Genomic DNA, 57,671 nt, shown 5'->3' with positions numbered 1-57,671 from the left:
CGAAATCATTTTCATTATTTGGCTACAAGGCTACGACGATGGATCAGGTTGCGAAGCTCGCAAATGTTGGCAAAGGAACAATCTATACCTTTTTTAAAAATAAGGAAAAGCTTTTTGATGAAATTGTAACAACTCTAATTATGGAAATGAAAGACTCAGCAGAAGAAATTTTAGATGAAAGTCTTTCTTTCTCAGAGAATCTTCATAATGTTCTTTTTAAGATATTAGAGTTTCGTAAAGAGCATCAATTAACGATTAAGCTTTTCCAAGAAGAAAGGGATATGGGTACTCCAGCAGTTTCAGAAGTGATTCAAAAAGTAGAAACGGTAACTTTAAATTATATTAAGGGGATCATTCAAGATGCAATAGACAAAGGTGATATCAAACAATGTGATCCAGAAGTTGCTGCCTTTATTATGCTAAAGTTATATATTTCTTTAATCTTCGATTGGGAAAAAAATCATGCTCCACTCGAAAAGGAAGAAATAGCAGATCTTTTTGAAATATATTTATTCCAGGGATTGTCAATTAGATAATCCTCATATTTTGGATTAAAATGACCAATTGAACAATTCAGTCAATTTAGTAGAAGGAGAGTAATAACATGAAAGGCTCATTATTTTTCGCTGAATTAAAGGGAATTGTTCGCCACCCAATGTCCTTAATTCAAATAGTCGCGATCATATTGGTTCCTATTCTTTATGCAGGGATGTTTATCTGGGCATTTTGGGATCCATATGGTCAATTAGAAAAATTGCCAGTTGCGGTTGTCAATCATGATCAAGGAGCCGCAATGGATGAAGAAAAACTAGAGATAGGGGACAAATTAGTAGAAAATCTAAAAGAGAAAAAAGATATGGATTTTCATTTTGTCAAAAAAGACGAAGCTTATAAGGGATTAAATGACCAAAAGTATTATATGGTGATTGAAATTCCTAAAGATTTCTCGAAAAATGCAACAACCTTACTCGACAAAAATCCAAAACATCTTCAATTGAAATATGTACAAAATCAGGGAGCAAACTATACGACATCAAAAATTGGTGAGTCAGCAATGACAAAAATCAAAGATGCTGTATCGAAAGAAGTTTCTGAAACATATTCGGAAGAAATGTTTAAAGCAATTAAGAAAATGGGTGACGGATTTACTACAGCGAGTGATGGTGCATCTGAATTAAATGATGGTGCAATTAAATTAGGTGACGGCTCAAAAGAAATCAAGGAAAATCTTGAGTTACTGGCTTCAAGTGCGATCGAGTTTAAGGATGGTGTAGTAACCGCACAAACAGGAGCTGGCGAACTGTCTAAAGGTTCTCATGATCTTGCTGATGGTTTAAATCAATTAAATGATGGTGGTCAGCAATTATATGATGCTTCAAAAGATATGCAAAGTGGTACAAATCAGCTTACTAATGGTATTCAACAGTCAAAACAAGCTTTGGGGCAATTAAATCAAGGAATGCCTGAATTAGTCAATGGAACCCAAAAAGTACAAGGTGGATTAGAACAATTTAAAACAGAGCTTCCACCAACCATCGCCAAAGCATTTTCATCACAATTAGCTTCAAGTGCAAAGAGCTTAAATGATGGGATGAACCAATTACAAACTCAATTAGAAACACAACTTTCATCTCAAATTTCTAATCAAGTAGTGCAACAGCAGAAAAAGCAAATGGAACAGCTATTCTCCTCACTTGAAGGAAAAGTGGATGAAAATGTGTTAACTCAATTGAAGGCTCAGATGACTGCTAATGCAGATTCACAAGCTAAAGAATTGGAAAACCAACTATCTTCAGGGATTCATCAAGGAATGGATCAAGGATTTAACGCATTTAAGTCTCAGGTTAATGAGCAAATGACAGGAAACCCTGATCAAATTGAACAACAAATTAAAAGTCAAACAGATCCTACATTTGATCAACTCATTACTGGTATTTCAACGATTAATGAAAATCAAGTAAAAGTACAGAATGGGATTGAACAACTGGCGAAAGGCTCAACACTGTTAAGTGATGGGGCTGCTAAGCTTCAAGCAGGTCAGAATCAATATATTGATAGTTTAGGTTTATTTACAAGTAAAATTGGTGATGCCGCTCAAGGAGCAAACAAAGTATCAGATGGTGCAAATTCATTGAATAGTGGCTTAGGTCAATTAGCTGATGGATCTGCTAAAATAGCAGATGGCACACATCAATTGGCAGACGGGTCAAAAGAATTACATGATGGTGCAAATAAGCTACAAGATGGTACGAAGGAAATGAAAGATAAATTAGCAGATGCATCCAAAGATGCAAATGAAGTACAAGGATCGAAGAAACAATATGATATGATGAGTGATCCTATTAATCTAAATAAAGAGGCAAAGAACAAAGTTCCTAACTATGGAACAGGTTTAACTCCTTATTTCTTATCTCTTGGATTATTTGTCGGTGGATTACTATTAACTGTTATTTATCAAGTTCGTGAACCAGCAACAGAGCCTAAAAACGGATTCTCATGGTTTTTGGGCAAATATGGAATTATGGCAGGCGTAGGGATCTTACAGTCGCTTATAGCTGTTTGGATTATTATTAGCTGGGTAGGCGTAGAGGTAACAAATATTCCGTTATTTATTGTGGCAGCAATCGTAACCAGTCTAACCTATATGGCGTTAATACAGTTTTTTGTTGCTACTCTTGATAATCCAGGACGTTATATTGCGATTATAATCTTAATTCTACAATTAACTTCAAGTGCTGGAACATTCCCACTAGAATTACTTCCAAAATTCCTACAAGGAGTACATCAAGCATTACCGATGACATACTCATTGCAGGCATTTAAAGATGTTGTTTCAAATGGAGATTATTCTAGCATGTGGCATAATTTAGGGGTTTTAGCTATTTATATGATTAGCTTCTTAGTATTGTCGCTTGGATATTTTATTATCAAATCGAAGAAAAACCATAAAAATTCAATGAATGAAGAAGTAACAGCATAAAAAAACGGGAGCATGTGAGGTGCATCTCAAAAGATAAGTTTTTACACTTTTACTTTTGGGATGTATCACAAAGTCTCCCGTTTTTATTTTTGTGCAATTTACAATTAGCGTAAAGCCTTTACGTCTTTTACAATTTCACTTAGTGGAAAACCATCCTGCGTAGAATAATCCTTGACTAATTCACCATCTTTATTCATTAAGAAAAATTTTGTATCATGAATAACCTGTGTGTCATTATCTGGTTTTTTCACCAATGCCTGAAAATTGTCTTTTGCAAATGACTCAATATCTTCTTGTGAATAACCAGTTAAGAGATGCCAAGTGGAAAAGTCGGCATTGAATTTCGCTGCATAATCCTTCATTGCCTGTGGTGTATCAATTTCAGGATCAACACTAAAGGAAACAAACTTCACATCGTCATATCCTTTATCTTTAATTTCCTTTTGTAGGTCACTCATATTTTTCGTCAATTGTGGACAAACTGTTGCACAACTTGTAAACATGAAATCTGCAACCCAGACACTTCCTTTTAGATCTTTAAGTCCAAACTTTTTATTGTCTTGATCTGTAAAGGTAAAGTCATTAAGTTTATCTCCGCTTTTTTTAACATTAGAACATGCACTAAGTAAAATTAATAGTATGGCAGTCATCAAAATAAATGATATTCGAAAACGTTTCAATCGGATCCCTCCAATTCTAGAAATTTTTTATTCTTTACCCATTATAAATGATATTGGTAGTAATATAATAAATTTCAGCACTTTTCGTAAAAAGTACATATTTAACATATATAATTAACAAATTCTTATCACATTTTTGTCAAGACTTATTAACAATTAATGAGCACTTAGCCGTTCACCAGGTGTTATGATAGGTTAGAAATATTTTCGAGGAGGAGCTAGAATGAAAAAGTTATTTTTCACTGCATTACTTATCTCTGCACTAGCTATTTTTATTGTTGGATGTGGAAATTCAGATAATAAAAATGGTCAAGAAAAAACGACGATGGAACCACTCGAAGTAGAGCTGAATGTACAGGAAAAAGCTAAAGTTAATGAAACGATTCAATTAAGTTCTTTAGTAACCCAAGGGAAAGAAAAAGTATCCGACGCATCAGAAGTCAAATATGAAGTTTGGGAAGATGGAGCAAAGGATACGACTAGTAAAATGTTAAACGCTAAAAATAAAAAGAATGGTACATACACTTCTGAAGTTGCATTTGATCATGATGGGGTATTTAATGTTCAAGTTCATGTTACTGCGAGGGATATGCATGTAATGCCTAAAAAGACGGTCATTGTTGGTAGTCCGGATCCTTCAAATGCAACATCTTCTACTGATAAGAAGGAGCATGATTCTGAAAACTCAGTTGTTATGCATTTTATGAGCCCTGATCATGCAAAAGCCGGAGAAGCAGCTAATTTTACCATTCACATGACCAAACATAATGAGCTACTTACTGGTGCACAGGTCCAAATTGAGGCATGGATGAAGGGTGACGAAAAGCCTGAGTGGATAAAATTGGAGGACGCTGGAAAAGGTGAATACAAAGGCACTCATCAATTTGATAGAGCTGGAGACTATCAGCTAAAGGTACATGTAGAAAATAACCAAGGTTTACATGAACACCAAGATTTTGATTTTGTAGTGAAATAGTAAGTATTTTAGCGGTTCTCATTTGGAACCGTTTTTTTTTATTTAACCTTTATTTTTTATAAGGTTCTTTTTTAATTGTAATGGAGAAAGCTTCAATCAATAAAGAAGACTATCAGATCCCTTCCTTTCACAAAAGAAAAGATCTATAACCTTCATAACTAACAGCAGGAAGTTTTAATTAGAGGTAAAAGTCCGCGGCAGTGCATTTATAGAAGCAATAAACTGTACGAAAACTAGGCTATTAATAATGCTAAAATGGTAAAAATGAAGTATAGTGAAATAGATAATAATTATCTATTGGATTATAATTAGGAGTGGAATAAATGAAGCTAACAGTTATTGGCCCATGGGGTGGATATCCAAAGGTAAACGGAGCAAGTGCAGGTTATTTACTAGAACATAATGGTTTTCATCTTTTAGTAGACTGTGGAAGCGCTGTACTCTCAAAGCTACAACAATACATAGAACCTGAACATTTAGATGCTGCCATTATTTCTCATTATCATCCTGATCATATTGCAGATATAGGTGTGTTACAGCATGCACTTATTATCGGTAAATATATGAATAAAGAAATCCGAACATTGCCGATCTATGGGCATAATGAGGACAATGCAGGATTTCAATCGTTATTTTTTGATGATGTGACTAAGGGAATGGCATATGACGAAGATCAAGAACTACAAATTGGTCCTTTTACTATTTCCTTTCTAAGAACGAAGCATCCTGTTCCATGCTTTGCCATGAGAATAGAAGCAGATGATCAAGTATTTGTATTTACAGCTGATTCATCTTATATGAAATCCTTTGTTTCATTTGCACAAAATGCTGATATTCTGCTTTGTGAGAGTAATTTTTATGGAAATATGGATGGATCTGGTGCCGGACATATGACAAGCTATGAGGCTGGGGAATTAGCACAGGCAGCCCAGGTTAAACAGCTTGTTCTCACTCATCTTCCTCAATATGGCGATCTAAATCAATTAAAGCAAGAAGCTGCTGAAAAGTATTCTGGCTATATACAACTTGCTACTGAAGGGCTAATAATAGATTTAACAAAGAACTGAAGACACAGGGATATAGGAGGAAAAAGCATGTTATTTATCGACAATAATGGAATTACCGATCCACAAATAAACCTAGCTATCGAGGAATATGCTCTCAATAACTTGGATATAAATGAAACCTATCTATTATTTTATATTAATCAGCCATCCATTATTATTGGGCGTAACCAAAATACAATTGAAGAAATTAACACTGAGTATGTAGACAAAAATAATATTATCGTTGTTCGTCGACTTTCTGGTGGTGGAGCTGTTTATCATGATTTAGGAAATCTTAATTTTAGCTTCATTACAAAGGATGATGGGGAAAGCTTTCATAACTTTATGAAATTTACTGCTCCAGTTATTGAAGCTTTGAAAAAACTTGGTGTAAATGCAGAATTAAGTGGACGAAATGATATCCAAGTAGGAGAACGGAAAATCTCTGGAAATGCACAGTTCTCAACAAAAGGAAGAATGTTTAGTCACGGTACGTTAATGTTCGATTCCGAAATTGAGAACGTAGTGTCAGCTTTACGAGTGAAAAAGGATAAGATCCAATCTAAAGGCATTAAATCCATTAGGAGTCGTGTAGCAAATATCTCTGAATTTCTTGAAGAAAAATTAACAATGGAAGAATTCCGTCAATTAATTTTAAGTAATATTTTCGGTGGAAGCGAAAATATAAAAGAATATAAATTAACGGATGAAGATTGGAAGAATATTCATAAGTTATCTGAGGAGCGTTACCAAAATTGGGATTGGAACTATGGCAAATCTCCAAAATTTAATTTACAGCATAATCATCGTTTCCCAGTTGGTGGAATTGATGTACGCTTAGAAGTAAATAAGGGCATGATTGAGAATTGCAAAATTTATGGGGACTTCTTTGGTATTGGTGATGTATGTGATATTGAAAATAAACTAATAGGAATTCGTTATGAACGCTCTGAGATTGAAAGAGCACTAGAAGACATAGATGTAAAACATTATTTCGGAAACATAACAAAGGAAGAATTAGTTCAATTGATTTACTAGTTTCATTTCTAAAAATTAGTATTTATTACAAGACAAATGCGAAAAGAGTGTAATATTTAAAGGTCTAACTGATACGTATTAGTTAGACCTTTTCGTTGGTTTACAGACAATATAATTCCTATAGAGAAACTAGGTAGAGCTTGAATCTTAAATATTTCTTCTATATAATATATTTAGAAAATTAAAATGAATGATTATTCATTCAGAAAGGGGAGGGAGTATGAATTTATCTTCGCACTTAAAGAACACAGCGAAAGTAAATGCAGATAAAACTGCCTATTACTTTATGGATCAAAAAGTTTCCTATGCTGAATTTGATGGGGCAGTAACAAGATTTGCAAGTGGTTTAAAGCAATTAGGGGTAAAAAAGGGAGATCATATCGCATTACTTCTTGGAAATTCTCCTCACTTTGTCATCTCGTTGTATGGAGCAATGCGTTTAGGGGCAACGGTCATTCCAATTAATCCAATCTATACTCCAGATGAAATAGGCTACATATTAAATAATGGGGATGTTAAGGTGATTATTGCCTTAGATTTACTTCTCCCTTTAGCAGAAAAGATGGAAGCTTTACTTCCAAAAGTAGAAAGTTATATCATTTGTGAATCTAATCCTTTGAATAAAGTAGATGTATCCACAAACGAGAAAATGAAATCGTTTTCAGATGTTATTGCCTCTGGTAATCTTGCTTTTGACGAGCCTGAATTGTTTGAGGATGATGTTGCTGTCATTCTATATACTTCAGGGACAACGGGTCGACCTAAGGGAGCCATGTTAACTCATAAAAATCTCTATTCAAATGCAAAAGATATTGGTGAATATTTGAAAATGAATCATTTAGATAAAGTGATGACTGTCTTACCAATGTTTCATGTTTTTAGTCTTACGGTAGTCGTAAATGCACCATTAATTAGTGGATCAACAATCATTATTGTACCGAAATTTAGTCCAAAAGAAATTTTTCGTTTAGCAAAAAAATATGAAGTCACCGTTTTTGCAGGTGTCCCAACTATGTATAATTTTCTCTACCAATATCCTAATGGGGATCCAAATGATTTCTCGACATTCCGACTTTGTATTTCGGGAGGCTCCTCATTACCAGTTGCTTTATTAAAGAACTTCGAAAAGAAATTTAACGTTCTTATTTCTGAAGGCTATGGACTATCTGAAGCATCTCCAGTCACATGCTTTAACCCTTTAGATCGTCCGAGAAAACCGGGATCAATCGGTACTTCCATTCTCAATGTGGAAAATAAAATTGTAAATGAACTTGGTGAGGAACTTCCAGAAGGACAAGTGGGGGAACTTGTTGTACGTGGACCAAATGTAATGAAAGGCTATTATAAAATGCCAGAAGAAACTGCTGCAGCACTCCGTGATGGCTGGTTGTACACAGGTGATTTAGCGCGCGTGGACGGAGAGGGCTATTTCTATATTGTGGATCGTAAAAAAGATATGGTCATAGTGGGTGGATTTAATGTTTATCCAAGAGAAGTTGAAGAAGTCTTGTATGAACATCCAGAGGTAGTAGAAGCAGCAGTTATCGGTGCCCCTGATCCAGAACAGGGAGAAGTGGTAAAATGCTTTGTTGTGCCGAAAAACGAAAGCCTTACAGAAGCTGAATTAATGGAATATTGTAGGGAGCATCTAGCAAAATATAAACTTCCAAAAACGATTGAATTTCTTGAGGAACTTCCTAAAAATACAACTGGAAAAATACTAAGAAAAGCGTTAAAGGAACAAGTTTTACAGAAACAAAATTAGTAATAAAAATGCAGGCTCCGTGATCTGAACCCAAAAAGTTAGACACGGATTTATGCGGCCATTTGGGCATGAGTTCGGTATTGCACTGGACTCATGCCTTTTAATTTCGCCTTAATCCGTTTGTGGTTATAGTAGTATATGTATTTCTCTAACTCCACTTTAAAGTGCTCCATACTTTCAAATTCCTTTAAATAAAGTAATTCAGACTTTAATAAACCAAAGAAGTTCTCCATGACTGCGTTGTCCAAGCAGTTCCCCTTGCGGGACATACTTTGAATAATCCCATGATCTTTTAATGCTAATTGATACTTCTTCATCTGATATTGCCAACCTTGATCAGAATGGAGGAGGGGGGTGTCCCCTTCATTTAAGCACTCAAAAGCTTTGTCCAACATTTTAGAAACAAGTGTATAAACAGGTCTCTTTTCAATGTTGTAGGCTATAATTTCTCCATTATATAAATCAAGAATTGGAGATAAGTATAGTTTCTCTCCGTGTAAATGAAACTCAGTCACATCCGTTACCCATTTTTCGTTTGATTTAGAAGCTGTAAAATCACGTTCTAAAATGTTAGGCGCCACTTTGCCTACATGCCCTCGATATGAGCGATATTTTTTCATACGGACCATACTTTTTAACCCCATATACTTCATCAAGCGCTGAACTGTTTTATGATTTATCTTTAATCCTCGATTATGTAATTCCATTGTGATCCGACGATACCCATATCTTCCTTGATGCTCCTGAAAGATTTGTTGAATCAATTCTTTGACTTCCACGTACTTATCTGGACGATTTCGTTGTTTTCTCCAATAATAATATGTACTTCGCGCAATACCAGCGATCTTTACTAGATCAATGACTTTAAATTCATGCCTTAATTCATAAATTACTTGCGCTTTGTCCTGTTCTGTAATTTTTCCTTTTCTTGAACTAAGGCATTCAACTTTTTTAAATAGGCGTTCTCCATGCGTAAACGATCAATTTCAGCTAATAATGCTTCTTGAGATCCTTCTACTGGCTTTGTTTTTTTAGTTTCTTTTTTCACCGATCGACGCCCCCGTTTTTTAGATTGTAGGGCGTCCACTCCTTGTTCTTCCAGTTGTTTTCTCCACTTTAAAATAGTAGATGGCGATGCGATTTGATAAATCGCAGCTGTTTCTATAAGTGACGTCCCTATTTCGTTCATATAATTTATTACATCTATTTTAAACTGTTGAGAATAATTTGTATATTTAGGTACTAAACCTTCTTTTCCATGCGCCTCAAATAAAGCTACCCATGTTTGAATAGACATGTGTCCAGTACCTAACATCCTAGCGATACTTTTATAAGAACCCCTACCTTGTAAATAATCATCTACCGCACTTAATTTTTGTTCTAATGTAAACCTAGTCATATAAAAACTGCACCTCCAACTGTTAGTTTTGTGTCTAACAATTAGGGTGCAGTTCATCCGGTCTGCATTTTTTTAAGTATTTTATTTTGCTTTTTGTTAATCTATGCAAATGGAAAAGTTTTATTAAATTTTATTAGAAAATTTAGATTATTTTTTCCTGGAAGGTTTTCTTCGTTATTTGTTGAAATTAGTTAGGGAACAGGGGGGGATATGAATGGAAAATATTGTGGTTGACGTAAAAAATTACGTAGCCAATGTCACGATTAATCGTGAAGTGGCCATGAATGCATTTAATTATGAAACACTTTGTGACCTTGCAAAAGAGGTGGAATTATTAAGAACGAATCCTAATGTACGTGTTGTAATTTTTCAAGGAGCAGGAGAAAGGGCGTTTAGTGTAGGTGCTGATTTAAAGGAGCGGAAATCCTTATCCGAGCAGGAAGTACGTAGGAATGTGTATAAAATTGGTGAAGTATTTGCAGCGATTGAGAAGCTGCCTCAACCAACTATTGCTGCAATGAATGGTTACGCCTTTGGTGGAGGAATGGAACTTGCTCTTTCCTGTGATTTTCGAGTCGCTGTAATAGATGCAGTAATGGGTTTGACAGAGACGAGCTTGGCTATTATTCCAGGTGCTGGGGGTACGCAACGTTTGCCACGTTTAATTGGTGAAGCAAAAGCAATGGAATTAATTTTAACTGCCAAAAGAATGACAGCTGAGGAAGCGTTGCAATATGGAGTAGTTACAAAAGTAGTAAAGCGGGATACTTTCATGAATGAAGTAAATGAATTAGCTAACCGAATATTAGCAAATGGTCCTATTGCTGTTCAACAGGCAAAATTTGCAATTAAAAATGGAATGAATGCAGATTTACATACAGGATTGGAAATAGAACGTAAAGCATATGAACTAACCATTCCTACTGAAGATCGTGTGGAAGCACTTCAAGCATTCGCGGAGAAAAGAAAACCGAATTTCCGTGGAAGATAATAGAGGTTAAAAAGCTTTCTACCTACCATAAGTCTGATCTCACAAAATACTGTATCTAATGTAAAGATATGATACTTTACATGATACTTCATAGTGGGGTCGGACCTCTTTATTTTTTGCTGTTTTCGTATAGTATGAAGATTGTATATTTAGCCGTACTTGCAGCATGTTTTAATAGTATTTTTATACTTATGACACTATTGGAGGATGGTTGGTCAATTGTTTTAACCACACTGCTATCAACCGTACTTGTAGAATGCATTAAAAAGAAAGAGGGGAGGAGTTGGAGGGTGACGAATAGTATTATTTGGAGCATTATTGGGATGGCGATTATTACTTATATTCCGAGAATGCTTCCCCTCGTATTATTTCGTGGTATAACCTTCCCTCCCTTTTTGGAAGGGGGTTAAAAAAATGTCCCCTTTGCAATATTAGGTGTATTAATTTTCCCAAATGTTCTTTTTATCCAACAAACATCTGGTTTGGAGTGATAGGGGCAGTTGCATTTGTACTCGCCTTTTTGGTGCGAATGTCATTGTTGTTTTCCTCGGTGCAATTGGTGTACTCAATATTTATTCTCTATTTTTTTAGTTTTTGTTATTGAAAAACAAATCCCCATTTCTGATCCTTACGAATAAATATATGGATATGAAATAAAATTGTATGAGGGTGAAGAAATGAAGAAAAGGCATATAAACTATTGTGGTTTAGGGGATTCTTTAACTGTAGGAGTAGGTTCAAACATTTTTGAAAAGGGCTTTATAGGAAAATATCTATTTTTAACACGAAAAGCTTTCAATCAGCCTATTGCTCCTGCTGTATTTGCAAGGGTTGGTGCAACTACAGGAGATATATTGAAAAGCTTCGAGCATCCTTTAGTCTGTAGGACGATAAAAGAAGCAGAAATCATTACAATTACAGCTGGAGGAAATGATTTAATTGATGCAGCGGAGCAGTTTCTACAAAACAAAAAAGAAGAGGATTTCTTTATTGCGCTAGAAAATGGCAAAAAAAATTTATCTAATATCATTCAACAAATAATGACCTTCAAAAGAGAAGCAGAGCCTTATATCATTCGTATGATTAATCTCTATAACCCCTTCCCAGAACTAAAAGGTTCTGATAAATGGGTGGAAGCATTTAATCATGATATTGAAAGACTGGCAAACCCGCCTGTTATTAAAATAGCAGATATACATGATCTATTTCTAGGAAAAGAAAAGGAACTATTAGCGAATGACCATGTACATCCAAATACTAAAGGGTATCATCTTATCGCAGACTCTTTGCATCAGTTGGGATATGAGCCATTAATATCTTGAGAAGAATGCCGGTTCTCCTTTGCAAGGAAACCGGTTTTTAGGTGAGTTTACTGATTTATAATGAATTTTAAAATGATGTCGTGGTATAGTTCTAGCTTATGACTACCTCTTTTCCCGATGATAAGTCAATCCCGCATCGTATTTCTTAAATCCTACGTTGAAGATTACAAATATATAGGTCTATGAGCATGTGCATTGTATATAAAAAATATAAACTTTAGTAAAGATGGGTATATTTTTATTATGACAAAACTACATTTATAAAAGGACAAGAGGGGAGGAGATCAATTGTTAAGAAAATGGACATTTCGTGCAGTGATAGCATATTTGCTTTTTGGACTAGCTATGTATGTCTATCTTTTTTACATTGCACAGGCAGCGGTACCAGACTCACTTAAAGGGACGAGTGTAGATCCAGCAACTTTTTTAAATTATAGGGAATTAATGCTTAGTGAGGAATACTCAAAAATCAGGAATTTATTATTTTTTCTGTCTACTCCCTATGAATGGTTATTTTATTTTCTTATTCTAATCTTTGGAATATCCAAAGGGATGGAAAAATGGGCAAAAAACACATCAAAGTTTCATGTGATTCAAACAGCTGTTTATCTATTTTTGCTTTCTGTCATCTCTTTTATTGCCACTTTTCCATTAAGTTATATTTCCTATCGTTTTTCAAAAGCTTATCATATCTCTACACAGAATTTTTCATTATGGATGAAAGATGAAGTGATTGATTTTTGGGTAGGCTTTATTGAAATGTTTATTATTGTTGTGGTTCTATACTGGTTGATGAAACGATTTAAAAAGAGATGGTGGCTACCTGCATGGCTTCTTTCCATTCCATTTATGGTTTTTATGATGTTTATTCAACCAGTTGTTATTGACCCTTTATATAATGACTTCTATCCCTTGAAAAATAAGGAATTAGAAACAAAGATCCTTGCATTAGCAGAAAAAGCCAATATCCCGGCTGAACATGTATACGAAGTGAACATGTCTGAAAAGACAAACTCTCTAAATGCCTATGTAACTGGTATAGGTTCTAATGCGAGAATTGTATTATGGGATACAACTTTGGAACAACTGAATGAGGAAGAAATTCTCTTTATTATGGCACATGAAATGGGTCATTATGTTGAAAAGCATATTTATTTCGGTATTGCGGGTTATATACTATTAACTGGTATAGGTTTATGGCTAACCTCTCATATCATGAGCTGGTGGTTAAGAAAACATGGAAAGGATTTAAAAGTAACTGGAATTTCTCAATTAAGTTCTTTACCATTATTTTTATTAATTACATCTATGCTACTATTTGTAGTAAGTCCAATGACTAATTGGATATCGCGGTATGAGGAAATGCGTGCAGATCGTTATGGAATGGAAATGACAAGAAATAAGGAAGCGGCAATTCAAACCTTTCATGATTTAACGAAATCTGGGCTAAGCCAGGTTAATCCACCACTATTAGTGAAAATTTTTCGATATGATCATCCAACGATGTTAGAACGAATCCGTATGGTTGAAGACTTTGATACAGATAAGTAAGGAAAGCCCCCTTAGGTAAAGGGGGCTTTCAGCTGTATAACGTACTTAAGATCCAAATTGTTTTTCTAACTCTATTAATTCATCGGTTAAGAGAGAAAATGCTTTTATGTCTCTTCTATCAAGGGCAGAGTCAATCTTTTTCCTTATTTGCTCTTTCCGTTTCGTTAATAACAGTTCTTGTAAAATCATTTCAGCATAAATTTCTACCATGAAATTTTCATTTTTTATTTGTGTCATCGCATATGCCTTAACTAAATCTGTGTAGGACTTTCTATTTTCCATCGATGATCACCTCTATGCTTTTTCTTAGTATAAAGAATATTGATTGAAAAATCAATAAATAATCCTAATTTTCAGAAATGAACACTCAGAAATTTTTTAACTTTTTTGAAAATAATATGACAAAATTGGAAATCTATGTTATTATTTGGGTGTATTTCCACAAAAAATGTTGAAAAGGAGAGAAAAAAATGCATGAAAAAGAACGGATCATAGAGGAATATGAGATTTCTCCGTATACAATGGCGATTTTTCCGATGCTTTATGGTTCAAAGGTTTATTCGGAGATATTGGAAGTGGAAAATCAATTTATTTCTCCTTTTAAGCCGTTAGATATTGTGAAGAAGAGTTGTCAGTATTTTGGCGCATCATATGAAGGACGTAAGAGAGGAACTCAGTATTTAATTGGCGTTACACACAAATCACCTATTATCGTCGACCCATTTACTTCGATATTTTTACTCCCAACTACATCACCGATTAATCCCGATTGTATCTGGATTTCACATGATCATGTATCCCAACATGATAAATCACCTTCCGGGAACACGTTAGTCACCTTTCGAAATAAACAAACAATAGAAATCCCTATATCAAGAAGTTCTTTTGTCAACCAATTACAGCGGACAGCACAGTTGCGAATGCGCTTTTATCAAAATATGGAGAATATAGAGAGTAAGTATAAGAAATCGGGATTTTATTTACACATGGAAGCTTCTGAAAGAAAAAGGGAATATGATATTAAACGATATATTGAAGATTAACCAATGATAATGGTAAAAAGCGAGGCTGGTCAAAAACATAAGATACTAGCCTCGTTTCAATTGGACCCTTTTTGAAATAAATAATACCTCAATAATTCTTCAGAGCGGTTACGTAACCTCGGATTAAAATAATTATGATGCTCCTCATAACCTTTGTATAAAAACAGATACATAGTAAAGGTTTCATCTGATTTTAACTTCTCCACTTTTATTTGATGTTGCTTCATATAACGTTTGATGCTTGATAGTTCTTTTTGGATAGATTTCATTGTTTCCTCTATCCATTCAAGATACGGTTTTTTTAGTTTAAACGGACTGTTTTCAATAATTTTTAAATCACGGTTTAAGATTGTGAGTAACATCGGCAAATAGATTGCCTGCTCAATAATATGATGGTCTTTTTCAGGTATCTTTGTCATTTCTATCCCTCTTTTCGCATTTAAAGGAACGTATGTTCGTAAAATATTTTACCTGCAATAGAAAATCATTTCAAGTTAATTCTTTCGATTAGTTTCTCCAATTGTTTTATCTATCGACATATACAAGATGAGAAAAAAATAAAAAAATTGCAGGTATATTGTTTTGGGTGTCGAAATAAATAAAGTAAATAATCTTATTTGCTTAAAAGGCAAAGTTAAAATGGAAGGTGATTAAAGTGGCTAAAAAAGTTGGTATCCAAACAGAGGACTTATATGAATTAAAATCAGTTGTTGATCCACAACTTTCTCCAAACGGTAGAGAGGTTGTTTATGTACAAACTCATATCGATAAGGAAAAAAATGATTATGTTTCCAATTTATATTTTATGAATATAGATGACAATGATCCAAAACAGTGGACCTATGGTAATCACAGAACCAATTCACCTAAGTGGTCACCAGATGGTAGTGAGCTTGCTTTTGTTTCAAATCGTGAAGGGAGCCCACAAATTTATGTTCTTTCTAAATTTGGTGGTGAGGCAAAACAAGTGACCTTTTGTAAAAACGGTGCTCGAAATCCAGTATGGTCTCCGTGTGGTAAGAAATTAGCCTTTTCAGTAGTAATTGGTAAAGATGAATCGATTCACGATCAGAAAGAAGGGGAGAAGGAAAAGGAAAAAGAACTGAAGCCTCTTGAAGTTGAAAAAATGAAGTATAAATCCGATGCCAGCGGCTTTTTAGATCTCACTCAGCATTCCCAAATTGGAGTGATTGATTTAAAGACGGGTGAGATGGAACAATTAACAACAGGTGACCATCATTATTCATTGGAAACATGGTCCCCAGACGGAAAGTATATTACGTATATTGCTGATTTATCTGAGGATCGTGATACATCATTCAAATCAGATGTTTATTTATTAAATGTTGAAACAAAAGAGTCCATTCTTGTTACAAAAGGAACAGGAGGATTTTGGCAGACTTCATGGTCTCCGAATAGTCGCTATTTAACATTTCTTGGAAGCGAGCAAGAATTTAAAAATGCAACACATAGTAAGGTATGGTTATATGACCTAGAGCAGAAGGAACTTATTTGTTTAACAGATGGGATCGATGCGCCTGTTGGTGACTATGTTGTAGGTGATTTTCAACAAGGAGCAAATATACCAGGAGTACAGTGGGCGGAGGATAATAAAAGCTTTTACTTTATTGTTTCTGATCACGGCAGTACCATTATTTACTATGGAAATGTACTAGGTGAAGTGTATCCAGCATTACATGAACCACAGCATGTGTACGGTTTCTCTTTAAATCCAAAGGATCATACTGCAGTAGTTGCAATCAGTTCACCAGTAGAACCCGGTGAATTGCATACTGTTAATTTACAGAATGCTGAAAAGAAACAAATAACGTTTGTGAATAAGGAGTTTTTGGAAACTAGGGAACTGTCTAATGTAGAAACAGTGGAATTTGAAAGTGAAGAAGGCTGGAAAGTACATGGATGGCTAATGAAACCAGTTGGTTTTGAAGTAGGTAAAAAGTATCCATTGATTTTAGAAATTCATGGTGGACCACATACTATGTATGCCAATACGTATTTTAATGAATTTCAGATCCTAGCAGCTCAAGGATTTGCTGTTCTCTATGTAAATCCTCGCGGAAGTCATGGATATGGACAAAAATTTGTTGATGCTGTACGGGGAGATTATGGCGGAAACGATTATAAGGATTTAATGAATGCAGTCGATTATGTTCTTGAACAATATGATTTTATTGATAAAGAGAGATTAGGAGTGACTGGTGGAAGCTATGGAGGCTTTATGACAAACTGGATTGTAGGGCAGACAAATCGTTTTAAAGCAGCTGTCACCCAGCGCTCGATCTCGAATTGGATTAGCTTTTACGGTGTTAGTGACATCGGTTACTATTTCTCTGAGTGGCAAATTCTTGCTGATTTAAGTGATATCGAAAAACTATGGAAGCATTCACCACTTGCATATGCAAAAAATATCGAAACACCATTATTAATTCTCCATAGTGAAAAAGATTATCGTTGCCCAATTGAACAAGCAGAACAATTATTTATAGCGTTAAAGCGTCAACAAAAACAAACGAAGTTTATTCGCTTCCCTGAATCAAATCATGAATTATCACGAAGTGGAAAGCCGAACTTACGAATGAAACGTTTAGATTATATTAAGGATTGGTTTTTACAATACGTATAAATCATCTCGAAAAAAAAACCACAAAATGTGGTTTTTTTCGTATGTATGTAAAATAGGAAGACTTTATACTAATACTTCTTTACAGGGAAGTGCGGGAGAAAAGTAGGATATTTTGCAAAGGAAAAAAATGTATGATTTATCTTTTAAGAGAATCTAAATAGTATTCGTTTGATGAATTAACTAGCTATAGAATTATAAACCTATCTTATTTTATGCTATACTAAAGGAAATTTCTATTTAGTGGGCTTTTTAGGATAGGGGAAACAAGATGGATATTCACGCTTTTAAAGAATGGTTTACCATTGAAAATATGATGAATTTAATCGATCAATATCGTTCCTTTGGACCTTTACCTGGGATTTTATTACTTATATTAGAAGCCTTTTTACCGTTTCTACCACTAGTAATCATCGTATTGGCAAATGCTAATGCTTTTGGACTATGGTATGGTTTTCTAATTTCCTGGGCGGGTGCTAGTGGCGGTGCTATTTTAGTTTTTTTGGTTATCCGTAGATTTGGTAATACGCGTATACTCTCTTTTTTACGTAAAAATCGTCAAGTGAAAAAAATTACCCATTGGCTCGAGGCTCATGGATTTAGCCCTATATTTTTACTCTTATGTTTTCCATTTACACCTTCAGCGGTTGTGAATATTGTTGCGGGTCTCTCAAAAATTAATATTTTTCAATATATCCTAGCGGTTGTTGCCGGAAAAATGGTAATGATCTTTATCGTCAGTTTCGTTGGATATGATTTGGTCTCTCTCATCAAGAACCCTTTAAAAACAGTAGGTGTCTTTCTAATAATTTTAGTCCTTTGGTTTATTGGAAAACGAATCGAGGCAAGACTAGCAAAAAAAATGGAAAAAAAAGAACAAAGAGGGTAAGTAACTATACATAGCATATTTATTGAAGGGCTCCCTTGGGAGTCCTTTTTATTTTAATTGGAGTAAATGATGGATGACATAGGAGAAAACACTAGATTTGTCGAATACAAATATTTGTGAACATTTAAGCTCTTTTCTTAAACATTGTTTCTATTTAAGTAAAGCTTTAACAAATATCTATTCATTTCACTGAGAAAAGAGTTACAAACTTCATAAGAATTGCTGAATCTTTTATTGGGGATAAAAGCCGGTAGTTGGGCTTTTACAAAAGCAACAAGCTATAAGAAAACAGTCTTAATTCATGATTTACGGATTGAAATTTTTTAGGTTAAAGGGGGACTTTATATGAGATTAAAAGATAAAGTAGCAATTATAACTGGGGCAGCCAATGGAATTGGATTTGCGGCAGCTAAACGTTTTGCCGAAGAAGGAGCAAAGGTAGTAATTGCAGATTTCAATGAAGCAGAAGGTGTTATGAGGCAGACAGAGTTAAATGAAGAAGGCTATGATGTGATATTTGTTCAGGTTGATGTATCTAATAAAGATAGTGTGGGGATGATGGTAGAACAAGTAGTAAGTAGATTTGGGACAGTCGATATTCTTATTAATAATGCAGGGATTACTAGAGATGCGATGCTAACAAAAATGAAGCAAGAAGATTTTCAACAAGTTCTTGATGTGAATTTAACAGGAGTCTTTAACTGTACACAAGCTGTAGCGCCGTTCATGATTGATCAGGGGAAGGGAAAAATAGTGAGTACATCCTCTGTTAGCGGTGTCTATGGAAATGTTGGGCAAACCAATTATGCAGCAGCAAAGGCAGCTATTATTGGAATGACTAAAACATGGGCAAAAGAATTAGGAAGAAAAGGAATTAATGTAAATGCTGTGGCACCCGGCTTTACAGAAACGAATATGGTGGCTACAGTACCTGAGAAAGTAGTTGAAGCAATGAAAGCTTCTATTCCAATGCAAAGATTAGGAAAACCCGAAGACATCGCCAATGCTTATTTATTTTTAGCCTCGAATGAATCGGACTACGTAAACGGTATTGTCCTCCATGTAGATGGCGGGATTATGATGTAAAAAACAAAAAGATGACTGAATGGGACCAATTCCACGGTTCCATTTTTAGTTTAGAATCAATTATAGGTGTTTTGTATAGTTCTGTTGCTATTGTAAAAGCCCTACTGACTGAGAAAAGAAGACTAATAAAAGAAGTGTTAGATGAAAATACAATCAAAGAGGGTTAAGTAATGTCTAAAATAGTATTAATAGCTTATTTTTTATATAGCCGAAAGTCTTTTCTTTTTATAAAATACATATATAGATTTGCACCCTATTTAATGGAGGAAAAACGATGAATAATCATGAAATTGATTACAAAATTTATGGCGATGATATGCAGTTTGTTGAGGTAGAGCTAGATCCTCAAGAAACTGTAGTTGCTGAAGCAGGAAGTTTAATGATGATGGAAGATAATATTCATATGGAAACCATCTTTGGGGACGGCTCTTCTGGTGGTAGTGGGTTTATGGGTAAGCTTTTTAGTGCTGGAAAAAGAATGTTGACTGGTGAAAGTCTATTTATGACAACCTTTACAAATGAAGGAATGGAGAAAAAACATGTGTCCTTTGCTTCACCCTATCCAGGCAAAATTATCCCAATGGATTTAAGTGAATTAGGAGGAAAAATCATCTGTCAAAAGGATGCATTTTTAGCAGCAGCAAAGGGTGTTTCGGTAGGGATCGAATTCCAACGGAAAATTGGTACTGGCTTCTTTGGTGGAGAAGGATTTATTATGCAAAAACTTGAAGGTGATGGATTAGCGTTTGTTCACGCAGGAGGAACGATACATAGAAAAGATTTAGCACCTGGGGAGACACTTCGTGTGGATACGGGATGCTTAGTAGCAATGACGCAAGAAGTAGATTATAGTATCGAGTTTGTTAAAGGGGTAAAAACAGCATTATTTGGAGGAGAAGGGTTGTTTTTTGCAACATTGAGGGGGCCAGGTTCCGTATGGGTCCAATCCCTGCCATTTAGTCGACTTGCTAGTAGAGTATTTGCTGCAATGCCTGCAGCTGGCGGTTCAAAAGATGAAGGAAGTATTGCAAAAGGTTTATTTAATCTTTTTGATGGGGATTGAGGTAATAGTAGTGTAAGATGAAGGTCAATGGTTCATATCATTGACCTTTTTCAATTTAATCGTTAACCAAATTTTTTCATCCGTAGTAATGTTGAAATTATATTATAATAGAAGTATATGAAGGTAGGTAGGAGATGAAATTATGTCTGTTCGTTTTGTCATTGGTCGTTCAGGTTCGGGAAAAACAAAGTTGATAACGGATGAAATACGCACAAAATTAAAGCAGGACCCAAATGGTACACCCATTATTTATTTAGTGCCAGATCAAATGACTTTTTTATCTGAATATAGCTTTATCAAGACCCCAGGGCTAGCTGGAATGATACGTGCACAAGTATTCAGTTTTACCCGCCTTGCCTGGAGAATATTACAAGAGACGGGCGGCATCAGTCGTTTACATATTACGACTGAAGGCTTAAATATGCTCATTCGAAAAATTATTGAAGATAAAAAGGATGAATTTAAATTATTTGGACAAGCTGCAGATAAAACTGGATTCGTCCACCACGTCGAAAAAATGATTACGGAATTTAAACGTTATTGTATTCAGCCTAATGAGATTGAACTGAAACTAAAAGAATTAGAGAATCGCAACGATGAGAAAGTACTATCGGATAAGCTTCATGATTTAACATTAATTTATCGGGATTTTGAGGAACAATTAGTAAACAAATATATAGATTCGGAAGACTATTTGAAATTACTTTCTACATCTATTCAAGCTTCTCCTTATTTACAAGCAGCGGAAATATATGTTGATGGGTTTCATAGTTTTACACCACAAGAATATATGGTCATTCAGCAATTGATGAAAACCTGTAAGCGAGTTTCGATTGCTCTAACATTGGATCAGCCTTTTAAAGAAGTTCCACCCGATGACCTTCACTTATTTCGGATGCCGGGTGAGACCTATAATATATTATTTACAATGGCTAAAGAAAATGGAATCAACATTGAGGAAACATTCCAATTACGTGACACCATTCGATTTGCACATGACAGTTTAGATTCATTAGAAAAGCATTTCGATCAAATCCCTGTACATGCCTATCGTGGTTTACCACAAATTGAATTAAATCAAGCAGGGAACAGAAGAGCAGAGGTTGAAGCTGTTGCCCGTGAGATTCGTACACTTATTATGGATCACGGATATCGTTATGCAGATATTGCAATTCTGGTTAGAAATGGAAATGACTATCAAGAAATAGTAGAAACATGTTTCTTTGATTACGAGATTCCATACTATATTGATCAAAAGCGATCAATGCTTCATCACCCATTAATTGAGTTTATACGCTCAACCTTTGAAATTATTAATAATTATTGGCGATATGAACCTGTATTTCGTGCAGTGAAAACAGAACTACTCTTTCCTTTACAAATGGAAAATGGAAGATTACGAGAAAGAATGGATCAGCTAGAAAATTATGTCTTAGCTTATGGGATACAAGGCTCTAAATGGACGAGTAAAGAACGTTGGGGCTATCGAAGATTTCGCGGATTAGAAAATATGTCTGTTCCTCAAACAGATAAAGAAAAAGAAATAGAGTCTGACATTAATGAGCTTCGGTCTATGATTACTGGACCAATAAACCGTTTGGCTCGTCGATTGAATAAAGCGGAAGTAGGATTTGAATACTGTGAAAGTCTTTTTTTATTTTTAGAAGAATTAGACATTCCAGCAAAACTTGAAAATCTGAGAAATAAAGCGGAAGACCGAGGGGATCTAGTTTCTGCAAGAGAACATGATCAGGCATGGAATGCTGTTATGGAATTACTCGATCAATTTGTTGAAATTCTAGGTGAGGAGAAACTATCGTTAAAAAAATTTGCGACAATTTTAGACGCTGGTATTGAAGCAATGAAATTCTCCATCGTTCCACCAGCAATAGATCAAGTCATTATTGCTAATCTTGAATTATCGCGATTGTCAGACGTTAAAGCAGCATTTGTCATTGGTTTAAATGATGGAATACTTCCTGCGAAAATTAATGAAGAGGGTGTATTAGCAGACTCTGATCGCGAGAAGCTATTGGATAACGGGATAAAGATAGCACCAAGTAGCAGAATGAAATTATTAGATGAAGAATTTATTGCTTATAAGGCATTGACTACTCCATCTGAGAAACTATATCTATCCTATCCAATTGCAAATGAAGAAGGGAAAGCTCTGTTAGCTTCTCCATATATTAAAAGAATAAAAGAGATGTTTCCTAATCTAGTAGAGAAGCTGACTGTGAATGATCCATCTGAGCTAATGGATGAAGAACAACTGGAGTATATTTCACATCCGAATCGTGCAATTGGTTATTTAACGAACCAGCTCCAATTAAAAATGAGAAAGTATCCAATGGCTGATTTTTGGTGGGATGTTTATCATTACTATATCGAAAATCCGTTTGAGAAGCAGCGGGCATTGCATGTTATTTCAAGCCTTTTTTATCAAAATCAGGCAAAGCAATTATCTGACGAAATTAGTCAAGATTTATATGGAGACACAATATTAGCAAGTGTTTCTAGAATGGAGTTATTCCATGCATGTCCTTTCTCCCATTTTGCCACTCATGGTTTAAAGCTCCAGGAACGAGAAATATTTAAGCTTGAAGCGCCGAATATTGGTGACTTATTCCATGGTGCATTAAAATGGATTGCAGAAGAACTTCAGAAAAAAGGAATATCTTGGGCAAACTTAACTCAGGAACAATGTGGTCATTTAGCTAAAGAGGCAGTCGCCTTTTTAGCTCCAATGCTACAACATCAAATATTATTAAGTTCTAATCGTCATCACTATATTAAAAGAAAGCTAGAGCAGGTTATAGGAAGGGCGTCTCAAATATTAAGTGAACATGCAAAAGTTAGTGGCTTTGCACCTATAGGGCTCGAATTAGGCTTCGGACCGAAAGCATTTTTACCACCATTAACCTTTACACTGAAAAACGGCACTAAAATGGAGCTGCAAGGTAGGATTGATCGTGTAGATAAAGCACAGGACAATCATGGAGTGTATTTACGTGTGATTGACTATAAATCTAGTGCGAGGGAATTAGATTTAACAGAAGTATATTATGGTTTGGCACTACAAATGTTAACTTATTTGGATATAGTTGTGACGCATTCACAGAACTTAATTGGTACAAACGGCGTGCCTGCAGGCGTTTTATATTTTCATTTACACAATCCTATTGTTAAAAGTAATCGAATTTTAACACTGGATGAAATAGATGAAGAAATCTTTAAAAGTTTTAAAATGAAAGGTCTACTCGTAGACGACGCGAATGTGATTAAACTAATGGATCAGACCTTAGAAAGTGGAAAATCAAAAATTGTATCAGCGGAAATTAAAAAAGACGGTACATTATCTTCACGTTCACAGGTAGCTAGTGAAGAAGATTTTAAGCTCATGAGTCAGTATGTAAGAAGGCTATATAAGAAATCGGGAAATGACATTTCATCAGGAATGGTAGATATTGCGCCGTATAAATTCAAAAAGCGAACGCCTTGTGAGTACTGTGCTTTTAAATCTGTTTGTCAGTTTGATCAATCACTGGAAAGTAATGATTATCGAGTATTAAATTCTAGAAACAAAGAAGATGTCTTAGCAAGAATGAGAGAGGAGGTTATAACGAATGAAAACAGCCATACCATCTAAGCCTCAAGAAGTAACTTGGACTGATGATCAATGGAAAGCAATTATGGCAAAGGATCAAGATATTTTAGTCGCTGCTGCAGCAGGTTCTGGAAAGACGGCCGTTTTAGTAGAAAGAATCATAAAAAAAATAGTTGCGATGGAAAATCCGATTGATGTGGATGAAATATTAGTTGTTACTTTTACGAATGCTTCTGCTGCTGAAATGAGGCATAGAATTGGTGCTGCCCTAGAGAAGGCGATTAGTGAACAACCACATTCGACTCGATTAAGACGGCAATTAACCCTTTTAAATAAAGCCTCTATCTCAACTTTGCATTCTTTTTGTTTAGAGGTCATACGAAAATATTATTATTTAATTGATATCGACCCTAGTTTTCGCTTGGCTGATTCAACAGAGGCAGACCTTTTAAGGGATGAAGTGCTAGATGAGTTGTTTGAGGATGAATACGGTAAGGAGAATAATGATTCATTTTTTAGATTGGTCGATACATTTACCAATGATCGAAGTGATGCAGGCTTACAGGACTTAATTCAAAAGCTATATGAATTTTCTAGATCTCATCCTAATCCTGACAGCTGGTTAGATGAAATTATTGATTTGTACAGGGTAGATGAGTCAACTACGATAGACGACCTTCCATTTATAGATGTGCTGCTTTTTGATATTAAACTAACATTACAAGGTGCAAAGGAAATGTTAGAGGAGGCACTAAACTTTAGCAAAGTACCTGGTGGACCGGCTCCTAGAGCAGAGAATTATTTAGATGATATAGCAATCGTTGATCGATTACTGCAAGGAAGTGAAGGTTCCTGGCAGGATCTATATCAGGAGATGAATGCTTGGGCATTTACTCGTGCGAAAAGCTGTCGGGGAGATGAATTTGATAAAGATCTTGTTAAAAATGCAGATGATTTAAGGAAGTCAGCTAAGACAACTTTAGAAAAACTGAAAGATGAGCTTTTTCAAAGAAAACCAGAATTATTTCTAAAAGATATAGGTGAAATGAAGGATACGATTGTAACATTAATAGAATTGACTAAAACATTTTCCATACGATTTAATCAGATGAAAATGGAAAAAGGAATAGTGGATTTTTCTGATCTAGAGCATTTTTGTTTAGCAATCCTTGCTGATGACTCTTCAGTAAGTGGAGAAATACAACCGTCTGTTGCTGCTAACAATTATCGTAGACAATTTAAAGAGGTCCTTGTGGATGAATATCAGGATACAAATATGGTTCAAGAGACCATTTTAAAACTTGTAACAGCAGATGGGGAGTATGATGGGAATCTGTTTATGGTTGGTGATGTAAAGCAATCGATCTATCGTTTTCGTTTGGCAGAACCAAATCTTTTCTTAAATAAATATCATCGATTTCGTTCAGACGGCGACGGAACTGGATTACGTATTGATTTATCACAAAATTTTCGTAGTAGATTTGAAGTACTAGCAGGAACAAATTATATCTTTAAACAAATCATGGGTACAAATGTTGGTGAGATTGAGTATGATAAGCAAGCAGAACTAGTAAAAGGTGCTGCTTATCCTGAAGAGGAGAGCTATCCTATTGAGTTCGTTATGATTAATCAGGAAGACGCTAGTGATGAAAGTGACGAAACTGAAATGGATCAGGAGCATGATGAGTTCGATAAAGCGGATTTAGAACAATCACAATTAGAAGCTCGGTATATGGCAAGAAGGATAAAGCGATTAATTAAGGAGAAAGTACCAATCTTTAATCCGAAAACAGGAGCGTATCGTCCGATCCAATATAGTGATATTGTCATTTTATTGCGGTCCATGCCTTGGGCACCTGAAATAATGGAACAATTTAAGCATGAAGGAATACCTATTTATGCAAATCTTTCTACCGGTTATTTCGATGCAACAGAGATTGCCATAATGCTTTCTTTATTAAAAATTATTGATAATCCGCATCAAGATATTCCAATAGCCTCTGTATTGAGGTCACCTATTTTGGGATTAGATGAAGAGGAGTTATCAATGATTCGAATTGAATCGAAGAGCGGAACATTTTATGAAGCAGTGAAAAATTTTATATTGTCCACACCAACAATTGAAAATGGTGAACTCCACGAAAAACTTAGCCGTTTTATAGAAAAATTAAATGAGTGGAGAAGTATGGCGCGAACTGGTTCCCTATCAGAATTAATTTGGCAAGTATATCGTGATACACATTTTTATGATTTTGTCGGAGGATTACCTGGAGGGAAACAGCGTCAAGCAAATCTACGTGCATTTTATGATCGGGCACGACAATACGAAGCAACTTCCTTTCGGGGATTATTCCGTTTTTTACGATTCATTGAAAAAATGCAGGATCGAGGAGATGACTTAGGTACTGCCAGGGCACTTAGTGAACAAGAAGATGTTGTAAAGCTTATGACAATCCATTCGAGTAAAGGTTTAGAATTCCCGGTTGTATTCATTGCTGGATTATCAAAAAAGTTCAATATGATGGATATTCATCATTCTTATTTATTTGATAAGGAATTTGGTTTTGCTACAAAATATGTAAATCCAGAAAAAAGAATCACTTATCCATCTTTGCCGCAATTAGCCTTAAAACGCAAGAAAAAGCTAGAAACTATTTCTGAGGAAATGCGTGTTTTATATGTCGCCTTAACACGGGCGAAGGAAAAGCTAATTTTAGTAGGTTCGGTAAAAAATACAGAGAAAACAATAAAAAAATGGAGTAAATCTTTAGAGCATCAAGACTGGCTATTAAAAGATAGCATGCGAGCTAAAGCTACTTCCTATTTAGATTGGATTGGGCCAGCACTCATTCGGCATAAACATTGTGATTCACTCATACCTGATGAACTAAAAGTAAAGCCGGTATTGATCGAAGAGATTACTGATCACCCCTCTCATTGGAAAATCGAGCTAGTCGAAAAAAATAGTCTCATAGAGTATGCCGATCAAACCATTGAAACGACTGATGATTGGATGGACAAGGTGAAGGCGGGAAAACCGATAGCGATACAATCTGAACACAAAATAGACATATTTGAACGCCTTATGTATCAATATCCGTATCAAGCTTCAACAATCAAGCGCTCAAAACAATCTGTTTCCGAGCTGAAACGTTTGTATGAAATGCGTGATGAGGCTGCTAGTATTGATCTTATTCATAATAGTAGTATGAAGCCAATTTTTAATCGACCACGGTTTATGAGACAAAAGTCAATTTCACCTGCAGAACGAGGGACTGCGATGCATTTGGTCATGCAGCATCTATCATTGGAACAAGCCCCAACGATAGAAACCATTGAACAACTGCTTGTACATTTAGAAGCAAAGGAATTATTGACTTCGGAACAAATTGCAGTCATTGATTCTGCACAAATTCTATCGCTTTTTTCAACAGATATTGGACAAAAGATGTTAACAGCAAAAAGAGTTCAAAGAGAAGTCCCATTTAGTATGGCCGTCTCTGCAAAGGAATTGTACGGAAATGAACGATTAGATAGCGACATGATTTTAATCCAAGGGATTATTGACTGTATGATCGAAGTCGATGAGGGAATCATCCTTCTAGACTATAAAACAGATGGAATATATGATCGCTATAAAGGAGGATTTGAAGAGGCAAAGTCGATATTAGAAAAAAGATATCGAACTCAAATTGACTTATATGAACAAGCTATTGCACAAATCATACAAAAAGATGTAATAGGTAAATATCTATATTTCTTTGATGGTGGTCATCTATTAAAAATGTAGGAACAGGATTAAACTGTTCCTATTTTTTTATTTAATTATTTCCAGCAATAGGCTGATCGATTAGATTTGCATCAAAGGTTGTATTCAAACTAAATCCATTATTAACCATAAATAAAGCTCCTGTATTTACTGCCCCAGAGCCATTTGTAGTTTTCGCACTGGTTTTTGGGGATATAATCGCTGTATCTCCGAAATGTACGACACCATTACCTTCAACATTAATAATTTGTGTAGCCCCAACTAAGGCAGGCATGGTCAACATCCTTTTCTAAAGAAGTATTTTTATAGGCTCTTAAAAACTTTCTTGGTTTCTTCGTATAGATTTATAGCTTATCGTAATTAACTATTGAAGAACTATATTTATTACCGCTGTACACTCTCTGAAGGTTTCCTAGATTTTTCTTCTAACTGTCGAGTATGATGAACCCTTGATTCCAGATAGACCTTTTTTGTACTACCAATATGGAAAATAGCACTTGTAGATAAACCGATTATTCTCACATAGGAAACATGAATATTTGGATTGGCATTATATCGATTAAAACGGAGTGTTTCAGAAATTGGTGGGATCGGAATAGGCTCCTTGAAATTTGCGAAATTTTCATAATCGGCTTCATATCCATAATAAATTTGTTTTTCCCTTTGGACCGCAAATACTCTATTATATGCATTTAGAAAGGTAGAGTCTCCAATATGGACATTAGATGCATAGAAGATATCATTTATTCTTACATCATCTACAAAAGAATTTCTTTGCGCCATATTCATATTATTAATCAGGAACAAATGGAGTAAACGGTCCAATAATTAGAGATTCCGCCGGTGTATCAAAGGTTGCTGCTTGCTGAATGGTTTCTGCATCACCAATAAGGAAAAGTGAGGAACTCGCTATCCCGATTACACGTATGTTACCTACATTAATTTCTCGATTGACTACATTAAGCTCCATTCTGCTCATCTCCGTTCATATTATTTGGTAATTTCGAAATAAACATATATACTGCTTGATCAATGTCTGCTTTCAATCTTGCAAATACTTGGTTTAATAACTCCTCTTGGGTCACATTTCCATGATTTTCCCCCGCAAGAATGTTAATGAAATAATCAACCCGCTGTGGAAGTTGTTTTTGAAGATCCTCTATGATAAAATCTCGATATTTCGTATCCAATCGATAGCCTAATTGTTGTTCGGTATCATGGATTACTGAGTTGACATCTTTACTAATGTATTGCCCTAATCGATCTAAAAGGTTCTGTTTAAAAGCAGGATTCGTAATAAAATTCGGTTGCATTTGGGGAGTAGGAATTTCCATATCCTCGATATTATTTAAATCCGCGGGATTTATCCCGATATTTAATGTACCATCGAGTTTTTCGATTTTTAGTTGATCAAATTTATATTCTAAACGCTCCACATTGATTGGAGGCTTATCCTTAAGCGCATCAATTTCCTTCGATAATTTGTTAATCATTTTTTCAAATTGGGATAGTTTTTTTTGTTGATATTGAATATATTGATATAATTTTTGAATATGTCCATTATAATCAATCATAAATAAAACCTCCCTTTTTGTTGTTGATTGTGTATCATATGATGATCAACGTTGATTAATCATTTCTAAAAGGAACGACAATTGGCGGGAATTCTTCAGCCCCTTGCGCAGTTCCAATTACTGGTGCGGGTTCAGTAAAGCATCCAGTATCATACAAATAGGAAGCTGGCTTTATGATTCCGGCCGTACCAATCTGGAATACAGAGGAATTAGAAATCCCCCCGATTTTAATCATCCTTATTTGAATCGTTTGTTGAATATAAACCTTCATATAATCACACCTATTACAAATTAAAATTATTTCCCTGATCAATTCCATCATTATCGAAAGTATTTGTTGCAGATTGATGATTGCTAATGGTTAAAGTCTCTCCCGTATTAAAAGATCCCGCTCCTGCAAAGGTTTTTGCTGTTGATATGGGAGTCAATTGAAAAACATCACCGATATGAAAAACACCGCTCGAACCAATATTCATGATTTGAACGGCACCAACAAAGCCTGGCATAACCGTTCACATCCTTTTTACCAAAATTCCCAAATGAGGAATCACATCTCTTTAGCAGAATTCTGAAAAAGCCTAAAATCCATGATTACATGAATATCATATGAGAAAATAAAAGATGTGTGATTCATTCGCCTAATTGGATAAGTCATTGTACAATGAAATTAGATCGTTATTTTTTATCTTTTAAAATTAATAAATGTTTAGGAGGACAGACAGTCAAGTGCAGCCAATTCAAAGTAATGAAAGAATTTCTTCTTTAGATGTATTAAGAGGATTTAGCTTACTAGGTATCTTTCTTGTAAATATGATCTCGTTCGAATCACCAATCCTATATTACGACCCACAGGGGTGGTGGCAGGGAACAGACAAGTCTTTGTTCTCCTGGATTGAAGTATTAGTTCAATCTAGCTTTTATCCGATATTTGCTATGCTGTTTGGATATGGATTAGTGATCTTGAGGGAACGATGCGAACAAAAAGGTATTTCATTTAATAAATTAGGTGTTCGCAGACTTTTGCTATTAGTAGTAATTGGAGCCATTCATGCCTTTTTTATTTGGTCTGGAGATATCTTAGTGAATTATGCAATATTCGGATTGATTTTAATGCTTATATTAAATTGGTCCGGAAAAACATTGATCTATTCTGGATTAGCATTATTTTTGATTCCTAACCTTCTATTTAGTTTATTATTAATGCTTCTTGCGATGACTTCACCACATGATATTAGCACATATTCAGATATGGCAGGTATTACTGAGTCAGTAAAAAACTACGGTTCAGGTACATATATTGAAATTACAGCACAGCGTTTTCATGATTGGTATATGGTGAATGGGCCAGAAAATATTATTTTTATCCTATTTTCTATCATTCCATTAATGATGATTGGGGCAGGTACAGCGAAGCTTAAATGGCTTCAAACGAAAATAGATAAGAAGAAGTGGCTTGTTTTATTTATTCTTTCAGCAATCATTGGCTTATTTTTAAAGCTATTACCCGTAGTTATTGATTCTAACCTTGCATATAAATTTATACAGCAATCATTAGGAGGAACGATTTTAAGCCTAGCTTACATTTCACTTATCATTCTTTTATTAACAAATAAATATTTTAGTAAACTCTTCAAACCTTTTGCTACGGCTGGTCGAATGTCATTAACAATTTATTTAACTCAATCAATAGTAGGTACATTGATTTTTTATCATTATGGATTGGGTTTATATACTAAGCTGACACTAGGAACAAGTATGCTGCTCGCTATATTAATCTATATCATACAGGTAGTACTAGCAGAGCTATGGTTTATTAAGTTTAAATATGGACCTGTTGAAAAAGTATGGCGTTTACTAACTTATGGGAAAGCTATAAAATCAAAATAAATGGATAAAGGGGTGAGAAAATGAAATTTTTAAGTTTTAAGATTAATGGAACAGAGCAATATGGGGTATTTAATGATCAATCTAATGAAATAATGAATCTTGCCTTGTTGGCACAAAAAGATGGTACCTTACCTTTAACACTAATAGAGGGAATTAAGCAGGGGGATTCCTTTATTAGCTCAGTTAACCAAGCAATAGAGAACTTGGGGAATGAAAGAAATACATATCTAGTCAATAAGGATATGATCGAATGGCTTTCACCAATTCCACATCCAATAAAAAATATTATGTGTGTAGGCAAGAATTATCGTGAACACGCAATTGAAATGGGAAGTGAAGCAGACATTCCGGAGCATGTAATGGTATTTACAAAGGCAACAACAACAGTCACAGGGCATTTAACTACTATACAATCCCATTCCGAGATTACGAATCAACTAGATTATGAAGGGGAATTAGCTGTAGTTATCGGCAAAAAAGGGAAAAATATTTCAGAGGAAGAAGCATTGCAATATGTTTTTGGCTATACCATTCTAAATGATATTACTGCAAGGGATTTACAAAGTAGACATAAGCAGTTTTTTATTGGAAAAAGTTTAGATACATCTTGTCCAATTGGACCATGGATTGTTCATCATTCGACTATTTCTAGTCCCAATGATTTAACAATTACAACGAAAGTCAATGATGAAATTCGCCAACATTCAAATACAAAACATTTTATTTTTTCCATTGAAACCATTATTTCTACTTTATCAAAAGGAATGACATTAGAACCAGGAGACATCATTGCTACAGGAACACCTTCTGGAGTAGGGAAAGGATTCAATCCACCTAAATTTTTGAAAAAGAACGATCGAATCGATATTAGTATCGATGGGATTGGAACTTTGACAAATAAAGTACAATAGATTAAGGGATATATCTTCAATACTCTTCTTATGATAAGATGTTTGAAGCACATAAAACTTTAGGAGGTTAAATAAATGTATACAACACATGCACATGTTACGACATGGGTCATTGCAATCATCTTGTTTGTCATTGCATTTGCACTTTATAAAAGTGCAAATACAAAAGGCTCTAAGATTGTTCACATGATTCTAAGATTATTTTACATATTAGTCATTATCACAGGTGGAATTCTATTCTTTAAATTCCAATCAACATTTGGTCCTGCACTATACGGAATGAAATTATTAGGTGGTTTACTTGTCATTGGAATGATGGAAATGATTTTAACTCGTATTAAGAAAGGAAAAGGTACAGGTCTTTTCTGGTTATTATTCATCATTTTCTTTGTAGCTGTTCTATACCTAGGATTTGTAAAACTACGTATGGGATTACATCCATTTGGATAATAGAAAGCGTCATTAGCTGAAAAGCGATGACGCTTTTTTATTTTGGTCTTAGTGACAGTGGGAAGTTTATCCTGTAAAATAAGTGTAAAGATAACCAAAATTTCGACAATTAAGGTGGTGGATTGACACCATGGCAACGTCATTTCAACTAATTTATGAAAATGAAGGGCAATTAATAAAGTTTATTGATGATCATGAGTTAGCACAATATCCAACTTTATTGATACAAGCTTATGTTTCACAAATGGAAGGTCAGGAATTGGACACATTACGAAATACTCTCTTAAAGCATCTTCCGAAAGCAAAATTGATTGGTGGCAATTCCCGTGGAGAAATTATAGATGGTCGGGTTTCAGAGAGAAAGCCAATCCTCACCTTTACTGTTTTTGATAAAACGAATATTCATTCCAATTTATTTACTATCCAAGAAGATATGAATGGGTTTCAGCTTGGACAAACGATTGTGAAAGAACTAGTAAACTCTGAAACTAAGGTATTAATTGTACTCGCAAGTCACCATCATTCTCTTCTAAATGACGTTCTATCAGGTATTTATGAATGGAGTCCAGACGTTCATATTGTAGGAGGGGTAATGGCAGAAGAGGCTAGCCATCATTCTTTTATAGTCACACAGCAGGGGATAACTAGCCATGGGATAGCTGTTGCTTCATTAGATAATCAGAACCTTTATGTAAAAACAATGGTGAATGCTGACTGGCAGGAGATTGGAAGTACATTTACCGTTACAAAATCAAAAAATCAACGAATATATGAAATTGATGGGAAAAAGCCAGTACAAGTATTAAAGACTTATTTGGGACAAGGATTTATTAACCGATTGCCATATTCCGGCTTGGAATTTCCGTTACTGATTCATAGAAATGGGAAGAAAAAGGAATTTTTTATTAAAAGAACCGTAGATTTTGGTGGAATCCAGGTAAGTGATTCTATTTTTGAGGGGGAAGAAATAACATTCGCTATTCCAAATATTGAGAGCCAAGTAAATTCATCTATTAAGCAACTAAAGAACTTAAAGTTGCAGAAAATTGATTCTGTGTTTGTTTTCCACAGTATCACACGAATGAAAGGGATTGAGGGATTAGCACAATTTGAGTTAAAATCGTTAGCTATGAATGCGCCGGTTAGTGGGTTTTTTTGTAATGGAGAAATTGCCAAGCGGCAAGGAGGATTTCCGCAAGTATTTTCTCATTCAATGTCCTATCTAGCCTTTTCCGAAGCTAAGGAAAAAAGCAAAATGGTACCAGATCTTCATTACCATATGCCTGATTATGCTCATACATTCGTTACTCTATCAAATTTAATTAATGCTTCGTCACAAGATATTAAAGCTCTGAATAATGAGATGAAAATATCAGAAGAACAATATCGTTCATTATTTAATAATAATACAGATATGATCTATTCTACAGACTTAAGAGGGAATTTTACTAGTATGAACCCTGTTTTTCTTAAAAACTTAGGGTATGCACAAGAAGAGTTGTTAGGAAAATCTGCGTTAAAATTAGTTCAAGAGGCAGATGTAAATCGAATCAAAAGACATTTTCACCGAACAATTGATGGGAAACCTCAGTATTATGACATTGAAATATATACGAAGAATGGCAAAGCTTCGTATTATCATATAAAAAATATCCCGATAACTGTGAATAATGAATGTGTGGGGATATATGGAATTGGAAGAGACATAACAGAGAACTTAGAATTTGAAAAGAAAATCACACAATTAGCTAATTATGATGAGGAAACAGGGTTACCTAATCGTAATAAATTTAAAGAAATTATTGATCGGATGTTAGAGAGAGCTAAAAAGAAAAAACGGACATTAGCTGTTATGTTTGTTGATTTTAATCGGTTTAATATGATTAATGATGCACTTGGACATGATGCTGGCGATCTGTTTTTAAAGGAAATGGCAGTAAGAATAAAAAATTGTCTTTTAACAGGGGCTTATGTAGGAAGATTTGGAAGTGATAAATTCACTATTTTATTAACGAAAAATTCAAGCCCTGAATATGTCACTAATATGTGTAAATTATTATTAGAAGCCATACAACTACCTTTCAAATTTCAAGATAAGGAGTTCTTTATAACTGCGAGTATTGGAGTTAGTATGTATCCTTATGACGGATATGATAGTGATATATTAATGAAGAATGCTGATATTGCCTTAAATCGAGCAAAGCTCCAAGGCGGGAATGAATGGATTTTCTTTTCTGATGAAATGAATGATGAAACCATTAAACGTTTAGAGCTGGAAAGTGATCTACGGCGTGCTTTGAAAAATAATGAATTATACCTTTTGTACCAGCCAATCGTTGAAAAGGGGACTAGAAAGCTGATAACTTGTGAAGCGCTAATCCGTTGGCAGCATCCTCAAAGAGGAATAGTTCCACCTTTAGAGTTTATTCCAATAGCCGAAGAAACGGGTTTAATCCATTCAATTGGGAAATGGGTATTGAAAACGGCTTGTAAACAGGTTGTGGATTGGCATAATGAAGGATTAACTGATGTAAGTATATCAATTAATGTTTCTGCTTTTCAATTTCAAAACCGATGGTTTATTGAAGAGGTAAAGAATGCACTAGCATATTCAGGACTGCATCCTAAATATCTTCATCTAGAATTAACAGAAACGGTCATGCTAAATGATTCACAAAAAACCATAGAAGTCATGAAAGCACTTACGAATATTGGTGTGAAAATTTCGATTGATGATTTTGGAACTGGTTATTCTTCCTTGAGCTATTTAAAAAATTTGCCGATCCATATTTTAAAGATTGATCGTTCATTTATTCAGAATTTAGATGTAAATACTCCTGATTTTGCCATTGTAAAATCAATTATGACAATGGGACATGGGCTCGGATTACAAGTTACAGCAGAAGGAATTGAAACAACGGAGCAGCTAGAAATTTTAGAAGAAATGAATTGTGATTTTTTACAAGGCTACTTCATTGAAAAACCGTTATTCCCTGATCAATTAAAGGAATGGTTGAATCACCAGCACAGCATAATGATATAAATAAACGGAGCCTAGGCTCCGTTTATTTTAACATTTTATCAATAACCACTCTTTTACCTGTACTCAAGGTGAATTCAAATCGATCTTGTTTTTCATTTTCATAAATAAAATGGTGTTGGACCGCCACAACAGATTCTTCATTATCAAAAATAAGAATATTTACCCCTTGTTTTTTATCAAGATTATCTAAAAATGAAAGATGATTATGACAAAAAATACAATCATATATGGAAAAATCCAATGTGTTTAGCGTGGAAAGAAACTGTAAAAATACATCATCCTCAAACTCATCCAATAACATTTGCAGTGAAAAAACGATCTGCTTTCTCATTCTTACCTTCATTTTATCCAATAGAAAAATCGTTTCATTTTTATGATTGAGACGACCATCTTCTTCCAATATTCCTTTAATCCATTTATGCTGAAAATAGATTTCAATTTCTTGATCGATATAGTGTTCAAGCATCATCGCTTCATCAGTCTCATAATCAAAAAATACCCATTGATCATTAATATTCTCAATCACCCCTTCTAAAAAGGCCCTTGATTGATGCTCTATAAGCTGCATTCTTTGTAATTGTCCCATCAAATAAACCTCCAATATTCAATCGTCTATCATCGTTTTGGACAATCAACGGGATATTCATACAGTCTTTACGTAATAAAAATTAAATTATTCCGGACTACTTCTATTGCAGTAGACAAAGATGTGTCATATAAAATTCAAATTTGTAGGCTATTTTTCTTTTAATTTCACTGTATTAGTTTGACGTTAGATTCTAGAAAGGATAATCTTAATGCGAGGAATTATTTAGGAGGATATTTTATGCTTAAAAAGGTTTTAGCATTCTGCTTTACTCTGCTTCTTCTTTTTTATTCAGTACCAGTTCATGCGGCGGGTGTAGAAGAGCAAGATTGGCAGGATCAAATGATATATTATTTAATCGTTGATCGATTTAATAATGGGGATTCTAGTAATGATAAAAACGTAAATGCATTGAACCCATTAGGGTATCAAGGTGGTGACTTTCAAGGAATTATCGATAAATTAGATTACCTGGAGGATCTAGGTTTTACAACTGTCATGCTTTCACCCATTTTCGATAATGATGATAAAGGGTACGATGGTTCACGAATTAAAGACTATTATAAGACAGAAGAGCATTTTGGTTCATTAAAATCATTTAAGAAGCTAGTTAAAGAAGTACATAATCGTGATATGAAAATAATAATTGATTTTCCAACTTATCAAGTAAGCCCGGAAAATTCACTTGTCCAAGATTCGGCTAAAAAGGACTGGTTTAATGGAACAACAAAAGATCAATTGCCTGTATTGAATCAGGAAAATTCTCAAGTGAAACAGTATTTAATTGATGCAGCTAAATGGTGGGTTAATCAAACAGATATAGATGGATATTTTCTAAGTGACGCTGATCATTTTCCGGAATCATTTTGGAAGGAATTCTCTTCAACTGTAAAATCAAAAAAGAGTGATTTATATTTACTGGGAGAAGTTAGTTCAAATTCGTTAATTAAAAATCATGAAAAAGCAGGCTTTGACGGAATGATGGATCATAACTTAAATCAACCGATGCGTGATGCTTTTTCCAATATTAATCAGCCAATTAAGCCAGTACTTGATATCATAAATCAACATAAAGAAACATATAAAAATGCAAATTTGATCGGTGCTTTTTATGATAATCCAAATATGAAGCGATATACACGGGATATGGTTAATAATAATCTTTTTCCTGGTACAAGATGGAAGCTTGCATTGACCTATTTATATACACAGCCTGAAATACCAATCGTTTATTATGGAACAGAGATTGCTGTCGATGGTGGTAATGCTCCAGAAAATCGCCAAATGATGAATTTTCGCGCGGATAAAGAATTAATCGATTACATGACAATGATTGGGGAAATTCGTCAGATGCAACCAGCCCTTAGAAGGGGAACGATGAAAACCATTTATGATAAAGATGGAATGGTTGTATTTAAAAGAGAATACAAAGGCAAAATCAATATTGTTGCAATCAATAATACGGATAAAACTCAAATAGTTAACATTTCGCAAGATGAATTACAAGATAATAAGGAATTAAGAGGATTAATTAGTGGGGGAATTGAAAGAGAAGATAATGGTGTTTTCAAGCTTGCATTAGACAGGGAAACATCCGAAATCTACAATGTTGTAGAGAAAACAGGTATTAACTATGTGATGATTGCCGTCCTTGTTGCTATCTGGGTCGCATTTATACTATTTGTCGTTACTGTCCGTAAACGCGGAAAGAACAAAAAAGTACAATAAAAAATGAAAAGATAGGGTTGGTAGAAAATGAACATCCCTATCTTTTCATTTTTTTATTTCTTCTATCCGCTAACCATTTATGATCGTACCACCATTCACATGAATAATCTGACCTGAAACATAGCTAGAATCATCGGATGCTAAATATACATAGGCTGGGGCAAGTTCAAATGGTTGTCCTGGTCTACTCATTGGTACATCCGCTCCAAAATGTTCTACCTGTTCAGCGGAAAATGTTGATGGAATAAGTGGTGTCCAAATAGGACCTGGTGCGACACCATTCACTCGAATTCCATTACCTATAAGAGAAAGTGATAGTGATCTTGTAAAAGAGACGACTGCTCCTTTCGTAGAGGAATAATCAATCAATTGTTTATTTCCTCCATATGCTGTAATCGAAGCAGTATTAATAATACTACTCCCATTTTTTAAGTGTGGAAGGGCAGCTTGTACCATGAAAAAATAAGAAAAAATATTCGTTTGGAACGTCCTCAATAATTGTTCCTTAGTAATATTTAAAATACTTTGTTGTGGATGCTGTTCTGCAGCGTTATTAACTAGTATATCTATCTTTCCAAACTGTTCAATTACTTGTTTAATAGCAGTTTTGCAGTGCGTTTCATCTCCTAAATCTCCCTGAATTAATAAGCAATTTTTCCCCTCTTTTTCAACTAATTCTTTAGTATTTTGTGCATCTTGATCTTCATTTAAATAACATATGGCAATATCAGCGCCTTCTTTAGCGAAATAGATAGCAACAGCTTTACCAATTCCACTATCTCCTCCCGTAATAATCGCTGTTTTTCCCGAAAGTTTTCCACTGCCTTTATAACCTGGATTGATTGATTTAGGGATTGGGTTCATTTCTGTTTCTACACCAGGTTGCTGTGTTTGATGTTGTTTTGGTAATGTTTTTTTTGATTGTTGATTAGACATAATCTCACTCCTTTTTTTGTTAAAGGCTCTTTTCCCAATTATAAATTTCATAAGAATCGTTAAAGTGTTTATTTAGGCATAAGAGCTAGAAATTAAGCTTTTACAAAAGCAATATACATAATGAAAACAGCTTTGTTAAAATAAGTTAAAGGGGGCTTTTTTTAATGGAAATTACGATTCGAGAAATTAAATTAGAAGATGCATCAAAATTACTCCAGCATACACAATTAGTGTTTACCCAATCTACGTTCTTATTAACCACTCCTGAAGAATTTACATTAACAATTGAAAGGCAACGTGACTGGATAGAGGAACAGTCAAAAATAGGTAATTATATGCTAGTTGCTGAAGACAACGGTAAGATTATTGGCTTTTTAAATGCATCACGTTCACAAAGAAAAAGAGTCAGTCATAATTGCTTGTTTGGTATAAGTATTCAAAAGGATTATTGGAATAAAGGGATAGGCAGGAAAATGATTATGAAAATGTTACAGTGGGCAGAAAGTCATCCTCAAATTGAAAAAGTTCTACTCGAAGTTTTTGCTCATAATGAAAGAGCAATTCATTTATATCAATCATTGGGATTTATAGAAGAAGGAAGGAAGAAAAAACATATTAAATTTGATGATGGCACTTATATCGATGAAATAATTATGTCAAGATTTGTAAAATAATCATTGTTATTTTCTTTATTTTAGGCTCTTTTCTTAAACATTGTTCCTATTTAAGTTAACTATTTAACTATCAGCTGAAGATCGTTACACCTTTCATTTTACTGGGAAAAGAGCTGCAATTTCCATAGGAACCGCTGGAATCCTTTATGGGGTGTACAAGCCGGCAATTGGGCTTTTACAAAAGCAACAAACTATACGAAAACAGCTGTATTTTAAGACATGCAATAGGAAAAATCAAAGGCAATAAAAAAACGAATTGGGCTTAATAGCCCATTCGTTCTATCGATAGTTTACAAATTGCACGTCAACAGATAGGTCTGCTTCCCGTACTGCAGCAATGATCTTTTGTAAATCATCACGACTTTTTCCCGTTACACGAATTTGATCATCCTGAACTTGACTCTTTACTTTTACACCACTGTTTTTAATGATTGTATTAATTTTTTTGGCGTTTTCCTTATCGATGCCTTGAATAAGCTTTGCACGTTGTCGAACAGTTCCACCAGAGGCACCTTCTAATTTGCCATAGTCCAGATTTTTAACAGGAACTCCTCTTTTTATTAGCTTACTAAAGAGGACATCTTTTAATTGATTCATTTTAAATTCGTCATCAGATATAAGGACAAGCTCTTCTTTATCCAAACTGATTTCACTCTTACTTCCCTTAAAATCATATCGTGTTTGAATTTCCTTCATTGCAAGATTAATCGCATTAGTTACTTCTGAAAAATCAACATTCGATACAATATCAAAAGAACTTTCTTTTGCCATGGAGTAACCTCCTATTACTAATATAATATACAATGGCTCTTTAAAGCCTATATATTTAAAAATAGCAAATTACAAGTGGAAAGTCCAACCAATTTGTTAGAGACTAAAAAAAACAAGGCTTAAATGGCCTTGTTTATTATGATGGTTGTTTTTGGTGAATTGAAACTTAGTTTTAATCTCACACATGAGCCTGTATTATAGATGATCCGTCTTTTTCGAATACTGGTTTTTACCTGCTTTACGATTTTTTTCACGCATCATATTTTTTTCATGGCGTAATGCATTATTATCTTTTGCTTTCTTGTCGTTATCTGATGTATGTGGCATAGATTTCATTCTCCTTTCAAGTAGTAACATTCCCTTATCAAAAGGAGAATATGAAAGCTATTTCTTTGCGTTTAAGAAAAATAGTGCAAGTGTTCCGGGACCTGCATGTGATCCAACGGCTGAACCAATAATATTAATATAGAAATCCTTTGTCCCAAACCGTTCCTGAATCATTGCTTTCATTTCAAGGGCAGCTTCTTCGTCATCTCCATGACTGATACCAACCACTTGATGTTCTAAATCGATTCCTCTTTCCTCCATAACATCAAGGATTCTTTTTAGAAGTTTTTTCTTGCCGCGAATCTTCTCGATGGGGATAAGTTTCCCTTCTTCGACATGTAAGAGTGGTTTAATATTTAAAAGGCCACCTAAGAATGCGGAAGCTTTTGAAAGTCGTCCACCTTTTGCGAGGTAATCGAGGTCTTCGACTGTAAATAAATGTTCCATATGTTGACTGCGGAAATGGATATCATCAATAATTTCTTCCTTTGAAGCCCCATTAGCTGCCATCTCAGCTGCTGATTTTACAACTAATCCAAACCCAACGGAAGCGCATTTTGTATCAATAATTGTAAGATCTAGATTTGGATACTCTTCTTTTACTTGTTCGTGGACCATAACAGCCGTTTGATATGTTCCAGATAGTGCAGAGGAGAAAGCAATATAGATCCCAGATTGATTAGATTTGGCTAATTCTGTAAACACTTCTTGGAAAACTTGCGGTGTAGGTTGAGATGTTTTTGGCATTTTTCCAGCTCTAATTTCTTTGAATACTTGCTTAGGATTGATCGTTTGCAAGTCTTCATATTCTGTTTCATCTATGTATACGCGAAGAGGTATTAATGTCACTTGATTTTCTTGAAAAAATGATAGTGGCATATCACTGGCGCTATCTGCAAATATTTTGACACCCATATTTTTTCACCCCTAAAAATTAAAAAATATATAAATAAATTTATGAGTTCACATTTTAGTGTACCATTTTTAGCGAAAATCACAATCCTTTCAGTATGAACATACGGGATTTGGGTAAATCAATAAAAGAAGGAGGTTGATTATGAAAATTGATTCAGTATGGGAACATGTAAAGAAACTAGGTGTTGTTTTTATTGGTGCTGTTCTCAATGCATTTGCAATGAACTATTTTTTGAAGCCAGCAAATGTTTATGCTAGTGGATTTACAGGAATCGCACAATTATTATCTAAAATAATTACTCAATTCACACCATTACATCTATCAACAGGATTATTATTATTTCTATTTAATATACCTGTTGCAATTTTAGGATGGAAAAAGATTGGGAAGATCTTTACTTTATACAGCTTTATTTCGGTAATTTTTATGTCTATTTTATTGGAAGTTATTCCAATCCAAAAAACTTCAAGTGATATCCTATTATACTCTGTTTTTGGAGGTGTTATTACTGCCGTAGGTGTCGGAATTACTTTGAAGTTTGGTGCTTCAACAGGTGGACTTGATATTATTGCTATGGTTTTATCACGAATGAAGGACAAGCCTGTTGGAAATTACTTTTTTATTTTAAATGCGGGAATCGTTATAACTGCTGGTGCCGTATATGGTTGGGATAAGGCATTGTATACTCTTTTATCACTATATGCTTCTACAAGAGTGATTGATGCTATACATACAAGGTATCAGAAACTTACAGCGATGATTATAACAAAGAGGTCAGAGGAATTAAAAAGGGCTATCCATTCAAAATTGGTGCGCGGAATTACTTTGATCCCGGTAAAGGGTGCGTTCTCTAATGAAGAACGACAGATGCTAATGATTGTCATAACAAGATATGAATTATATGACCTAGAACATATCATTAAAGAGGTAGATCCTAATGCATTTACTAATATTGTTCAAACGACTGGGATTTTTGGCTTCTTTAGAAAGGAATAAACTTAACTGGATAAAAAAATAGCTGCCATAAGGCAGCTATTTTAGTCGATCAATTTCTGATTGAAGTTCTTGTAATTGCTGCTGTTCAGCAAAGGTTGAATTAGCATATGCAGAAGACAAGGCATTTTTTGCTTTAGAAATTAGTTCCTGTTGGTTTCCATTCCCAGAAGCATCTTTTGCCATTTCTACATACTGTCTCGCTTGTTGAAACAATCTATTCGCCATTATTCTATTCCTCCTAAGGAGGACTCTTTCATAAGCTCAGTTTGTTGTTCTTCTGCCTCAGCTAAAGTGGAACGATAAGGAAATCGCTCTGCATGTTTTGCCACAGCGTCTTTTCCTTGTTGAACAAAGCGTTTAGACTTGTTTCTTTTACCCAAACGAAACACCGCCTTTTCATTCAAGTGTGAACGAAACTAATTATGACTGTTCGTTCAATAAATAGTATGAATCATGTTAGGGATAATAAAACGAGAAATAAATGGCATTTTATTTTAGTTTAAAGAAGTCTTCCAGAAAGACTGAAACCCCATCATCCATATTAGAAAAAGTAACTTCATTTGCAATGTCTTTCAATGGTTTAATACCATTCCCCATTGCTACTCCTACTCCAGCATATTCGATCATTTCCAAATCATTATCCTCATCTCCGAAAGCGATAATATTTTTTTGATCAATTTGATAATAATCCGCTACCTTTTGAATACCAACAGCTTTATTTAATCCAGATTTAACGATCTCAATAATATGCCAAGGAGCTCCCCAGCGACGATGGTCAATAACCTCCGCATGCATCGTACTCAAATGTTCTCGTATATGGTGGACATGTTTTTCTTCTGCATGAATTAGTAGAGAGGTTGGATGATCATTTAACATTTGATTGAGATTTCCTGTAGTTATATTGGGGTTACCCATATGAAAAATATCTAATAGCTTTTTGTCATGATTGTGCAAATAAACATTATCTAAAACTTCCGCAACAATATTATAGACATTGTATTGATTACATGAATTTACAATTTGCTTGGCTACATCTAATTCCATTGGACTATGGTAATTTCCCCAATTCTCATCTAATGGATGATGCACAAATGCTCCATTAAAGTTTACGATAGGTGTATTTAATTCCAATTCATGATAATATTGAACACTAGAGCGGAAAGGTCTACCTGTTGAAATCATAACAATATGGCCTTCCTGTTGAAGTCTTTTTAATGTTTTTAATGTTCTTTCTGAAATGGTTTTATTATCGGTTAAAAGTGTACCATCTAAATCTAAAGCAATTAAAAATTGATTTTTCATTTTATGTCTCCTTAAACGAATAGTTGAGTTCATAGAACATAATGTGTATTTTTTTTGCATTAGTTGTTTTTCACAAGGGTGGTTAATAGAAAAGAGCTTCTGTTAAAATATAGCTATTAATTTAAATATACTAAATGTTACAGTCAATTAGAAGGATAACATCCTAGAGGAGAGAGAATAGTGGTCATTATTGAGAAACAGCAGATTGATTCGATTCCCGTTTTACATCTTGTAAAAGATACAATCAAAGAACAAAAATTACCATTTATCATCTTTATACACGGTTTTGAATCCGCTAAAGAACATAATTTACATTATGCCTATTTATTAGCCGAAAAGGGTTTTAGAGTGGTGTTACCTGAAGCAAAATACCATGGAGAAAGAGAAGACAATATTTCACAGACTGAAAGAATGTTCCGTTTTTGGGATGTGATTATTCAAACCATTCATGAATTAAACACAATAAAGAATTTTTATGTACAAGCAGAACAGGCGAATGAGAAATCTATTGGCGTAGTTGGTACTTCAATGGGTGGGATCATTACCTTAGGTGCATTAACACAGTATGAATGGATACGAGCAGCCGTTAGCTTAATGGGAAGTCCGAATTACGTAAAATTTGCAAAGGCACAAATTGAGCATTTTAGAGAAATAGGTGCTCATATTCCATTCTCAGATGTACAGCTAAAAGAACAGTATCAAGCCTTAGAACCTTATGATTTAAGTTTACAACCTTATAAACTTAATGATCGCCCATTAATGTTCTGGCACGGAAAAAAGGATAAAATGGTACCGTATGACCCAACCTTTGCATTTTACAATCAAATAAAAGATCAATATAAGGGAAATCCTGATACTATTTACTTTCTAACGGATGAAACTGCAGGTCACAAGGTTTCTCGAGAGGGTCTTCTTGAAACAGTAAAATGGTTTGAAAAATGGTTGATAAATAGCTAAAAATTTTACAATTTAGCGATTTTTGATATGATGAAGATAATCGAAAGATGAAGGAGTGAAAGTAATGGATGCAGATTTAAAAGAAAGTATTCTTGGTGCGCTCGAACAAGTAATCGATCCTGAACTAGGGATTGACATTGTAAACTTAGGACTTGTTTATGATATAGAAATGACTGATGAAGGGAAAGCGATTGTTACAATGACTTTGACCGCAATGGGTTGCCCACTTGCTGGCATAATCGTTGACCAAGTTCAGTTAGCATTAAAAGATCTTCCTGAAGTGAAGGATACAGAAGTAAATATTGTATGGAATCCACCTTGGTCAAAAGAACGCATGTCTCGCTATGCAAAAATTGCCTTAGGTATTCCAGATTAATAAAGGGAACATTTTCGTTCCTTTTTTTTATAAACATTTTTTCTAAACTTGTTTCTGTTAAGTTTTCCCTAGTAAGAACTTGTTGAAATTACACAAAATAAATATTGTGGTGATTCTTATTAAGGGGGAATGTTCTCATGGGACAAAGTCATCGTTTTAGATCAGGAGATAAAGCTCCGAACAACGGTATATATGTTGAAATTGGAGAGACTGGAAGTCCAGTTGTCAATCCAAAGCAAGTAAAGTTAAAAGCTGGGGATCATTTTCCAGAATCTTCAAATCATAATCGTCAATGGACATATAAACGCAAACCTTAAAAGGGTGGCCCAAAATGGGTCATCTTTTTTCAAATAAAATAATATATCAAAAAAATCGCGGATGTATCAAATTTTACGCAGATAAAATTGTAAAGCCACGTATATCGATTACATACAAATAGATTTACTAGGAATATGAAGTGATTTCACATAAAATATGGGTGAGGTGAAAATGATGGACATTCAAAAATTCACATTTACAGTTCAGGAAGCTATTGCTTCCGCACAGCAATTAAGTATCGAGTACCAAAATCCAGAAATTGATATTGTTCATTTATGGAGCGCATTAATCGAAAAGCCGGATAGTCTCCTAACCAGTATCTATCATCGAGTCGGTCTTGATACAAATGAAATTAAAGAAAAACTGGATCAAATGATGACGAAAAAGCCTCAAGTCACAGGAAGCAATCAAAACCCATACATATCGACTCAATTAGCAAATTTATTGAATGAGGCTGAAAAGGAAGCTAAAGAATTTGAGGATGAATATATTTCAGTAGAGCATCTTATTCTTGCCCTAATGAAACTTCAATCAAACGAAATCGTAGAATATTTAAGAAAACATCATATCACGAGTGATTTACTAAAGGAAGAAATCATGAAAATAAGGGGGAATCAACGCGTGACTACACAAAACCCTGAAGCGACATATGAAACATTAAAAAAATATGGTCGGGATTTAGTTGCTGCTGTTAAAGAAGGAAAAATAGATCCCGTTATTGGACGAGATAGTGAAATTCGGAATGTGATCCGCATTCTCTCGCGAAAAACAAAAAATAATCCTGTATTGATTGGTGAACCCGGTGTGGGGAAAACAGCCATTGTAGAAGGATTAGCGCAGAGAATCGTAAGGAAGGATGTTCCCGAAGGATTAAAGGATAAAACGATCTTTTCCCTAGATATGGGAGCGTTAATCGCAGGTGCGAAATTTCGTGGAGAATTTGAAGAAAGATTAAAAGCCGTACTTCAGGAAATAAAAAAGAGTGATGGCCAAATATTACTGTTTATAGATGAACTTCATACCATTGTGGGGGCTGGTAAAACAGATGGGGCAATGGATGCTGGCAATATGCTCAAACCGATGCTTGCAAGAGGAGAACTACATTGCATTGGTGCGACAACCTTAGATGAATATCGAAAATATATTGAAAAGGACCCCGCTTTAGAACGACGTTTTCAACAAGTCTTAGTGGAAGAACCAACCGTAGAGGATACGATTTCGATTTTACGAGGTTTAAAAGAGAGATTTGAAGTTCACCATGGCGTCAATATTCATGATCGAGCCCTTGTAGCAGCGACAACTTTATCCAATCGCTATATTACTGACCGTTTTTTACCTGATAAAGCCATTGACTTAGTAGATGAGGCTTGTGCGACGATTCGCGTTGAAATTGATTCTATGCCAAGTGAATTAGATGAAGTAACGCGACGAGTAATGCAATTAGAAATTGAAGAGGCAGCCCTGAAAAAGGAATCGGACGAGGCGAGTAAAGAACGGTTGGAGTTATTACAAAAGGATTTGGCGGATTTAAAGGAAAAAGCCGATGAAATGAAAGCAAAATGGCAGGCTGAAAAGCAAGAATTACAGGTTATACAAGAGAAACGAGAACAGTTAGAAAAACTAAGAAGGCAACTTGAAGAGGCAGAAAATAATTATGATTTGAATAAAGCAGCAGAGCTAAGACATGGTAAAATTCCTGCACTTGAAAAGGAATTGAAAAATATCGAACAATCGATGTCTGCAGATCAGAAGGAAAATAAATTATTGCGTGAAGAAGTAACAGAAGAAGAAATTGCTGAAATTGTTGGTAGATGGACAGGAATCCCCGTAACAAAACTTGTGGAAGGCGAACGGGAAAAGCTATTAAGATTAGAGCAAATCCTTCATGAACGAGTGATAGGCCAAGATGAAGCAGTAAAATTAGTGAGTGATTCAGTATTACGAGCTAGAGCTGGTATTAAGGATCCTAACCGACCGATTGGCTCATTTATTTTTCTTGGACCAACAGGAGTAGGAAAAACCGAGCTTGCTAAGGCTTTAGCTCAAACTTTATTTGATAGTGAAGAACATATGATTCGGATTGATATGTCTGAGTATATGGAAAAACATACTGTTTCCAGATTAATTGGAGCACCGCCTGGTTATGTAGGCTACGAAGAAGGTGGTCAATTAACAGAAGCTGTTAGAAGAAAACCATACTCCGTAATATTATTAGATGAAATAGAAAAGGCTCATCCTGAAGTATTTAATGTGTTATTACAAATTCTTGATGATGGACGTGTGACTGATTCCCAAGGAAGATTAGTTGATTTTAAAAATACAGTTATCATTATGACCTCTAATATTGGCTCAGTCTTCTTGTTAGAGCGTAACAATATCGCAGAAGAAATTTCAGAGGAAACGAAGGAAAAAGTATTAAGTCAACTCCGAGCATCCTTCAGACCAGAGTTTTTAAACAGAGTGGATGACATTATTCTATTTAAGCCATTGTCCATTGAGAATGTAAAAGGAATTGTCACTAAATTGATTCAGCAACTCCAAACTAGGTTAAGTGGTCAATACATCCATTTAACTATTACAAATGAAGCATTAAGTAGGATAGCAGAATCAGCTTATGATCCTGTTTATGGAGCAAGACCGTTAAAACGATATATACAGCATCATGTAGAAACAAAGCTAGCAAGGGAAATTATTGCAGGAAATATACATCCACAAAGTACTGTCGTAATTTCAGTCGAGAACGATGAACTAAAAGTAACAATCGAAAAATAAAGGGATTGTCTAAAATACAAAGGGACCTGACACCATCACACGATATCTAGAAAAACTAGATAAAGTAGTTTCAGATGGTATCAGGCCCCTAATAGACAATCCCTTTTATTAATGAGTTTCCACTTCTGGTTTCGGAATAGCTGCTGCTAAAATCGCAATTAAAACAGTTGCAATAACGCCGATAATGGAGATCGTTTGAATACTATACTCTGTATTCGTCATTGAACTTGCAACATAACCTAAAACTTGCACAAGAATAAAAGTCCAAAAAAGAGTAGCGATAAATTTCAATTCATTCACCCCGATTATTTTAAATTATGTATATAAATGTAAACATTATTAAGATTTCCGTTTCATATTATCATATCTAATGACTTTTATAAATGGATTTCACAAAAATTATATAATTTATATTAAAATTTATCTAGTTTTAGGTAAATCCACTGTCTAAAGATAAAAGGCTTGCATACATTATAATGACCAATACTGTAAAAATGATTGTTAAATTTACACGAACTTTTCAATCGCTTTTAAGAGGAGTTTTAAATAATGTTTGTCACATTTTTGTTTGATCAACAATGGTGTATGTTACATTATCCCAAAAGACCTAATGGATTTGCAGTACTTATATTAGGGGATCAACAGCACTACGTTCATGAAAATTCAAGCGTCTGGATCGAAAATACAGGACGAGCAAAAATGATTGATCAGTTACTAGAAGCGGGTTACACCGTTTTTTACTCTAATTTATTTGGAAAAAACTGGGGTAATCGTCAGGCAGTCGATCACGCATATAATCTTTACCAAATTATTATGAGAAAAGAAATATTGAATAAAAAAATTCATATATTTGCAGAAGGGATGGGAGCCCTTATTGCAGCCCAACTGATTTTATTAATGGAGAATAATATTCGTTCTGTCGTCTTATTTTCACCATGCATTTCACTTGATGATCATTTGCAGCAAGAAAAGGACAGAAAATTTTATTATAAGAAATTAATGAAGGAAATCGAAATTGCTCATAAAGAGAATAAAGTCAAGTTAAATATGAAGGAAACCTATGAAAAATTAATGCAGCCACTATGTTTTATACAAGTTGTCGATCAAAATTTATATAAGGATCAACAAAGTATTATTCATGCTATTATTCAAACTCGTAAACAACATAAAAGACAAGTAAATAATCATTTTATATTGCAAGAAAATCGCGAATATATTACTAGGAAAATGATTAAATTCCTACAAGAAAATGAGAGTATTATATAAGACAATCTAGCGGGAGCTGTGTGAGCTCCCTTTTTAATATAGGAAGACATAAAAATAATTTAAAGAAGGGCTGCATACGATTATTTATAAGGATGAGTTATTTATAAGAGGGGGTCTTTTTTATGGAGCAGGCCATAGTTTTTGCTGCTCAGCAATTTATAGGCTTTGAGCTTTGTAAGCAATTGTTAAATGAAGGATTTGAAGTGATTGCTTTGGAGCATGAGATGATGTTAGATGAACAGGCAGAGGATAAATGGCTAGAAATAGGAAGAAATGCAAATTTAACCTATGAAATGATAAATAATTCTATACAGCTCAACCATCCATCATATATTTGTTTTATACCATTATATGATTTATTTATTCAACGTAATAATAAAATCGTAGAGGATTGGCATAAAAGCTTTACAACACTTTATCAGATGATTGAACCAAGAGTTGAATTAATTATTTTCATTAGCCCTGTCCAATGGAGAGTTAACGAAAATACAATCTACCAAGAGATTAGAAATGAATTATTACAAACAACAAGAAAATCGCATTGGATTGAATTTTTTCTACCTACTATTTATGGTCCATGGCAACCAAATCAATTTTTATTTCAACAGCTTATAAATGAACAACAGCATCAAAATTACATAGATGATTTGGAAGATGCCCTTTATATCGAGGATGCAGTCCGAACAATATTAGATAATACTGACATGGAATTATATGGAGAGACAGTCTTCATTGAAAGTGGTCATACGGATATATGGTGGAAGTGTGTAAACTATTTAAATCCAACTTTTCAACAAAAGAATCAACAGGAAATTCGAAAAATGGAAAAGTTTTCGAAAAAAATTAGTGTCAAAGAAAATATGTCATTTAAGCAAGCACTTGAAAAGCAAAAACAGCATTATTTTCGGAAATAATAATTTATTTGCTATTTCTCCTTTCAGAAGTAAAATAGAAAAGGAATTTATGTAACTCTTATTATTTCTAAAAATATTAATGATAGAGCTTTAAAAAGGAGTATGCGTAAGCATGATAAAAAAGTTATTAATTATCATTGCCTGTATATTACTTTTATCAAGTTGCTCAAATGGGGTTGATAAAGGTAAACTTAACAAGGTAGGAATGTTAGTACCTGAAACAATCAATGATCAAGTCTGGGGAACAAAAGGGTATAAGGGTCTGTTGAATATTCAAAATAATTTTGATGTCGATGTCTATTATAAAGAAGGAATTGAAAATGCGTCTGCCATCGAACATGCTGTCAGTGAATTTAAACAAAAAAATGTAAATTTAATTTTTGGACATGGAGTGGAATACGCGGATACTTTTAATAAAATAGCTAAAAAATATCCTACTATTCATTTCGTTAGCTTCAATGGGGATGCAACACAAAAAAATACAACTAGTTTAAGATTTGAAGGCCACGCAATGGGTTTTTTTGGTGGAATGACAGCGGCACATATGTCAACCACAAAAAAAATAGGTATTATTGCAACCCATAGCTGGCAGCCAGAAATTAAAGGATTTGTTGAAGGCGCAAAATATGAGGATCCAAATATTACCGTCTTATTAAAGTATACTGATAATTGGGATGATGGACAAAAAGCTGTAGAGCTTTTGGACAAATTATTAGATGAAGAAGTAGATGTGGTATACCCAGCTGGTGATGGCTTTAATGTACTGGTCATTGAAAAAATTAAAGAAAAAGGTCTATATGCAATAGGCTATGTTTCAGATCAATCGGACTTAGGGAAAAATACAGTTCTAACAAGTACGATTCAACAAGCAAGTAAGCTTTATGATATTGTCGCAAAAAAATATGCAGAGGGTACTCTCCAATCAGGGAATCTTTCATTTGACTTCCAAGATGGTGTAATAGAAATGGGGAAATTCAGTCCCCGAGTTGACGAAAAATTTCAAAGGAAAATGAAACGTTTTGTCAAAAAATATAAAGAAACAGGAGAATTACCAAAGTAAATGTTAGCTTGTAGGAGGAAATGAGAAATGAATCAAGACAAATCGATGGAATTTATGCAAATAGCAATGAAATACTTACCAGAGGCAAAAGAAAAATTAGATCAAGCGGGAGTGGAGATTTCCTTTGAATTGCTTCAACCTTTTATGGAATTATTCACTAAGGTGATGAATGAAGCGTATGAGCTTGGAAAAAATGATGCATTAAAATAGGTAACAAAATATTTCTTATAGAAAAAAGCTTCCATGAAAATGGAAGCTTTTTTAAGGGATATGAAAACTTAAATTAATTATCGTCTTATAGGTACATCTGTTCTGATCAATACACTTACGCTTTTCTTATTTATCTTTTTGAAGAAATTTATTTATAATTGGAGACACTTTTTGAAACATCGGTTTCAATTCATTCAAGGAATTGAACAGATTATCCACATGATTCATCATTTTATCATAATCAATATTTTGTAACTTCGGATTATTTAAGAGATTTGATAATAAATCATCTGTTTCTTTTGGTTGATTATTTACTTGATTTATAGGGGGTGCTGGCCTTTCCCCTCTAACATTACCGAAAAACATTCTGTCAAATGGATGTACAATTCCTTCGCTATTGTCTCTAGTTTCCTCATTACTTTCTTGAATTGCTTCCTCACTCAATGGTTATTCCCTCCTTCCTTAATATTCAAATTATGCTACATACATGTCTTAAGAATAGATGAGTGTCCCGGGTATGCATTCAAATCTTGAATAGTGACAAAAAAAAATCGACCTGCTATAATTAGTAGCAGGTCATAATAATAACTATAAATGTAACCGAATGATAATATGAATTCAAAGCCTATAATAAGTTGAGCGAAAAGCAAAGAAAATATAGTTTTGATTTGTCTTGTTAACACATCTATAAAGGAGATGTCTCTTTATGAATGCAGGAATCATTGGAGTAGGAAAGTTTAGTCCTGAGAGGGTATTATCTAATTTTGACTTAGAAAAGATGATGGACACATCAGATGAATGGATTCGTACAAGAACAGGAATTGAAGAACGAAGAATTGCTGATAAAGATATGAATACATCTGATATGGCTTATGAAGCTGCTGCAAAAGCGATTAAAGATGCAGGAATAGCACCTGAAGAATTAGATCTAATTCTTGTTGCAACAGTGACACCTGATCAACCTTTTCCATCAGTTGCGTGTATGCTTCAAGACCGTTTAGGTGCAAAAAAAGCGGCGGCAATGGACATAAGCGCAGCTTGTTCTGGTTTTATGTACGGTGTAGTGACGGCTAAACAATTTATTGAAACAAATGCTTATAAGTATGTGCTGATTGTTGGTGTGGAAAAGCTATCTAAAATTACTAATTGGGAAGACCGAAATACAGCTGTCCTCTTTGGTGATGGTGCAGGTGCAGCGGTAATGGGGCCGGTTTCAGAGGGAAGAGGAGTATTAGCCTTTGATTTAGGTGCAGATGGATCTGGTAGAAAACACTTGTATGAAGATGAAAACAATCATATTATTATGAATGGTAGAGAAGTGTTTAAATTTGCTGTAAGACAAATGGGTGAATCATGTATTAATGTCATTGAACGAGCAGGATTAACTAAAGAGGATGTTAATTTTCTAATTCCCCATCAAGCGAATATCCGTATTATGGAAGCCTCAAGACAAAGATTGGAATTGCCAATTGAAAAGATGTCTAAAACCGTTCATAAATATGGAAATACCTCTTCTGCTTCGATTCCAATTTCATTAGTTGAAGAATATGAAGCAGGAAAAATTAAAGATGATGATGTCATTGTGCTAGTTGGTTTCGGTGGTGGATTGACATGGGGTGCAATTGCACTTCGATGGGGTAGGTAACTAGAAAACTGGAACTTTCATTTATTTCGGGTTATTATGTTAAAAGTAACGAATGCTCTTTTGGCTTATGATAGCTATAAATGTAAGAACAGAGCTTAAATAAAATGATAATCTTCTTGAATTGGAAGGAGATAGAGAAATGGAAAATAAACGTGTAGTTGTTACTGGAATAGGAGCAGTATCACCAGTAGGAAATGATGCAAGAACATCATGGGAAAATATCATTGCTGGTAAATCCGGTATTGGACCATTAACAAGAGTGAATGCAGAAGAATATCCTGCTAAAGTTGCTGCTGAAGTAAAAGATTTTGATATTGAAAACTATATTGAAAGAAAAGAAGCAAGAAAAATGGATCGTTTTACACATTATGCAATAGCTGCTTCAATGATGGCGGTAAAGGATGCAAACTTAACCATTAATGAAGACAATGCCAATCGTGTGGGTGTATGGATCGGTTCAGGAATTGGTGGAATGGAAACATTTGAAAATCAATTTGAAACGTTCCAAAAACGTGGATATCGTCGTGTCAGTCCATTTTTTGTACCTATGATGATCCCTGACATGGCTGCAGGACAAGTATCTATTTTTTTAGGTGCCAAAGGTATTAATTCATGTACTGTAACTGCATGTGCAACAGGTACAAACTCAATTGGCGATGCTTTTAAGGTTATTCAACGTGGTGATGCAGATGTTATGATTACTGGTGGGGCAGAAGCGCCTATCACCAGAATGTCAGTAGCAGGATTTTGCGCAAATACGGCCTTATCAACTAATCCAGATGTAAATACAGCGAGTAGACCATTCGATCTAAACCGTGATGGGTTTGTCATTGGTGAAGGGGCAGGTATTCTTATACTTGAGGAACTAGAACATGCACTTGCCCGTGGTGCAGACATCTATGCAGAAATTGTTGGATATGGAGCAACAGGTGATGCGCATCATATTACAGCGCCAGCACCAGGTGGTGAAGGTGGTGTTCGTGCCATGCAAGCTGCTTTGAATGATGGAAACATCCAACCGAACGAAGTTGATTATATTAATGCACATGGGACAAGTACAGAGTATAATGATAAATACGAAACAATGGCTGTAAAAGAAGTATTTGGAGAGCATGCATACAAGCTAGCTGTTAGCTCAACTAAATCAATGACTGGTCATTTACTTGGTGCTGCAGGTGGAGTTGAAGCAATCTTTTCAGTATTGGCGATCAAAGAAGGAATGATCCCGCCTACGATTAACTTAGAAACACCGGATCCAGAATGTGATTTAGATTATGTATCGGACGGTGCCAGAAAACAAGAGGTTAACGTAGCAATGAGTAATTCATTAGGCTTTGGTGGGCATAATGCAACGATAGTATTTAAGAAATATTAATATGAATGTTTTGGACAGGATATTGATTCCTGTCCTTTTTTTAGTGGTACAGGAAAAGCATAAACTTTTTACTTCACAACCCTTATTTTGACCTTTGAAATTTTGGAGATTTAAAATAATATAGAATATTTGTTGCTTTTATAGATCCCTTTGATTATTTAGTCATAGAATAAACAGAATAGAACGAAAGAAGGTGGGTCCTATTGGGGTAATTCGTACAGATCAATGGTTAGAAGAGTTAATGGATCAACCAGAAAAAATTTGTAAGAAAATTGATCCCACAATTAAAAATGCTCGTGCCTATTATGAATATTTGCAGTTCTTTGGTATGTATCGGCCCCATAGACGCTCAAAGGATTTATTAGAAGTATTAAAGGAAAAACAAGCATGGGAGAAGATGGCCCAATATTATAAGAAATACAAAAAGCTTTGGAGCGGTCCTGAGATTAATATTTATATATTACCTATTAACAAATACAATCATGGATTAATTCGCCAGACAAATGGAAAATCAGGGGTTACTTTTAAAGATAAAATTTTATTTTTTATAGGTGAAATAGATGATGAAAAAGAATGGGAAGCATTATTCATTCATGAATATAATCATGCAACAAGAATGCAACATATGAAAGGGAATACACTGGACTATACATTGCTTGACTCCTTGGTATTAGAAGGATTAGCTGAGTATGCAGTGGAACATTATTGTGGTGAAAAGTATTTAGCAAAGTGGACAAAAGGCTATTCTGATAAGATGTTAAAAAAGTTTTGGAAAAGTGATTTTGAAAGTAGATTAAAATTAAAGAAAAGAAATCCATTACATGATGATTTACTTTTTGGAAGAAAGCTTGTACCCCATATGATAGGATATGCTATAGGATATAAGATAATTTCTGAATATAATAAAAAAACTATATATTCCATTAATAAATTGTTTTCTGTTCCTTCTGAAAATTTAAACTTTAGTAATATTTTTAATGATTAAACCCATAATATATGGGTTTTTTTACTATTATTCGGCAAATTGTGATATTTCTAATAAAAAAATATTGCAATTATTGTCGAACTATAATAATATACTATTTAAATATAGCAACTTGTCTGAATAATTAAGAAGTTTGAGGTGTAGCCCATGAGCACGGAAGCAAACTTAAAAAACCAATCACCACTACTTGAGGTGAAGAATTTAGAAACAGCCTTCAGTATTGAGGGCAAATTATATAATGCAGTTGATAATGTATCCTTCAATGTGAAGCCAAAACAAATTGTTGGTGTTGTAGGAGAATCAGGTTGTGGTAAGAGTGTAATGTCCTTATCAGTAATGAAGCTGCTTCCTAAGGGAATTGGTTCAATACGTAATGGGGAGGTTGTATTCGAGGGAAAAAATATTGCACAGATGTCGGACAAAGAAATGAATAAGATTCGTGGAAAAGATATATCAATGATATTCCAAGAACCAATGACTTCTTTGAATCCAGTTTTTACAATTGGTTATCAATTGCAAGAGACACTTTTCAACCATATGAGCATTTCTAAAAAAGAAGCGCGTGATAAAAGTATCGCTTTATTGAAAAGTGTTGGTATCTCTCGACCAGAAAAAATTGTTGATGAATACCCACATCAATTATCCGGTGGTATGAGACAACGTGTGATGATTGCCATTGCTATTGCTTGCCAGCCTAAGCTGTTAATTGCTGATGAACCAACAACAGCTTTAGATGTTACGGTTCAAGCACAAATCTTAGATTTATTGAAAGAAATCCAAGAAGTGAACGATATGGCTGTTATTATGATCACTCACGACTTGGGAGTCGTTGCTGAAATGTGTGACGAAGTAATCGTCATGTATGCAGGGAAGATCGTTGAGAGAACAGATGTTGATACATTATTTCACAATCCAAAACACCCATATACAGAATTGCTTATGAATGCAATTCCGAAAATGGATGAAGAGGTAGAAACATTAAGTACGATTGAGGGGATCGTTCCTTCGCTTCAAAAGATGCCTCAAGTAGGCTGTCGTTTTGCGAATCGTTGCCCGAAAGCAATGCCAGAATGCAAAACAATAACACCGCAGCTTGCGGAAATTGTAGCGGGTCATGAGGTTTCCTGTTTGCTTTATGAAACAAGCAAACCAAAAGAGGGGGCAATGGTTTAATGAGTATGACGGTAAATAATATTGAGGAAAAAGCCTCAAATAAAAAACTGAAAAATGACAATCTGTTGGAGATTCAAAATCTTAAGACGTACTATCCGATTAAAGGTGGATTTTTTAAACGGACAGTAGGAAACGTTAAAGCCGTTGATGATGTGAGTTTCACGATTGGAAAAGGTGAAACATTAGGATTAGTTGGAGAATCAGGTTGTGGAAAGTCTACAACTGGAAGAACGATATTACGCTTGTTAAGTCCTACATCTGGAAAAATTATTTTCGATGGAAAGGATATTACTAATCTTTCCGGTAAGGATTTGCGCTTAGCGAGAAAAGATTTTCAAATGGTCTTTCAGGATCCGTATGCCTCGTTAAATCCGAAACAAATGGTTGGAGATATTGTATCTGAACCAATTAGAAACTTTTCAAATAAGAGTTTAAAAGATTTAAAAGACGAAGTAATGAGTCTTCTTAAACGAGTTGGTTTACCAGAGGATGCTTATTATAAGTACCCACATGAATTTTCAGGTGGTCAACGACAAAGAATCGGGATTGCGAGGGCATTGGCATTAAAGCCGAAATTAATTATAGCGGACGAGCCTGTATCGGCCCTTGACGTATCCGTTCAATCACAGGTACTGAATCTATTAAAAGAATTGCAAGACGAGTTTGACTTAAC

General features: G+C 34.6%; 56 protein-coding genes and 1 pseudogene (2 of these 57 running past the window's edge). 37 read left to right on the top strand and 20 right to left on the bottom strand.

What is annotated here, in order from left to right; all coding sequences use genetic code 11:
• Together MHI39_RS17975 and MHI39_RS17970 are read left to right on the top strand one after the other, a co-directional pair.
• On the top strand, window positions 1-536 hold the 3' portion of the coding sequence (locus MHI39_RS17975; protein WP_342539873.1) for a TetR/AcrR family transcriptional regulator. Its footprint begins 40 nt before the window's first position; 536 of the gene's 576 nt are visible here — the last part of the coding sequence; its start codon lies beyond the left edge, outside the window; the stop codon is at window positions 534-536.
• A gap of 68 nt (window positions 537-604) precedes the next feature.
• A complete protein-coding gene (locus MHI39_RS17970) occupies window positions 605-2,980 on the top strand; it encodes a YhgE/Pip domain-containing protein (RefSeq protein WP_058004758.1) in 2,376 nt (791 codons plus the stop codon).
• 104 nt (window positions 2,981-3,084) lie between these two features.
• Here MHI39_RS17970 and MHI39_RS17965 read toward each other — a convergent pair whose 3' ends face one another.
• A complete protein-coding gene (locus MHI39_RS17965; RefSeq protein ID WP_058004759.1) occupies window positions 3,085-3,660 on the bottom strand; it encodes an SCO family protein in 576 nt (191 codons plus the stop codon).
• Window positions 3,661-3,883: 223 nt separating this feature from the next.
• On the opposite strand from MHI39_RS17965, the gene MHI39_RS17960 reads away from it, so the two are divergent.
• The 4 genes from MHI39_RS17960 to MHI39_RS17945 all read left to right on the top strand — a co-directional run bounded on the left by MHI39_RS17960 (window position 3,884) and on the right by MHI39_RS17945 (window position 8,485).
• Complete coding sequence (locus tag MHI39_RS17960; protein WP_058004760.1) at window positions 3,884-4,636, top strand: FixH family protein; 753 nt, start codon at window positions 3,884-3,886, stop codon at window positions 4,634-4,636.
• 323 nt (window positions 4,637-4,959) lie between these two features.
• Window positions 4,960-5,703, top strand: a complete 744-nt coding sequence (locus tag MHI39_RS17955; protein WP_180213242.1) for an MBL fold metallo-hydrolase — start codon at window positions 4,960-4,962, stop codon at window positions 5,701-5,703.
• 27 nt (window positions 5,704-5,730) lie between these two features.
• Window positions 5,731-6,720 (top strand): lipoate--protein ligase, encoded by a 990-nt coding sequence (locus MHI39_RS17950; RefSeq protein ID WP_058004762.1) that lies wholly within the window; start codon window positions 5,731-5,733, stop codon window positions 6,718-6,720.
• A gap of 220 nt (window positions 6,721-6,940) precedes the next feature.
• Window positions 6,941-8,485: a fatty acid--CoA ligase family protein gene (locus MHI39_RS17945; RefSeq protein ID WP_058004763.1), complete on the top strand. Its 1,545-nt coding sequence runs from the start codon at window positions 6,941-6,943 to the stop codon at window positions 8,483-8,485.
• A 50-nt stretch (window positions 8,486-8,535) separates the two neighbouring features.
• Here MHI39_RS17945 and MHI39_RS17940 read toward each other — a convergent pair.
• A protein-coding gene (locus MHI39_RS17940) for an IS3 family transposase (RefSeq protein ID WP_280618234.1) occupies window positions 8,536-9,884 on the bottom strand; the annotation gives its coding sequence in 2 pieces (ribosomal slippage) (window positions 8,536-9,440 and window positions 9,440-9,884; 1,350 coding nt in all).
• A gap of 214 nt (window positions 9,885-10,098) precedes the next feature.
• Here MHI39_RS17940 and MHI39_RS17935 point away from each other — a divergent pair.
• The 4 genes and pseudogenes from MHI39_RS17935 to MHI39_RS17920 all read left to right on the top strand — a co-directional run bounded on the left by MHI39_RS17935 (window position 10,099) and on the right by MHI39_RS17920 (window position 13,748).
• Entirely contained in the window at window positions 10,099-10,875 is a 777-nt protein-coding gene (locus MHI39_RS17935; RefSeq protein ID WP_280618233.1) for an enoyl-CoA hydratase-related protein, read from the top strand.
• Between the two features lie 290 nt (window positions 10,876-11,165).
• Window positions 11,166-11,466: pseudogene (locus MHI39_RS17930) on the top strand (AzlD domain-containing protein).
• 86 nt (window positions 11,467-11,552) lie between these two features.
• Complete coding sequence (locus tag MHI39_RS17925) at window positions 11,553-12,197, top strand: GDSL-type esterase/lipase family protein (protein ID WP_342539872.1); 645 nt, start codon at window positions 11,553-11,555, stop codon at window positions 12,195-12,197.
• 288 nt (window positions 12,198-12,485) lie between these two features.
• Window positions 12,486-13,748, top strand: a complete 1,263-nt coding sequence (locus MHI39_RS17920; protein WP_280618232.1) for a M48 family metallopeptidase — start codon at window positions 12,486-12,488, stop codon at window positions 13,746-13,748.
• A gap of 45 nt (window positions 13,749-13,793) precedes the next feature.
• On the opposite strand, the gene MHI39_RS17915 is transcribed toward MHI39_RS17920, so the two are convergent.
• Complete coding sequence (locus tag MHI39_RS17915; RefSeq protein ID WP_058004766.1) at window positions 13,794-14,030, bottom strand: IDEAL domain-containing protein; 237 nt, start codon at window positions 14,028-14,030, stop codon at window positions 13,794-13,796.
• Window positions 14,031-14,218: 188 nt separating this feature from the next.
• Here MHI39_RS17915 and MHI39_RS17910 point away from each other — a divergent pair, with 188 nt between their 5' ends.
• Window positions 14,219-14,791: a competence protein ComK gene (locus MHI39_RS17910; RefSeq protein WP_058004767.1), complete on the top strand. Its 573-nt coding sequence runs from the start codon at window positions 14,219-14,221 to the stop codon at window positions 14,789-14,791.
• Between the two features lie 56 nt (window positions 14,792-14,847).
• On the opposite strand, the gene MHI39_RS17905 is transcribed toward MHI39_RS17910, so the two are convergent.
• Window positions 14,848-15,210, bottom strand: a complete 363-nt coding sequence (locus tag MHI39_RS17905) for a hypothetical protein (protein WP_280618231.1) — start codon at window positions 15,208-15,210, stop codon at window positions 14,848-14,850.
• Window positions 15,211-15,446: 236 nt separating this feature from the next.
• On the opposite strand from MHI39_RS17905, the gene MHI39_RS17900 reads away from it, so the two are divergent.
• The 6 genes from MHI39_RS17900 to addA all read left to right on the top strand — a co-directional run bounded on the left by MHI39_RS17900 (window position 15,447) and on the right by addA (window position 27,867).
• A complete protein-coding gene (locus MHI39_RS17900; protein ID WP_342539871.1) occupies window positions 15,447-17,435 on the top strand; it encodes a S9 family peptidase in 1,989 nt (662 codons plus the stop codon).
• Window positions 17,436-17,703: 268 nt separating this feature from the next.
• Window positions 17,704-18,321: a TVP38/TMEM64 family protein gene (locus MHI39_RS17895; protein WP_058004770.1), complete on the top strand. Its 618-nt coding sequence runs from the start codon at window positions 17,704-17,706 to the stop codon at window positions 18,319-18,321.
• A 345-nt stretch (window positions 18,322-18,666) separates the two neighbouring features.
• Window positions 18,667-19,407 carry a 3-oxoacyl-ACP reductase FabG gene (gene fabG / locus MHI39_RS17890; protein WP_278892729.1) on the top strand — a complete coding sequence of 247 codons (741 nt, stop codon included), beginning with the start codon at window positions 18,667-18,669 and terminating at the stop codon, window positions 19,405-19,407.
• A 274-nt stretch (window positions 19,408-19,681) separates the two neighbouring features.
• Window positions 19,682-20,470, top strand: coding sequence for a TIGR00266 family protein (locus MHI39_RS17885; RefSeq protein WP_278892727.1), 789 nt, complete (start codon window positions 19,682-19,684; stop codon window positions 20,468-20,470).
• 142 nt (window positions 20,471-20,612) lie between these two features.
• Window positions 20,613-24,119 (top strand): helicase-exonuclease AddAB subunit AddB, encoded by a 3,507-nt coding sequence (gene addB / locus MHI39_RS17880; protein WP_342539870.1) that lies wholly within the window; start codon window positions 20,613-20,615, stop codon window positions 24,117-24,119.
• Complete coding sequence (gene addA, locus MHI39_RS17875; protein WP_342539869.1) at window positions 24,097-27,867, top strand: helicase-exonuclease AddAB subunit AddA; 3,771 nt, start codon at window positions 24,097-24,099, stop codon at window positions 27,865-27,867. The genes addB and addA overlap by 23 nt, the downstream gene beginning before the upstream one ends.
• A gap of 31 nt (window positions 27,868-27,898) precedes the next feature.
• Here addA and MHI39_RS17870 read toward each other — a convergent pair whose 3' ends face one another.
• From MHI39_RS17870 to MHI39_RS17845, 6 genes are all read right to left on the bottom strand, one after another.
• The gene (locus MHI39_RS17870) at window positions 27,899-28,120 is read right to left on the bottom strand and encodes a spore germination protein (protein ID WP_058004775.1); all 222 of its coding nucleotides are present in this window, start codon (window positions 28,118-28,120) and stop codon (window positions 27,899-27,901) included.
• Window positions 28,121-28,230: 110 nt separating this feature from the next.
• Window positions 28,231-28,629, bottom strand: a complete 399-nt coding sequence (locus tag MHI39_RS17865; protein ID WP_212942735.1) for a spore germination protein GerPE — start codon at window positions 28,627-28,629, stop codon at window positions 28,231-28,233.
• A gap of 10 nt (window positions 28,630-28,639) precedes the next feature.
• Window positions 28,640-28,816 carry a hypothetical protein gene (locus MHI39_RS17860; RefSeq protein ID WP_058004776.1) on the bottom strand — a complete coding sequence of 59 codons (177 nt, stop codon included), beginning with the start codon at window positions 28,814-28,816 and terminating at the stop codon, window positions 28,640-28,642.
• Window positions 28,806-29,420, bottom strand: coding sequence for a spore germination protein GerPC (gene gerPC, locus MHI39_RS17855; RefSeq protein ID WP_212942447.1), 615 nt, complete (start codon window positions 29,418-29,420; stop codon window positions 28,806-28,808). The genes MHI39_RS17860 and gerPC overlap by 11 nt, the downstream gene beginning before the upstream one ends.
• Before the next feature lie 55 nt (window positions 29,421-29,475).
• Window positions 29,476-29,691 (bottom strand): spore germination protein GerPB, encoded by a 216-nt coding sequence (locus MHI39_RS17850; protein WP_058004778.1) that lies wholly within the window; start codon window positions 29,689-29,691, stop codon window positions 29,476-29,478.
• Between the two features lie 13 nt (window positions 29,692-29,704).
• A complete protein-coding gene (locus MHI39_RS17845) occupies window positions 29,705-29,926 on the bottom strand; it encodes a spore germination protein (protein WP_342539868.1) in 222 nt (73 codons plus the stop codon).
• Between the two features lie 220 nt (window positions 29,927-30,146).
• Between MHI39_RS17845 and MHI39_RS17840 the strand changes: the two genes are divergently transcribed.
• The 4 genes from MHI39_RS17840 (at window position 30,147) to MHI39_RS17825 (ending at window position 35,711) form a co-directional block, all read left to right on the top strand.
• Window positions 30,147-31,307 (top strand): DUF418 domain-containing protein, encoded by a 1,161-nt coding sequence (locus MHI39_RS17840; RefSeq protein WP_342539867.1) that lies wholly within the window; start codon window positions 30,147-30,149, stop codon window positions 31,305-31,307.
• Between the two features lie 20 nt (window positions 31,308-31,327).
• Window positions 31,328-32,218: a fumarylacetoacetate hydrolase family protein gene (locus tag MHI39_RS17835; protein WP_342539866.1), complete on the top strand. Its 891-nt coding sequence runs from the start codon at window positions 31,328-31,330 to the stop codon at window positions 32,216-32,218.
• Window positions 32,219-32,293: 75 nt separating this feature from the next.
• On the top strand, window positions 32,294-32,668 hold the full coding sequence (locus tag MHI39_RS17830; RefSeq protein WP_342539865.1) for a YisL family protein: 375 nt from the start codon (window positions 32,294-32,296) through the stop codon (window positions 32,666-32,668).
• Window positions 32,669-32,798: 130 nt separating this feature from the next.
• Window positions 32,799-35,711, top strand: a complete 2,913-nt coding sequence (locus tag MHI39_RS17825) for an EAL domain-containing protein (RefSeq protein ID WP_342539864.1) — start codon at window positions 32,799-32,801, stop codon at window positions 35,709-35,711.
• 22 nt (window positions 35,712-35,733) lie between these two features.
• On the opposite strand, the gene MHI39_RS17820 is transcribed toward MHI39_RS17825, so the two are convergent.
• Window positions 35,734-36,297, bottom strand: a complete 564-nt coding sequence (locus tag MHI39_RS17820) for a DUF2777 family protein (protein WP_180213250.1) — start codon at window positions 36,295-36,297, stop codon at window positions 35,734-35,736.
• A 240-nt stretch (window positions 36,298-36,537) separates the two neighbouring features.
• Between MHI39_RS17820 and MHI39_RS17815 the strand changes: the two genes are divergently transcribed.
• Entirely contained in the window at window positions 36,538-38,025 is a 1,488-nt protein-coding gene (locus tag MHI39_RS17815; RefSeq protein ID WP_342539863.1) for an alpha-amylase family glycosyl hydrolase, read from the top strand.
• Between the two features lie 69 nt (window positions 38,026-38,094).
• On the opposite strand, the gene MHI39_RS17810 is transcribed toward MHI39_RS17815, so the two are convergent.
• Entirely contained in the window at window positions 38,095-38,961 is an 867-nt protein-coding gene (locus MHI39_RS17810) for an SDR family oxidoreductase (RefSeq protein ID WP_342539862.1), read from the bottom strand.
• A 164-nt stretch (window positions 38,962-39,125) separates the two neighbouring features.
• Between MHI39_RS17810 and MHI39_RS17805 the strand changes: the two genes are divergently transcribed.
• Window positions 39,126-39,635, top strand: a complete 510-nt coding sequence (locus MHI39_RS17805; RefSeq protein ID WP_180213251.1) for a GNAT family protein — start codon at window positions 39,126-39,128, stop codon at window positions 39,633-39,635.
• A gap of 279 nt (window positions 39,636-39,914) precedes the next feature.
• Here the strand turns inward: MHI39_RS17805 and MHI39_RS17800 are convergent, their stop codons facing one another.
• From MHI39_RS17800 to MHI39_RS17790, 3 genes are all read right to left on the bottom strand, one after another.
• Window positions 39,915-40,406 (bottom strand): YajQ family cyclic di-GMP-binding protein, encoded by a 492-nt coding sequence (locus MHI39_RS17800; protein WP_058004786.1) that lies wholly within the window; start codon window positions 40,404-40,406, stop codon window positions 39,915-39,917.
• A gap of 195 nt (window positions 40,407-40,601) precedes the next feature.
• Complete coding sequence (locus MHI39_RS17795; protein ID WP_071976845.1) at window positions 40,602-40,733, bottom strand: DUF3941 domain-containing protein; 132 nt, start codon at window positions 40,731-40,733, stop codon at window positions 40,602-40,604.
• Window positions 40,734-40,790: 57 nt separating this feature from the next.
• Window positions 40,791-41,648: a DegV family protein gene (locus tag MHI39_RS17790; RefSeq protein WP_251338115.1), complete on the bottom strand. Its 858-nt coding sequence runs from the start codon at window positions 41,646-41,648 to the stop codon at window positions 40,791-40,793.
• A gap of 142 nt (window positions 41,649-41,790) precedes the next feature.
• Here MHI39_RS17790 and MHI39_RS17785 point away from each other — a divergent pair, with 142 nt between their 5' ends.
• On the top strand, window positions 41,791-42,645 hold the full coding sequence (locus tag MHI39_RS17785) for a YitT family protein (protein ID WP_058004788.1): 855 nt from the start codon (window positions 41,791-41,793) through the stop codon (window positions 42,643-42,645).
• A 36-nt stretch (window positions 42,646-42,681) separates the two neighbouring features.
• Here the strand turns inward: MHI39_RS17785 and MHI39_RS17780 are convergent, their stop codons facing one another.
• The 3 genes from MHI39_RS17780 to MHI39_RS17770 all read right to left on the bottom strand — a co-directional run bounded on the left by MHI39_RS17780 (window position 42,682) and on the right by MHI39_RS17770 (window position 43,947).
• Window positions 42,682-42,870, bottom strand: coding sequence for a DUF3813 domain-containing protein (locus tag MHI39_RS17780; RefSeq protein WP_071976846.1), 189 nt, complete (start codon window positions 42,868-42,870; stop codon window positions 42,682-42,684).
• The gene (locus MHI39_RS17775; RefSeq protein WP_169792992.1) at window positions 42,870-43,025 is read right to left on the bottom strand and encodes a hypothetical protein; all 156 of its coding nucleotides are present in this window, start codon (window positions 43,023-43,025) and stop codon (window positions 42,870-42,872) included. Before MHI39_RS17775 ends, MHI39_RS17780 begins: the two co-directional genes overlap by 1 nt.
• Before the next feature lie 109 nt (window positions 43,026-43,134).
• Window positions 43,135-43,947: a Cof-type HAD-IIB family hydrolase gene (locus MHI39_RS17770; RefSeq protein WP_058004790.1), complete on the bottom strand. Its 813-nt coding sequence runs from the start codon at window positions 43,945-43,947 to the stop codon at window positions 43,135-43,137.
• A gap of 180 nt (window positions 43,948-44,127) precedes the next feature.
• Here MHI39_RS17770 and MHI39_RS17765 point away from each other — a divergent pair, with 180 nt between their 5' ends.
• The 4 genes from MHI39_RS17765 (at window position 44,128) to clpB (ending at window position 48,370) form a co-directional block, all read left to right on the top strand.
• Entirely contained in the window at window positions 44,128-44,904 is a 777-nt protein-coding gene (locus MHI39_RS17765) for a prolyl oligopeptidase family serine peptidase (RefSeq protein ID WP_280618211.1), read from the top strand.
• A gap of 64 nt (window positions 44,905-44,968) precedes the next feature.
• Window positions 44,969-45,280: a metal-sulfur cluster assembly factor gene (locus MHI39_RS17760; RefSeq protein WP_058004792.1), complete on the top strand. Its 312-nt coding sequence runs from the start codon at window positions 44,969-44,971 to the stop codon at window positions 45,278-45,280.
• A 137-nt stretch (window positions 45,281-45,417) separates the two neighbouring features.
• Window positions 45,418-45,597, top strand: a complete 180-nt coding sequence (locus tag MHI39_RS17755; RefSeq protein ID WP_058004793.1) for a YjzC family protein — start codon at window positions 45,418-45,420, stop codon at window positions 45,595-45,597.
• A 175-nt stretch (window positions 45,598-45,772) separates the two neighbouring features.
• Entirely contained in the window at window positions 45,773-48,370 is a 2,598-nt protein-coding gene (clpB, locus tag MHI39_RS17750; protein ID WP_280618259.1) for an ATP-dependent chaperone ClpB, read from the top strand.
• A gap of 108 nt (window positions 48,371-48,478) precedes the next feature.
• On the opposite strand, the gene MHI39_RS17745 is transcribed toward clpB, so the two are convergent.
• Window positions 48,479-48,661, bottom strand: a complete 183-nt coding sequence (locus tag MHI39_RS17745; protein ID WP_058004794.1) for a YjzD family protein — start codon at window positions 48,659-48,661, stop codon at window positions 48,479-48,481.
• Between the two features lie 258 nt (window positions 48,662-48,919).
• Here MHI39_RS17745 and MHI39_RS17740 point away from each other — a divergent pair, with 258 nt between their 5' ends.
• From MHI39_RS17740 to MHI39_RS17725, 4 genes are all read left to right on the top strand, one after another.
• Entirely contained in the window at window positions 48,920-49,636 is a 717-nt protein-coding gene (locus tag MHI39_RS17740) for an alpha/beta fold hydrolase (protein ID WP_278890263.1), read from the top strand.
• A 122-nt stretch (window positions 49,637-49,758) separates the two neighbouring features.
• Window positions 49,759-50,550, top strand: coding sequence for a hypothetical protein (locus MHI39_RS17735; protein ID WP_278890264.1), 792 nt, complete (start codon window positions 49,759-49,761; stop codon window positions 50,548-50,550).
• A 112-nt stretch (window positions 50,551-50,662) separates the two neighbouring features.
• Complete coding sequence (locus tag MHI39_RS17730; protein ID WP_342539861.1) at window positions 50,663-51,610, top strand: BMP family ABC transporter substrate-binding protein; 948 nt, start codon at window positions 50,663-50,665, stop codon at window positions 51,608-51,610.
• Window positions 51,611-51,637: 27 nt separating this feature from the next.
• Complete coding sequence (locus tag MHI39_RS17725; RefSeq protein WP_058004798.1) at window positions 51,638-51,820, top strand: ComZ family protein; 183 nt, start codon at window positions 51,638-51,640, stop codon at window positions 51,818-51,820.
• Between the two features lie 126 nt (window positions 51,821-51,946).
• Here MHI39_RS17725 and MHI39_RS17720 read toward each other — a convergent pair whose 3' ends face one another.
• Entirely contained in the window at window positions 51,947-52,264 is a 318-nt protein-coding gene (locus MHI39_RS17720) for a hypothetical protein (RefSeq protein WP_278890266.1), read from the bottom strand.
• 262 nt (window positions 52,265-52,526) lie between these two features.
• On the opposite strand from MHI39_RS17720, the gene MHI39_RS17715 reads away from it, so the two are divergent.
• From MHI39_RS17715 to MHI39_RS17695, 5 genes are all read left to right on the top strand, one after another.
• On the top strand, window positions 52,527-53,465 hold the full coding sequence (locus MHI39_RS17715; RefSeq protein WP_058004800.1) for a beta-ketoacyl-ACP synthase III: 939 nt from the start codon (window positions 52,527-52,529) through the stop codon (window positions 53,463-53,465).
• Between the two features lie 139 nt (window positions 53,466-53,604).
• Window positions 53,605-54,840 carry a beta-ketoacyl-ACP synthase II gene (fabF, locus tag MHI39_RS17710; RefSeq protein ID WP_259546046.1) on the top strand — a complete coding sequence of 412 codons (1,236 nt, stop codon included), beginning with the start codon at window positions 53,605-53,607 and terminating at the stop codon, window positions 54,838-54,840.
• 193 nt (window positions 54,841-55,033) lie between these two features.
• On the top strand, window positions 55,034-55,825 hold the full coding sequence (locus MHI39_RS17705; protein WP_278890267.1) for a DUF2268 domain-containing putative Zn-dependent protease: 792 nt from the start codon (window positions 55,034-55,036) through the stop codon (window positions 55,823-55,825).
• Between the two features lie 147 nt (window positions 55,826-55,972).
• Window positions 55,973-56,998: an ABC transporter ATP-binding protein gene (locus MHI39_RS17700; RefSeq protein WP_342539860.1), complete on the top strand. Its 1,026-nt coding sequence runs from the start codon at window positions 55,973-55,975 to the stop codon at window positions 56,996-56,998.
• A 5-nt stretch (window positions 56,999-57,003) separates the two neighbouring features.
• Window positions 57,004-57,671, top strand: partial view of a dipeptide ABC transporter ATP-binding protein gene (locus MHI39_RS17695; protein WP_259549561.1) — the 5' portion only. It continues 346 nt past the right edge of the window; 668 of the gene's 1,014 nt are visible here — the first part of the coding sequence; it begins with the start codon at window positions 57,004-57,006; its stop codon lies off the right edge, out of view.

The sequence above is a fragment of the Heyndrickxia sp. FSL K6-6286 genome (assembly GCF_038630395.1).
Taxonomy (GTDB): domain Bacteria; phylum Bacillota; class Bacilli; order Bacillales; family Bacillaceae_C; genus Heyndrickxia; species Heyndrickxia oleronia.
Note: the sequence above shows the minus strand (reverse complement) of the source record. Positions and strands in the feature narration are given on the sequence as shown.

Coding starts and splice junctions, on each gene's coding strand:
- MHI39_RS17925 (WP_342539872.1), top strand. CDS start 11,553: ATGAAGAAAAGGCATATAAACTATTGTGGTTTAGGGGATTCTTTAACT.
- MHI39_RS17715 (WP_058004800.1), top strand. CDS start 52,527: ATGAATGCAGGAATCATTGGAGTAGGAAAGTTTAGTCCTGAGAGGGTA.
- MHI39_RS17730 (WP_342539861.1), top strand. CDS start 50,663: ATGATAAAAAAGTTATTAATTATCATTGCCTGTATATTACTTTTATCA.
- MHI39_RS17760 (WP_058004792.1), top strand. CDS start 44,969: ATGGATGCAGATTTAAAAGAAAGTATTCTTGGTGCGCTCGAACAAGTA.
- MHI39_RS17860 (WP_058004776.1), bottom strand. CDS start 28,816: ATGGAGCTTAATGTAGTCAATCGAGAAATTAATGTAGGTAACATACGT.
- MHI39_RS17910 (WP_058004767.1), top strand. CDS start 14,219: ATGCATGAAAAAGAACGGATCATAGAGGAATATGAGATTTCTCCGTAT.
- MHI39_RS17850 (WP_058004778.1), bottom strand. CDS start 29,691: ATGAAGGTTTATATTCAACAAACGATTCAAATAAGGATGATTAAAATC.
- MHI39_RS17800 (WP_058004786.1), bottom strand. CDS start 40,406: ATGGCAAAAGAAAGTTCTTTTGATATTGTATCGAATGTTGATTTTTCA.
- MHI39_RS17810 (WP_342539862.1), bottom strand. CDS start 38,961: ATGTCTAATCAACAATCAAAAAAAACATTACCAAAACAACATCAAACA.
- MHI39_RS17835 (WP_342539866.1), top strand. CDS start 31,328: ATGAAATTTTTAAGTTTTAAGATTAATGGAACAGAGCAATATGGGGTA.
- fabG (WP_278892729.1), top strand. CDS start 18,667: ATGAGATTAAAAGATAAAGTAGCAATTATAACTGGGGCAGCCAATGGA.
- MHI39_RS17830 (WP_342539865.1), top strand. CDS start 32,294: ATGTATACAACACATGCACATGTTACGACATGGGTCATTGCAATCATC.
- MHI39_RS17960 (WP_058004760.1), top strand. CDS start 3,884: ATGAAAAAGTTATTTTTCACTGCATTACTTATCTCTGCACTAGCTATT.
- MHI39_RS17865 (WP_212942735.1), bottom strand. CDS start 28,629: ATGGCGCAAAGAAATTCTTTTGTAGATGATGTAAGAATAAATGATATC.
- MHI39_RS17870 (WP_058004775.1), bottom strand. CDS start 28,120: ATGCCTGCCTTAGTTGGGGCTACACAAATTATTAATGTTGAAGGTAAT.
- addA (WP_342539869.1), top strand. CDS start 24,097: ATGAAAACAGCCATACCATCTAAGCCTCAAGAAGTAACTTGGACTGAT.
- MHI39_RS17790 (WP_251338115.1), bottom strand. CDS start 41,648: ATGGGTGTCAAAATATTTGCAGATAGCGCCAGTGATATGCCACTATCA.
- MHI39_RS17785 (WP_058004788.1), top strand. CDS start 41,791: ATGAAAATTGATTCAGTATGGGAACATGTAAAGAAACTAGGTGTTGTT.
- MHI39_RS17845 (WP_342539868.1), bottom strand. CDS start 29,926: ATGCCAGGCTTTGTTGGTGCCGTTCAAATCATGAATATTGGTTCGAGC.
- MHI39_RS17955 (WP_180213242.1), top strand. CDS start 4,960: ATGAAGCTAACAGTTATTGGCCCATGGGGTGGATATCCAAAGGTAAAC.
- MHI39_RS17895 (WP_058004770.1), top strand. CDS start 17,704: ATGGATATTCACGCTTTTAAAGAATGGTTTACCATTGAAAATATGATG.
- clpB (WP_280618259.1), top strand. CDS start 45,773: ATGGACATTCAAAAATTCACATTTACAGTTCAGGAAGCTATTGCTTCC.
- fabF (WP_259546046.1), top strand. CDS start 53,605: ATGGAAAATAAACGTGTAGTTGTTACTGGAATAGGAGCAGTATCACCA.
- MHI39_RS17725 (WP_058004798.1), top strand. CDS start 51,638: ATGAATCAAGACAAATCGATGGAATTTATGCAAATAGCAATGAAATAC.
- addB (WP_342539870.1), top strand. CDS start 20,613: ATGTCTGTTCGTTTTGTCATTGGTCGTTCAGGTTCGGGAAAAACAAAG.
- MHI39_RS17735 (WP_278890264.1), top strand. CDS start 49,759: ATGGAGCAGGCCATAGTTTTTGCTGCTCAGCAATTTATAGGCTTTGAG.
- MHI39_RS17740 (WP_278890263.1), top strand. CDS start 48,920: ATGTTTGTCACATTTTTGTTTGATCAACAATGGTGTATGTTACATTAT.
- MHI39_RS17915 (WP_058004766.1), bottom strand. CDS start 14,030: ATGGAAAATAGAAAGTCCTACACAGATTTAGTTAAGGCATATGCGATG.
- MHI39_RS17820 (WP_180213250.1), bottom strand. CDS start 36,297: ATGGGACAATTACAAAGAATGCAGCTTATAGAGCATCAATCAAGGGCC.
- MHI39_RS17770 (WP_058004790.1), bottom strand. CDS start 43,947: ATGAAAAATCAATTTTTAATTGCTTTAGATTTAGATGGTACACTTTTA.
- MHI39_RS17950 (WP_058004762.1), top strand. CDS start 5,731: ATGTTATTTATCGACAATAATGGAATTACCGATCCACAAATAAACCTA.
- MHI39_RS17935 (WP_280618233.1), top strand. CDS start 10,099: ATGGAAAATATTGTGGTTGACGTAAAAAATTACGTAGCCAATGTCACG.
- MHI39_RS17700 (WP_342539860.1), top strand. CDS start 55,973: ATGAGCACGGAAGCAAACTTAAAAAACCAATCACCACTACTTGAGGTG.
- MHI39_RS17885 (WP_278892727.1), top strand. CDS start 19,682: ATGAATAATCATGAAATTGATTACAAAATTTATGGCGATGATATGCAG.
- MHI39_RS17815 (WP_342539863.1), top strand. CDS start 36,538: ATGCTTAAAAAGGTTTTAGCATTCTGCTTTACTCTGCTTCTTCTTTTT.
- MHI39_RS17970 (WP_058004758.1), top strand. CDS start 605: ATGAAAGGCTCATTATTTTTCGCTGAATTAAAGGGAATTGTTCGCCAC.
- MHI39_RS17905 (WP_280618231.1), bottom strand. CDS start 15,210: ATGACAAAGATACCTGAAAAAGACCATCATATTATTGAGCAGGCAATC.
- MHI39_RS17825 (WP_342539864.1), top strand. CDS start 32,799: ATGGCAACGTCATTTCAACTAATTTATGAAAATGAAGGGCAATTAATA.
- MHI39_RS17795 (WP_071976845.1), bottom strand. CDS start 40,733: ATGCCACATACATCAGATAACGACAAGAAAGCAAAAGATAATAATGCA.
- gerPC (WP_212942447.1), bottom strand. CDS start 29,420: ATGATTGATTATAATGGACATATTCAAAAATTATATCAATATATTCAA.
- MHI39_RS17805 (WP_180213251.1), top strand. CDS start 39,126: ATGGAAATTACGATTCGAGAAATTAAATTAGAAGATGCATCAAAATTA.
- MHI39_RS17780 (WP_071976846.1), bottom strand. CDS start 42,870: ATGGCGAATAGATTGTTTCAACAAGCGAGACAGTATGTAGAAATGGCA.
- MHI39_RS17755 (WP_058004793.1), top strand. CDS start 45,418: ATGGGACAAAGTCATCGTTTTAGATCAGGAGATAAAGCTCCGAACAAC.
- MHI39_RS17945 (WP_058004763.1), top strand. CDS start 6,941: ATGAATTTATCTTCGCACTTAAAGAACACAGCGAAAGTAAATGCAGAT.